Annotated in this window: 56 protein-coding genes (2 of these 56 running past the window's edge); 28 read left to right on the top strand and 28 right to left on the bottom strand. The window is 56.6% G+C overall.

What is annotated here, in order from left to right:
* The 3 genes from GSQ86_RS01190 to fetB all read left to right on the top strand — a co-directional run.
* Window positions 1-209 carry the final stretch of a cytochrome c oxidase subunit 3 gene (locus GSQ86_RS01190; protein ID WP_158748126.1) on the top strand. The gene continues 550 nt to the left of window position 1, outside the view, so only the last 209 of its 759 coding nucleotides appear in the window; its start codon lies beyond the left edge, outside the window; it ends in the stop codon at window positions 207-209.
* A 94-nt stretch (window positions 210-303) separates the two neighbouring features.
* Window positions 304-981, top strand: coding sequence for an ATP-binding cassette domain-containing protein (locus GSQ86_RS01185; protein WP_158748125.1), 678 nt, complete (start codon window positions 304-306; stop codon window positions 979-981).
* Complete coding sequence (fetB, locus tag GSQ86_RS01180) at window positions 974-1,756, top strand: iron export ABC transporter permease subunit FetB (protein ID WP_254062058.1); 783 nt, start codon at window positions 974-976, stop codon at window positions 1,754-1,756. Before GSQ86_RS01185 ends, fetB begins: the two co-directional genes overlap by 8 nt.
* Window positions 1,757-1,777: 21 nt before the next feature.
* On the opposite strand, the gene GSQ86_RS01175 is transcribed toward fetB, so the two are convergent.
* On the bottom strand, window positions 1,778-2,335 hold the full coding sequence (locus GSQ86_RS01175) for a hypothetical protein (RefSeq protein ID WP_158748123.1): 558 nt from the start codon (window positions 2,333-2,335) through the stop codon (window positions 1,778-1,780).
* Between the two features lie 90 nt (window positions 2,336-2,425).
* On the opposite strand from GSQ86_RS01175, the gene GSQ86_RS01170 reads away from it, so the two are divergent.
* On the top strand, window positions 2,426-4,339 hold the full coding sequence (locus GSQ86_RS01170) for a mechanosensitive ion channel domain-containing protein (protein WP_158748122.1): 1,914 nt from the start codon (window positions 2,426-2,428) through the stop codon (window positions 4,337-4,339).
* 4 nt (window positions 4,340-4,343) lie between these two features.
* Here GSQ86_RS01170 and GSQ86_RS01165 read toward each other — a convergent pair whose 3' ends face one another.
* Window positions 4,344-5,132: a prolipoprotein diacylglyceryl transferase gene (locus tag GSQ86_RS01165; protein ID WP_158748121.1), complete on the bottom strand. Its 789-nt coding sequence runs from the start codon at window positions 5,130-5,132 to the stop codon at window positions 4,344-4,346.
* A gap of 61 nt (window positions 5,133-5,193) precedes the next feature.
* Here GSQ86_RS01165 and hpt point away from each other — a divergent pair, with 61 nt between their 5' ends.
* The 4 genes from hpt to aroA all read left to right on the top strand — a co-directional run bounded on the left by hpt (window position 5,194) and on the right by aroA (window position 10,066).
* The gene (hpt, locus tag GSQ86_RS01160) at window positions 5,194-5,742 is read left to right on the top strand and encodes a hypoxanthine phosphoribosyltransferase (RefSeq protein WP_158748120.1); all 549 of its coding nucleotides are present in this window, start codon (window positions 5,194-5,196) and stop codon (window positions 5,740-5,742) included.
* A 24-nt stretch (window positions 5,743-5,766) separates the two neighbouring features.
* The gene (gene deoC / locus GSQ86_RS01155) at window positions 5,767-6,528 is read left to right on the top strand and encodes a deoxyribose-phosphate aldolase (protein WP_158748119.1); all 762 of its coding nucleotides are present in this window, start codon (window positions 5,767-5,769) and stop codon (window positions 6,526-6,528) included.
* A 104-nt stretch (window positions 6,529-6,632) separates the two neighbouring features.
* Window positions 6,633-8,504: a SpoIIE family protein phosphatase gene (locus GSQ86_RS01150; RefSeq protein ID WP_371719908.1), complete on the top strand. Its 1,872-nt coding sequence runs from the start codon at window positions 6,633-6,635 to the stop codon at window positions 8,502-8,504.
* Between the two features lie 263 nt (window positions 8,505-8,767).
* Window positions 8,768-10,066: a 3-phosphoshikimate 1-carboxyvinyltransferase gene (aroA, locus tag GSQ86_RS01145; RefSeq protein WP_158748118.1), complete on the top strand. Its 1,299-nt coding sequence runs from the start codon at window positions 8,768-8,770 to the stop codon at window positions 10,064-10,066.
* Window positions 10,067-10,354: 288 nt separating this feature from the next.
* Here the strand turns inward: aroA and GSQ86_RS01140 are convergent, their stop codons facing one another.
* The 3 genes from GSQ86_RS01140 to GSQ86_RS23765 form a co-directional block, all read right to left on the bottom strand.
* Complete coding sequence (locus GSQ86_RS01140; protein WP_158748117.1) at window positions 10,355-10,867, bottom strand: hypothetical protein; 513 nt, start codon at window positions 10,865-10,867, stop codon at window positions 10,355-10,357.
* A gap of 105 nt (window positions 10,868-10,972) precedes the next feature.
* Window positions 10,973-12,523, bottom strand: a complete 1,551-nt coding sequence (locus tag GSQ86_RS01135) for a TolC family protein (RefSeq protein WP_371719947.1) — start codon at window positions 12,521-12,523, stop codon at window positions 10,973-10,975.
* Window positions 12,524-12,873: 350 nt separating this feature from the next.
* Window positions 12,874-12,936, bottom strand: coding sequence for a hypothetical protein (locus GSQ86_RS23765; protein ID WP_371719945.1), 63 nt, complete (start codon window positions 12,934-12,936; stop codon window positions 12,874-12,876).
* Window positions 12,937-13,530: 594 nt separating this feature from the next.
* Here GSQ86_RS23765 and truA point away from each other — a divergent pair.
* The 7 genes from truA to GSQ86_RS01100 all read left to right on the top strand — a co-directional run bounded on the left by truA (window position 13,531) and on the right by GSQ86_RS01100 (window position 22,396).
* The gene (gene truA / locus GSQ86_RS01130; protein WP_158748116.1) at window positions 13,531-14,331 is read left to right on the top strand and encodes a tRNA pseudouridine(38-40) synthase TruA; all 801 of its coding nucleotides are present in this window, start codon (window positions 13,531-13,533) and stop codon (window positions 14,329-14,331) included.
* A gap of 22 nt (window positions 14,332-14,353) precedes the next feature.
* Window positions 14,354-15,589, top strand: coding sequence for a M20/M25/M40 family metallo-hydrolase (locus tag GSQ86_RS01125; RefSeq protein WP_158748115.1), 1,236 nt, complete (start codon window positions 14,354-14,356; stop codon window positions 15,587-15,589).
* A gap of 43 nt (window positions 15,590-15,632) precedes the next feature.
* On the top strand, window positions 15,633-17,390 hold the full coding sequence (locus tag GSQ86_RS01120) for an amidohydrolase (RefSeq protein WP_254062056.1): 1,758 nt from the start codon (window positions 15,633-15,635) through the stop codon (window positions 17,388-17,390).
* A gap of 290 nt (window positions 17,391-17,680) precedes the next feature.
* On the top strand, window positions 17,681-18,826 hold the full coding sequence (locus GSQ86_RS01115; RefSeq protein ID WP_158748114.1) for a glycosyl hydrolase family 18 protein: 1,146 nt from the start codon (window positions 17,681-17,683) through the stop codon (window positions 18,824-18,826).
* A 214-nt stretch (window positions 18,827-19,040) separates the two neighbouring features.
* Window positions 19,041-19,961, top strand: a complete 921-nt coding sequence (locus tag GSQ86_RS01110; RefSeq protein ID WP_158748113.1) for a DMT family transporter — start codon at window positions 19,041-19,043, stop codon at window positions 19,959-19,961.
* A gap of 187 nt (window positions 19,962-20,148) precedes the next feature.
* The gene (locus GSQ86_RS01105) at window positions 20,149-21,807 is read left to right on the top strand and encodes a trypsin-like peptidase domain-containing protein (RefSeq protein ID WP_158748112.1); all 1,659 of its coding nucleotides are present in this window, start codon (window positions 20,149-20,151) and stop codon (window positions 21,805-21,807) included.
* Between the two features lie 139 nt (window positions 21,808-21,946).
* The gene (locus tag GSQ86_RS01100) at window positions 21,947-22,396 is read left to right on the top strand and encodes a peptidoglycan-binding protein (RefSeq protein ID WP_158748111.1); all 450 of its coding nucleotides are present in this window, start codon (window positions 21,947-21,949) and stop codon (window positions 22,394-22,396) included.
* Between the two features lie 68 nt (window positions 22,397-22,464).
* Here the strand turns inward: GSQ86_RS01100 and GSQ86_RS01095 are convergent, their stop codons facing one another.
* Window positions 22,465-24,024 (bottom strand): carboxylesterase/lipase family protein, encoded by a 1,560-nt coding sequence (locus GSQ86_RS01095; RefSeq protein WP_254062055.1) that lies wholly within the window; start codon window positions 24,022-24,024, stop codon window positions 22,465-22,467.
* A gap of 187 nt (window positions 24,025-24,211) precedes the next feature.
* Between GSQ86_RS01095 and GSQ86_RS01090 the strand changes: the two genes are divergently transcribed.
* On the top strand, window positions 24,212-24,751 hold the full coding sequence (locus GSQ86_RS01090) for a DinB family protein (RefSeq protein ID WP_158748109.1): 540 nt from the start codon (window positions 24,212-24,214) through the stop codon (window positions 24,749-24,751).
* Between the two features lie 75 nt (window positions 24,752-24,826).
* Here the strand turns inward: GSQ86_RS01090 and lysA are convergent, their stop codons facing one another.
* The 9 genes from lysA to GSQ86_RS01045 form a co-directional block, all read right to left on the bottom strand.
* Window positions 24,827-26,104 carry a diaminopimelate decarboxylase gene (gene lysA / locus GSQ86_RS01085; protein ID WP_158748108.1) on the bottom strand — a complete coding sequence of 426 codons (1,278 nt, stop codon included), beginning with the start codon at window positions 26,102-26,104 and terminating at the stop codon, window positions 24,827-24,829.
* Window positions 26,105-26,175: 71 nt separating this feature from the next.
* The gene (locus tag GSQ86_RS01080; protein ID WP_158748107.1) at window positions 26,176-26,661 is read right to left on the bottom strand and encodes a hypothetical protein; all 486 of its coding nucleotides are present in this window, start codon (window positions 26,659-26,661) and stop codon (window positions 26,176-26,178) included.
* 50 nt (window positions 26,662-26,711) lie between these two features.
* Window positions 26,712-27,518 (bottom strand): alpha/beta fold hydrolase, encoded by an 807-nt coding sequence (locus tag GSQ86_RS01075; protein ID WP_158748106.1) that lies wholly within the window; start codon window positions 27,516-27,518, stop codon window positions 26,712-26,714.
* A 3-nt stretch (window positions 27,519-27,521) separates the two neighbouring features.
* Window positions 27,522-27,857, bottom strand: coding sequence for a PspC domain-containing protein (locus GSQ86_RS01070; protein ID WP_158748105.1), 336 nt, complete (start codon window positions 27,855-27,857; stop codon window positions 27,522-27,524).
* Window positions 27,858-27,915: 58 nt separating this feature from the next.
* A complete protein-coding gene (locus GSQ86_RS01065; protein ID WP_158748104.1) occupies window positions 27,916-29,775 on the bottom strand; it encodes a DUF1570 domain-containing protein in 1,860 nt (619 codons plus the stop codon).
* Between the two features lie 26 nt (window positions 29,776-29,801).
* Complete coding sequence (locus GSQ86_RS01060) at window positions 29,802-31,019, bottom strand: tetratricopeptide repeat protein (protein WP_158748103.1); 1,218 nt, start codon at window positions 31,017-31,019, stop codon at window positions 29,802-29,804.
* 58 nt (window positions 31,020-31,077) lie between these two features.
* Window positions 31,078-32,154 (bottom strand): FtsX-like permease family protein, encoded by a 1,077-nt coding sequence (locus GSQ86_RS01055; RefSeq protein ID WP_254062071.1) that lies wholly within the window; start codon window positions 32,152-32,154, stop codon window positions 31,078-31,080.
* Window positions 32,154-33,776: an ABC transporter permease gene (locus tag GSQ86_RS01050; RefSeq protein ID WP_158748101.1), complete on the bottom strand. Its 1,623-nt coding sequence runs from the start codon at window positions 33,774-33,776 to the stop codon at window positions 32,154-32,156. The genes GSQ86_RS01055 and GSQ86_RS01050 overlap by 1 nt, the downstream gene beginning before the upstream one ends.
* Window positions 33,773-34,114 carry a PadR family transcriptional regulator gene (locus tag GSQ86_RS01045; protein WP_158748100.1) on the bottom strand — a complete coding sequence of 114 codons (342 nt, stop codon included), beginning with the start codon at window positions 34,112-34,114 and terminating at the stop codon, window positions 33,773-33,775. The genes GSQ86_RS01050 and GSQ86_RS01045 overlap by 4 nt, the downstream gene beginning before the upstream one ends.
* Window positions 34,115-34,422: 308 nt before the next feature.
* Here GSQ86_RS01045 and GSQ86_RS01040 point away from each other — a divergent pair, with 308 nt between their 5' ends.
* Window positions 34,423-35,748, top strand: coding sequence for a nucleotidyltransferase family protein (locus tag GSQ86_RS01040; protein ID WP_158748099.1), 1,326 nt, complete (start codon window positions 34,423-34,425; stop codon window positions 35,746-35,748).
* A 186-nt stretch (window positions 35,749-35,934) separates the two neighbouring features.
* Here the strand turns inward: GSQ86_RS01040 and GSQ86_RS01035 are convergent, their stop codons facing one another.
* The gene (locus GSQ86_RS01035) at window positions 35,935-36,375 is read right to left on the bottom strand and encodes a recombinase family protein (protein WP_158748098.1); all 441 of its coding nucleotides are present in this window, start codon (window positions 36,373-36,375) and stop codon (window positions 35,935-35,937) included.
* A 419-nt stretch (window positions 36,376-36,794) separates the two neighbouring features.
* Here GSQ86_RS01035 and GSQ86_RS01030 point away from each other — a divergent pair, with 419 nt between their 5' ends.
* From GSQ86_RS01030 to GSQ86_RS01010, 5 genes are all read left to right on the top strand, one after another.
* The gene (locus GSQ86_RS01030) at window positions 36,795-37,073 is read left to right on the top strand and encodes a hypothetical protein (protein WP_216840962.1); all 279 of its coding nucleotides are present in this window, start codon (window positions 36,795-36,797) and stop codon (window positions 37,071-37,073) included.
* Window positions 37,074-37,219: 146 nt separating this feature from the next.
* Window positions 37,220-38,806 (top strand): murein biosynthesis integral membrane protein MurJ, encoded by a 1,587-nt coding sequence (gene murJ, locus GSQ86_RS01025; RefSeq protein WP_158748096.1) that lies wholly within the window; start codon window positions 37,220-37,222, stop codon window positions 38,804-38,806.
* Window positions 38,807-38,927: 121 nt separating this feature from the next.
* Entirely contained in the window at window positions 38,928-39,761 is an 834-nt protein-coding gene (locus GSQ86_RS01020; protein WP_158748095.1) for a nucleotidyltransferase, read from the top strand.
* A complete protein-coding gene (locus GSQ86_RS01015) occupies window positions 39,758-40,465 on the top strand; it encodes a metallophosphoesterase (RefSeq protein WP_158748094.1) in 708 nt (235 codons plus the stop codon). The genes GSQ86_RS01020 and GSQ86_RS01015 overlap by 4 nt, the downstream gene beginning before the upstream one ends.
* A gap of 212 nt (window positions 40,466-40,677) precedes the next feature.
* The gene (locus tag GSQ86_RS01010; RefSeq protein ID WP_158748093.1) at window positions 40,678-41,994 is read left to right on the top strand and encodes a hypothetical protein; all 1,317 of its coding nucleotides are present in this window, start codon (window positions 40,678-40,680) and stop codon (window positions 41,992-41,994) included.
* Between the two features lie 12 nt (window positions 41,995-42,006).
* Here GSQ86_RS01010 and thiD read toward each other — a convergent pair whose 3' ends face one another.
* The gene (gene thiD / locus GSQ86_RS01005; RefSeq protein WP_158748092.1) at window positions 42,007-42,873 is read right to left on the bottom strand and encodes a bifunctional hydroxymethylpyrimidine kinase/phosphomethylpyrimidine kinase; all 867 of its coding nucleotides are present in this window, start codon (window positions 42,871-42,873) and stop codon (window positions 42,007-42,009) included.
* Between the two features lie 152 nt (window positions 42,874-43,025).
* Here thiD and GSQ86_RS01000 point away from each other — a divergent pair, with 152 nt between their 5' ends.
* Together GSQ86_RS01000 and pyrF are read left to right on the top strand one after the other, a co-directional pair.
* Entirely contained in the window at window positions 43,026-43,580 is a 555-nt protein-coding gene (locus GSQ86_RS01000) for a septal ring lytic transglycosylase RlpA family protein (protein ID WP_216840961.1), read from the top strand.
* Window positions 43,581-43,592: 12 nt separating this feature from the next.
* A complete protein-coding gene (pyrF, locus tag GSQ86_RS00995) occupies window positions 43,593-44,357 on the top strand; it encodes an orotidine-5'-phosphate decarboxylase (protein WP_158748091.1) in 765 nt (254 codons plus the stop codon).
* 4 nt (window positions 44,358-44,361) lie between these two features.
* Here pyrF and GSQ86_RS00990 read toward each other — a convergent pair whose 3' ends face one another.
* The 4 genes from GSQ86_RS00990 to GSQ86_RS00980 all read right to left on the bottom strand — a co-directional run bounded on the left by GSQ86_RS00990 (window position 44,362) and on the right by GSQ86_RS00980 (window position 47,091).
* Complete coding sequence (locus tag GSQ86_RS00990; protein WP_158748090.1) at window positions 44,362-44,586, bottom strand: FtsX-like permease family protein; 225 nt, start codon at window positions 44,584-44,586, stop codon at window positions 44,362-44,364.
* Window positions 44,507-44,731: an FtsX-like permease family protein gene (locus GSQ86_RS23760; RefSeq protein WP_371719943.1), complete on the bottom strand. Its 225-nt coding sequence runs from the start codon at window positions 44,729-44,731 to the stop codon at window positions 44,507-44,509. Before GSQ86_RS23760 ends, GSQ86_RS00990 begins: the two co-directional genes overlap by 80 nt.
* 62 nt (window positions 44,732-44,793) lie before the next feature.
* Window positions 44,794-46,674: an ABC transporter permease gene (locus GSQ86_RS00985; protein WP_158748089.1), complete on the bottom strand. Its 1,881-nt coding sequence runs from the start codon at window positions 46,672-46,674 to the stop codon at window positions 44,794-44,796.
* Window positions 46,675-46,686: 12 nt separating this feature from the next.
* Window positions 46,687-47,091 carry a hypothetical protein gene (locus tag GSQ86_RS00980; protein ID WP_158748088.1) on the bottom strand — a complete coding sequence of 135 codons (405 nt, stop codon included), beginning with the start codon at window positions 47,089-47,091 and terminating at the stop codon, window positions 46,687-46,689.
* Between the two features lie 229 nt (window positions 47,092-47,320).
* On the opposite strand from GSQ86_RS00980, the gene GSQ86_RS00975 reads away from it, so the two are divergent.
* Both GSQ86_RS00975 and GSQ86_RS00970 read left to right on the top strand, forming a co-directional pair.
* Window positions 47,321-49,303: a DUF1800 domain-containing protein gene (locus tag GSQ86_RS00975; protein ID WP_254062054.1), complete on the top strand. Its 1,983-nt coding sequence runs from the start codon at window positions 47,321-47,323 to the stop codon at window positions 49,301-49,303.
* Window positions 49,304-49,320: 17 nt separating this feature from the next.
* Window positions 49,321-50,577, top strand: a complete 1,257-nt coding sequence (locus GSQ86_RS00970; RefSeq protein WP_158748087.1) for a DUF1501 domain-containing protein — start codon at window positions 49,321-49,323, stop codon at window positions 50,575-50,577.
* A 6-nt stretch (window positions 50,578-50,583) separates the two neighbouring features.
* On the opposite strand, the gene GSQ86_RS23245 is transcribed toward GSQ86_RS00970, so the two are convergent.
* The 7 genes from GSQ86_RS23245 to GSQ86_RS00945 form a co-directional block, all read right to left on the bottom strand.
* Window positions 50,584-51,099 (bottom strand): FtsX-like permease family protein, encoded by a 516-nt coding sequence (locus GSQ86_RS23245; RefSeq protein WP_254062053.1) that lies wholly within the window; start codon window positions 51,097-51,099, stop codon window positions 50,584-50,586.
* Between the two features lie 6 nt (window positions 51,100-51,105).
* A complete protein-coding gene (locus GSQ86_RS23240; protein WP_254062052.1) occupies window positions 51,106-51,756 on the bottom strand; it encodes an ABC transporter permease in 651 nt (216 codons plus the stop codon).
* Window positions 51,753-52,952, bottom strand: a complete 1,200-nt coding sequence (locus GSQ86_RS23235) for an ABC transporter permease (protein WP_254062051.1) — start codon at window positions 52,950-52,952, stop codon at window positions 51,753-51,755. The genes GSQ86_RS23240 and GSQ86_RS23235 overlap by 4 nt, the downstream gene beginning before the upstream one ends.
* A 200-nt stretch (window positions 52,953-53,152) precedes the next feature.
* The gene (locus GSQ86_RS00960; RefSeq protein WP_158748086.1) at window positions 53,153-53,332 is read right to left on the bottom strand and encodes a hypothetical protein; all 180 of its coding nucleotides are present in this window, start codon (window positions 53,330-53,332) and stop codon (window positions 53,153-53,155) included.
* A gap of 213 nt (window positions 53,333-53,545) precedes the next feature.
* Window positions 53,546-54,358, bottom strand: a complete 813-nt coding sequence (locus tag GSQ86_RS00955; RefSeq protein ID WP_158748085.1) for a DoxX family protein — start codon at window positions 54,356-54,358, stop codon at window positions 53,546-53,548.
* 67 nt (window positions 54,359-54,425) lie between these two features.
* Window positions 54,426-54,614: a helix-turn-helix transcriptional regulator gene (locus tag GSQ86_RS00950; protein WP_158748084.1), complete on the bottom strand. Its 189-nt coding sequence runs from the start codon at window positions 54,612-54,614 to the stop codon at window positions 54,426-54,428.
* Window positions 54,611-55,069, bottom strand: coding sequence for a hypothetical protein (locus tag GSQ86_RS00945; RefSeq protein WP_158748083.1), 459 nt, complete (start codon window positions 55,067-55,069; stop codon window positions 54,611-54,613). Before GSQ86_RS00945 ends, GSQ86_RS00950 begins: the two co-directional genes overlap by 4 nt.
* A 176-nt stretch (window positions 55,070-55,245) precedes the next feature.
* On the opposite strand from GSQ86_RS00945, the gene GSQ86_RS00940 reads away from it, so the two are divergent.
* Together GSQ86_RS00940 and GSQ86_RS00935 are read left to right on the top strand one after the other, a co-directional pair.
* Window positions 55,246-56,646, top strand: coding sequence for a sigma-54 dependent transcriptional regulator (locus GSQ86_RS00940; protein WP_158748082.1), 1,401 nt, complete (start codon window positions 55,246-55,248; stop codon window positions 56,644-56,646).
* 22 nt (window positions 56,647-56,668) lie between these two features.
* Window positions 56,669-57,320, top strand: partial view of a PAS domain-containing sensor histidine kinase gene (locus GSQ86_RS00935; protein ID WP_158748081.1) — the 5' portion only. It continues 1,277 nt past the right edge of the window; the window shows 652 of its 1,929 coding nt (coding positions 1-652); it begins with the start codon at window positions 56,669-56,671; the stop codon falls past the right edge of the window.

Raw genomic sequence — 57,320 nt, 5'->3', positions numbered from 1 at the left:
AGAACAGTCATTTCTTCTATCTGATAACGGCGACCCACGGCATCCATCTCGTTCTCGGCATTCTCGCCCTAGGAATCGCGCTTTGTGCGCTCTTTCTCCTGCGTCGTGTGCAGATGCGCCAGATCGTTGTCGATGTAGCCGCATGGTACTGGCACGCCATGGGTATTTTCTGGATTTTTCTTTTTGTTCTGCTGACCTGCTTCCAATAATCCTTACAACCTGCGCATCCGGACTAATCGCCGCTTAAGCTGACATACTTGTCCCGGTTCATAGTTATTTCTGCCGCTATACTCACGAAAGAAAATGATGCTCAGCTGTTTTCAACTTGGAAGGACATTGCCTTCGCCGGTTTCTCGGTCGCTGCTCGGCGACGTGCACTTCGAGCTGGAGCGTGGTGAAGTGCTGGGCGTGGTTGGGCCCAGTGGTTCGGGCAAGAGCACGTTGCTGCGTCTTCTGAATCGGCTCGACGAACCCACGAGTGGAGCTGTGCATTTGCAGGGTGTGGATACGCGTATGCTAGCGCCGCGCGAATTGCGGCGGCGCATCGGCATGGTGATGCAGCGCGCTTATCTCTTCCCCGGAACGGTTGCAGAAAACGTTGCGTTTGGGCCAAAACAGTGGGGACGAAATCTTTCTGAGTCGGAAATTGAGGCACTGCTAGCACAGGTCGATCTTGCCGGTTTCGCATCCCGCGATGCGCTGACTTTGTCCGGGGGAGAAGCACAACGGGTTGCCATCACACGCGCGCTCGCCAATGAACCGGAAGTTCTACTGCTCGACGAACCAACCTCGGCATTGGATGAAAACACACGTCGCAGCGTTGAAGTCTTGCTTGAGTCGCTGATTCGACAGCGACACCTCACGTGCGTTTGGGTGACGCATAGTCTGGAACAGGCGCGCACCATGGCTAACAAGATCCTTTCGATCTCTTCCGGCCGGGTGACAGCCTATGGATCTACCGCCGAGGTGCTGCGTGCTTAATTATTTTTTTCACTCGCAGCTTGCTCTTGGAATCGCAGAGTGCGCAGCCTCCGGCTTGCTGGCGCTCGCGGTTCTGTTGTTGGCACGTAACCGGGCTCCCGGGCTGCTGAAAGAACTGCCTCTGGCCGAGTTGCGAGGCATTGTGCAGATCGTCGCTGTAGGAGCGATCCTCGCGTTCATGCTGCGTGGACCACAATGGACTTCACTGTTTGTGCTCACTGCAATGATGCTGGCGGCTGCAACCATCGTCTGCAAACGTGCTCGACAAATTCCGCACGCATTTGCTCTGGCCCTGACATCGATCTGCATCGGAGCAGGTCTGATATTGGCCATCATGATTGTGCTTGGAGTGATCCCGCTGAAGATCACTATGCTCGTGCCGGTCGGCAGCATGATCATCGCGAACACAATGAATACGCAATCCCTTTTTCTTGACCGATTGCGGGCCGAAGTTACATCGCATGTCGGGGAAATTGAATCATCACTGGCTTTGGGAGCCACAACCGACACAGCGCTCTTGTTCTACCTCAGATCTGCGCTTCGAGCCAGCCTGATTCCATCGATCGATAACATTCGCTCACTCGGTATCGTCTGGATTCCGGGAATTATGGCTGGCATGGTGCTCTCGGGCGCATCGCCCCTCTTTGCAGCCCTCTATCAATTTGTCGTGCTCGCCACGATATTCTCTGCTGCCGCGCTCACCTGCTTCGTATCGAGCCACCTGGTGACCAGGCGGCTCTTTTCCGCGCACGATCAATTGCTGTTGTGTGCCTGACAGTATCGAGGCGTGCTCAGGCTAACTTGGGACCTGCCAGCCCACGCCTGCATTGGCGAGGGTATTCTCGCCCGTCGCCTCTCCTGAAAGCGCTTTTGCCAAGTCGGGGAATGCCTTCAGCATCTCATCTGTGCGCGCCCAAACCGGCACATCCATCATCGTGTAGTGATAGGTAACATGCGTCTGGAGCATGCCATTCACCTTTTCAGGCGGCGTCGAGCTGTCCACGGTCGCAATTTGGCGGTGTCCATAGCAGAAGCGTCCCGCGGCGCGTTCACCAGCCGGTGTAAGCGCGTAGACATCGACGTGAATACTACGATCCTCGGTTCGCTTCATCAGTCCCGCGTCCGTCAGGGCATCCATACGCTGCTTATCTTCTTTTGCTTGCGGCCCTGGGCTTACCTCATAAGGAAAGGTCAAAGCCGATGAAAAAAGGCAGTCGTTATGAGTCGCATAGTAGGCATTTAAGCCTGCAGTAAAGTTTTCGTTGGTAGGTTTGGTCTTGGACGAACAGCCAACTGAGAATAGTGCAATACCTATAAACAACGCAGACGCTTGCTTTTTGATCGTGCCTTTCATCTTTCTCCTTGCCATGCAACTAAGAAGCAGTTCCGCCGGAAAAGGCAGTCCCGATGCACCAGAAAATCAATTCACCTAAGATTAAGGGAGATGCAAATCCGACCTCCCCTACGCCGCCTGATCCGCCGCTGCTCTGTTATTCTTGCGGCCGTTGTATTCATTCCTTCCGTTTCGACGAACTTTGCTCAGGAGAAAAGCCCAGCCGCGGCTCCGCTCGAAGAAACGCAGATTCTCCAACACCTGAATAACGTAATCACCTGGTATCGAAATATCCGGACGCAGATTCAGCCGGCGGGACTGCCATCCGATACGATCTACCAGGGCAACGCCAATCGCATCGGAGCCGATGTTGTTAGCCGTGCTTTCCAGTCCGCGGAAAGCGCGATTCCACTTCTACCGAACGAGCTTCCGCAAACGACGTCGAACTCTCGACAGAATCTGGTGAAGTTGCTCGCCGACACAACCAATCGCGATGCTCAGCTCCAGGCGCAGATCGATCAGTTGAACAGCAAAATCGCATCCGCGCCGCGGCGCAATCGACAGCAATTGACAGATCAGCGAGACCGGTTGCAGGGAGAGCTTGACCTCGGCAATTCGATGCTGAATTCACTGAATCAACTGATGAACGTTTCCGATCAGAGAATGCAAAGAAACGGAGACGGCAATCAAGCCGGTACAACGACCTTTCAGGCCAGCATCGCCCAGCTTAAGAGTTCTATTCCAGAACTATTCGACAAAAAAAGCCAGCAACCCGCTCCCGCTGCCGCGAAGACGGCCAGTGATCCATCGGGGCTCTTCGAAAAACTTCACAGGCTCTATGTCCAGTCATTAACCCTGCGCCAGATGGACAATCTTGTCATTTCTACGAACCAACTGCAGGATTTCGTCAACACCATGCGGGCTCCGCTTCGAGCGAAGATGCGGTCCACGATTGATCAGGGACGTGTCTTATCGGCTCAGGCAGACAATCCCCAACCCGGCGCTCCTGAGCCTACAAAACAGGATTTTGATGTACTCGCGCAGAAATTCGATCAGATCGCCGCGGTTGAAGTTCCGCTCAGCCAGGAGATTCTTTCTCTGAATGAGGCCAAGGCCAATATGACTGAGTGGCGTGGCTCCATTAAGCACGAATATGGTGCTCTTCTACGCGATGTTCTCGTTCGCGTTTCCCTCATTCTCGGCGTACTGGGCTTTCTCCTGTTAGTTTCCAATCTATGGAAACGGATAAGTTTCAAATACATCACCGATACGCGAAGGCGGAGGCAGCTCTTGATCGTGCGCCGCTTTGTGATCGGCTTTCTCATGGGACTCGTTTTCATTTTTGGTTTCGTTAGCGAGTTCAGCGCGCTAGCCACTTTTGCCGGATTCATCACTGCGGGCCTTGCCGTCGGACTGCAGACGATTCTTTTGTCGGTTGCCGCATATTTCTTCCTCATCGGGCGTTATGGATTGCGCGTCGGCGACCGAATCAGCATCGCAGGCGTTACCGGCGATGTTATCGAGGTTGGCATCGTACGCTTTTATTTGCTTGAGCTGGCTGGTACCGGCATTGATCTCCGACCAACGGGGCGCGTCGTCACCTTCTCCAATTCGGTGCTCTTTCAGGCGACCTCACCCATGTTCCGTCAACTTCCGGGTGCGAGCTACGCCTGGCATGAGATTGCGATTGAGCTGAATCCATCCGCCGACTACACAGTCGTTGAACAGGCGTTGATGGAGGTCATTGAAGGCGTATTTGAGAGATACAAATCCGTGCTCGAACGGCTGCAACAGGATATCGATGAGCGATTTGAGATTCCGTTTACTCCGCTGACACCAAAGACTCACTTGCAACTTACTGATTCCGGTCTCGAAGCTATCGTGCGCTATCCCGTAAGTCTGCTGCACAACACGGAAACCGACGACGAAATTACCCGGAAGCTGATAGGAGTCATTGCCACGAATGAAAAGCTGAAGGCTTCCGTTTCCGGGTTACCGAAAATACGCGCAGCGGTTCGCGGATAAGTCATTATTTTGTAGAAACGGCTTGAGCGACAGGCGGCAGCACAATCGACCTGCCGGTACGATGAGCCCAGAGGACCAGCGCGATTCCAGCGAGAATGGAGCCGATGCTGGCCATCTGCGCGTTGCTCATGCCCCAGTAGATTTTCGGATTGATTCGGATAAACTCCACCAGAAAGCGGGCAATGCCACTTAAGACAAGATATTCGCCGGTAATCTCGCCAGCGGACTTCGCGGCTTGCGGTCGGCCGCGGTGCCACAAAATCCACGTGATAATCAGCGCTGCAATCAACTCGTAAATCGGCGTTGGATGTACGCGTTGTGTTGTTGGAACCAGTCCATTCGGAAAACTCATTCCCCAGGGCAGGTTTGTCGGAATACCATAATCGCCGTCGCCGGAGGTCAGGCAGCCGAGTCGTCCGACACCGTAACCGATGGCTGCTGCTGGGGCGGCGAGATCCAGCATCCCTAGCTTGGTCAATCCCGAGCTGCGGCTTTGCAGAAGAAGCGTGAGGATGCCCGCGATCAGGCCGCCAAACCAGGCAAATCCCGCGCGATCCAGAAGCAATCCGGCAGGATCCTGCATGAGCAGTTGCGGAGTCTCCAGAACATGCCAGAGCTTCGCGCCCACTACGCCGGCAACTGTGGCGACAGCCACAATGCCGATAGCATCGGCTTCCACCGCCCAGCGGCGAAAATTGCGATGGAGAACCCAGCAAGCGCAAACTGCCGCGAGCCAGAGCATGATTCCGAAGGTGCCGACTGAAAAACGGCCAATATGAATAAAGGGATACATGAACTGCTTACCTTTTCGAGTATAGCGTCCACAGCCCCCTTTGAGGATATGCTAGTAACTAATGAGCACGCACGTCCCTGCCCCCGACCTGAAGGTACTTTTCAGCCGCCAGCAGATTGCCGACCGCGTCGCGGAAATAGGGCGGCAGATCGACAGCGATTACGCAGGACAGAGTATTGTGCTGCTGGGCGTACTAAAAGGCGCGGCCATCTTCCTGGCTGACCTCGCGCGTAATATTTCGGTCGACTGCACTTTTGATTTCGTCGCGGTATCCAGCTACGGCAAGGGGCAGAAAACCAGCGGTGCGGTAAAGCTCATCAAAGATATTGACCAGCCCATTGAAGGCAAACACGTCATCGTTGTGGAAGATATTCTCGATACAGGCCTCACGCTCGAATTTCTGCAGAAGCTCTTCCAGCAGCATAACCCGCGCTCTCTGCGCATTGCCGCTCTGCTCGACAAACCTTCCCGGCGACTGGTAAAGATTGAGGCCGACTATGTAGGCTTCAAGATTCCCAATCAATTTGTTCTCGGTTATGGCATGGACTATGCTGAGCGTTTCCGGAGTCTCCCCGATATCCGTCTCATGCCTCCCGATTATCCGGAGTAGGCAAACCTTGGAGTAAGCGTCACCATGAGCAAAGCAGCAATATTGGAACACGAGAAAGATGTAAGGAAGGACAACGGGACGTTCGATTCCCGGGCTTTCACCCATCACACACTTTCGAGCAGCCACGCTCTCGCCGCTGTTTTCGACCACACGCTGCTGAAACCTGAGGCAACGCGCGAACAGGTCATCCGTCTCTGCGAGGAAGCGGCGCAGAATGGTTTCGCCTGCGCAATGGTAAACCCGGCATGGGTCAGTACGGCACATACCGCTCTCGCAGGGAGCGGTGTCCCGGTAGGAACGGTGCTCGGCTTTCCACTCGGGGCGTCGCTTTCGGTTTCCAAGCGCGAAGAAGCTGTAGAGCTGGTCAAGCTGGGCGCACACGATCTCGACATGGTGCTGAATATCGGCATGCTCAAATCCGGCTTGAATGACCGCGTCCAGCAGGATATCCGCGGCGTTGTCGAGGTTGCGCATGATGCCGGCGCCATTGTGAAGGTGATCCTTGAAACCTGCCTGCTCACGGTTGAGGAGAAGCTGCGTGCCTCAGAACTGGCCATCCTCGCCGGAACTGACTTCCTGAAGACGAGCACTGGTTTTTCCACTGGCGGAGCGACTCCCGAAGACGTGGCGCTCCTGCGCGGCGTTGCCGGATCGCGCTGCGGGGTCAAGGCGTCAGGCGGTATTCGCACACTGGCTGATGCCCGGGCTATGCTCGATGCCGGAGCCAACCGCATTGGAGCCAGCGCTTCCGTCAACATACTGCACGAGCTGAATCAGACGAAGTGAGGGGAACCAGCTTCGCTACCCGAACATGATTATCACAGGTCGCTGGGCCGCGATATCATGGCTCGTCTACACTTCGTGTATCCACTGAGCCATCCAGGAGCTGCGTGACTAAAGAGCAACAGCGAGGCACCCCAAAAACGCCACCTACACCTGAGCAGAGCAGTCCCGAGGTCCGTCCTTCTGGCGAAAGCTCTGACTTGGCATTCGAGGGCGATTACCGGCCTACTTCGCAGGACGGGACGCCTCAGGTTCAGGTGCGCGTGGAGCCGTTGCAGACCGAGTTCCTGATCCGACTCGCTGATGCGCTGAATACTACTCTCGATCTCCAGACGTTGCTGCAGCGGACCGCTGACCTGGTTCGTGCCGTCATCGATTACCGCATCTTCGCCATCCTGCTGCTGAATGACCGTACCAACGATCTGCGCATGCGATTCCAGATCGGCCATACGCCGGAAGCCGAACGCATGCGGATTCGCATGGGTAAAGGCATCGTTGGCCAAGTGGCGCAGACGCGCGAGGCTGTGCTCATCAATGACGTTGGGCAGTCGCCAAACTACATCAACGTCAACCCTGATGTCCGTTCCGAGCTGGCAGTTCCGCTGATCGTCAAGAACCGCGTCATTGGCGTGATCGATATCCAGTCTGAGCAGCTGAACTACTTCCAGCCGGAACATCTGCACCTGCTTCGGTTGACCGCGTCGCGTATCGGCCAGGCGATCGAGAATGCCCGGCTCTACACGCGCGTCTCGCGGCAGGCACAAACACTGCAGGTGCTGAACGAGATCAGCCGCGAGCTGACTTCGATCCTCGACCTTGAATCCCTCTTCGAACGCATCGGCACATTGCTGCGCCGCATTATCGACTACCAGATGTTCTCCATCTGGATCGTGGACGAACGTGAGCACATGCTGGAAAACCGGTTCGCTATTCGCTTCGGCGAGCGGTTTTACCCGGGCGAGAAACTGCCTCTCGATCGAGGACTGGTAGGAGCGGCAATTTCGGAGCGGCGACTGATCCATGCACCGGACGTGCGGAAAGATCCGCGTTACCACAAGTTCAATCCCGAGACGCGTTCAGAGATGGCCATGCCGCTGATCTACAAGGGCAAGGTCATCGGCATTCTCGACATCGAGCACACGCGCGCACACTTCTTCAACGAGGACCATGAGCGGGCGCTGACAACGCTGGCCGCGCAGATTGCTATCTCGATCGAGAACGCGCGGCTCTATCAGCGCGTAGCGCAGCAGGAGCAGCGCCTGGAAAGCGATCTGGCGATGGCGCGCGAAGTGCAATTGCGTCTGCTTCCGCCGTTCAAGCCCAAGCATACGCGGGCTGAGTTCTCGGCACGCTTTCTGCCTGCCCGCACTCTGGGCGGCGACCTCTATGACTTCATCCCGTATGACGCGAACCGCACCGCGATCATGCTGGGCGATGTGAGCGGCAAGGCGGCTCCGGCGGCACTGTATGCCGCGCTGGTCAGCGGCATTATGCGCTCTGAGGCCGCGGCGCACCTTTCACCCTCGGAGATGCTGAAGGCGCTCAACGATGCGTTGCAGGAACGGCGCGTTGATTCGCAGTATGTGACCATGCTCTATTCAGTCTGGAACGACGAAAACCAGACGCTGCAGATCGCCAACGCTGGAGCTGTGCAGCCGATCTTCTGTCGCGAGGGCGATGTCGAAACAGTCAGGGCTGAGGGTTTCCCGCTCGGCATGTTTCCGAATGTGAAGTATGAGGAGTTCACGCTCTCGACGCAGCCGGGCGACTCACTCATCTTCTTCTCCGATGGCATCGTCGACGCCCAGAACGCCGCTGGTGATATGTTCGGTGATGAACGACTCGTCACCATCGTCAAGAAGAATCAGCACAAGTCCGCATCGAAGATTGCCGAGATCATCTTCAACGAGGTCGGTAAGTTTCAAAAGGGCATCGAACGCTTCGATGACGAGACTGTGGTGGTTCTCCGCGTTTTGTGAGTGCTCTCCGTTTTGAGGCCGTCATTCTGACTCTGAACGCAGTGAAGGGGAAGAATCCATGCGATGCTCGGCTGCGACAGATGTCACCCCACTTTTCCACGCTGTTCCTCTTAGCAAGTACGTCCGATCTACCTGACATCACTGCCAGAAGAGTCTGAAGACTACACAGCTCGAAACTCCATCTGGATTCTTCGCTCGGATTACGCGCTCAGAATGACGGCTGTGGAGGAAGATCGCGTCTGATTCATTTACGATAAGAAGAAATGCTTGCCACGAAAACTGAACGCATTGTTAAGCCTGCGCTGAATATCGCCGGAAGTCTCCGCCTGCCGGGGGATAAGAGCATCTCTCACCGCTACGCGCTGTTGAGCGCGCTGGCTTCGGGGACGACGAAGCTGACCAACTTCTCGACCGGAGCCGATTGCGCCAGCAGCCTCGGCTGCTCAGCCGCAGTGGGTGCCACCGTGACGCGCAAGGACGACGGCATCATCGAGATCGTCGGCACCGGCGCTCTGCAAGCGTCGGCTGCCCCGCTTGACTGCGGCAACTCCGGCTCGACGATGCGCATGCTCACCGGCCTGCTTGCCGCCACGCCGCATACTTATACGCTGATCGGCGACGAGTCGCTGAGCCGGCGGCCGATGGAGCGCGTTCGCAAGCCCATCTCGCAGATGGGCGCCGAGATTACGCTCACTGACGGCCATGCACCGCTGACGATTCGCGGCGGCAATCTCAAGGCTATCGACTACACCACGTCTGTTCCCAGCGCGCAGGTGAAGACTGCTGTCCTCTTAGCCGGACTGCAGGCTGAAGGCACGACGGTCGTTCGTGAATCCGTACGCACTCGCGATCACGGCGAGCTGGCACTCCGCGCCTTTGGCGCACAGATCGAGCGCACGACCGATTCGATCAGCATCGCGGGTGGCCAGAATCTGCAGGCCATTGAAGCCGCGGTTCCGGGTGACATTTCCTCCGCGGCCTTCTTTCTTTGCGCGGCTGCTCTCTTTCCCGGATCGAACCTGGTCTTCGATTCGCTTGGGCTGAATCCGACGCGAGCGACGCTGCTCGATGTGCTGACCGCTCTCGGCGCACACATTGGCGTCCTCAACCTTGAGGAAAAGAACGGCGAGCTGGTGGGAACGGTGCAGGTGAATGCTCCGTCCACTGGGCTGACCGGCACGACGATCTCCGGAGCGCTTTCGGCCCAGCTCATTGACGAGCTGCCGGTGCTGGCAGCGATTGCTCCCTATACGCAGAACGGCATACGCATCCGCGATGCCAAAGAGCTGCGGGTGAAGGAATCTGACCGCATCGCGCTGGTCGCTTCAAACCTGCGCGCCATGGGCGCTGAGGTTGAGGAGTTCGAGGATGGCCTCGATGTTCCGGGCGGCCAGACTCTGCATGGGGCTGAGATTAACTCGGGCGGCGACCACCGGATTGCGATGGCCTTTTCGGTGGCGGCGCTTAAGGCCTCGGGCGATACGGTGATAAACGGGGCTGAGTCTGCGGCAATTTCATTTCCGGAATTTTATGAACTGCTGGATCAGGTGGCGGAGCGGTAGTACCCCCCTCCCCCTTACTTTCGCCATTTCGTTTATTTTCAATAGCTTACGGGGGGATCATCCCCCGTTAAGTCATTGATAAGAAAATGGTTAAGGCCGTTCTAGTGTTTTCAAACACTTAGCGAGGGGTCCAAAGGCTGTGGGCATCATTCGCGTATGCCTCTTTCGCCACCTTGAACGCCGGTGCTTCTTTCTAAAAACTACCTATATCCAGAATAGCAAATTCAGCGAAATTATCTGCCAAATTTATTTTGACGTTAAGCCTTCTGGAATCTGCCAATTAGATGCTCATAACCGCTCGCGGGGGCTTGACAAGGCAGAATGGCGGGCGACGAGAGCGATGGGGATACCGACCATAACGACATGGGCAAATATCTCGCTGGCGAAGTTGGCCCAGGAGAAGGTCGGATGAGGATTCTTTGGGACGGCGGAGAGCGGAATGACCACGTAGTACATAAAGCCATACAGACCCAGCCCAAAGATCGTGCCCGCAAGGAAAGGCTGGCGAATGAGGAAAGGCACCTTCAAAGCGAAAAAATAGTAGACGGCGGCTGCTCCGACCGCTATTGAGAAGTGCAGCAGGACGCCGAGAACGACTGCCGGCCAACCCATGCTGATGGCGGCGTGGATGCCGAACAATCCGCTGGCAATGTAGCGGAAGATATTTTGTGCCGGTATGCCGGAGATAAGGCTGTAATAGATGACGGCGTGAGCGCCATCGAGAAGACCGGCAAGAAGGCCACCGCCTGCGATGGTGGCAAGGGGACGAGGGCGTATTACGGTGATAACTGAGGTTGCCATTCCGGCAATTTCTCCGCTCCGAATGATAGAGCGGATTTTCTTATTTGCAGCGGAAAAAGCAAAGGCCCGGCGATCAACCGGGCCTTCTTTGCGTTTTACCGCTGCTTATTGCGGCTGCTGAGGTGCTGTTGGCGGCTGCTCAGGTGCTGTTGGCGGCTGCTCAGGCATCGGCGGTGGATGTGGTGCGTTCTGCGGTTCCGGAACGGGCTGTTGCTGCTGCTGTTGCAGGTTTTGCTGTTGACCCGGGAGATTCACTTCCGGCAGCTTCTTGGCTGGTTCGAGGCCAGGAATCGTGGGCTGCTGGGTGATCGTTCCGGTTGCAGCCTCGGCGAGGCTAATGCCGTAACGGTCAAGTGTGCTGGCGAGAATCTGCGAGAGCTGGGCGCGGTCAATGGCATACTTCGCCGTCGATGAAATCACGGTATTTTCCGCGATCGCGAGAGCGCGCTGCTGTTGCAGCACCAGAGCCGTAGTCGAGGCGCCGAGGTGCAGCTTCTTCAGCTCGGAATCCAAGCTCTGCTGGTCGTAGTCGCGGGTGGCGATTGCCGATTGCACAGAAGCGCGGTCGTTGGTGAGGGCGAACTGCTGATTCACCACGTTCATGCGAGTCTGCACATAAAGCTGCTGCAAACGCATCTGTGCCTGACGGTATTCCAGCTCAGAACGCGCCTGGACCGATTGCGCGAAACGGTTGCGGATGGGAACGCTGATATTGAATCCCACACCCTTGTTCGGACCGCTGCTGTCGAATAAATTCTGGAAAGTGTTGCCGTAGTTGACCGTAGGATATTGTCCTGGCGGGCATGACGTTTCGCCGGTGGCGCCGAAGTTTACGCATCCCGGATTCTGCGAGCCGCCCAACGCAGCAGCTCCATAAAACGCATAGACATCCACGACAGGCAAGAGACCGTTTTTCGCGCCTTTGAGCGTGATCTCGTCGTTCTTGAGCGTAATGATGGACTGCTCAATCGCCGGGCTGTTTGCATTGGCCAGGCGGACCAGATCGTCGGCAGACTGACTTTCTTCCGGCATCTGGACCAGACTTACGCGATCGGTCGGAATGACCGGAGCATTCGCAAGAGTCGGGTCATCGAGACTGCGGGAGATGGCCTGCTTCATGACGAGCTGTTGATATTCCAGGTTGCTCTGCGAAGTGATAAGCGCCTGCTTGTCGGTTTCCACCGCGCTGTTGGCGCTCACGACATCAAGGGGAGCCAGTGTTCCAATTTCCAATTGTTTGCGGTCATCGGAAAGCAGCTGGGAGGATTGTTCAAGGGAGCGCTGCTTGGCCTGAAGATCTTCATAGGCGCTCACCAGGCCCCAGTAGATGTTCTCCACCTGATTGACGGTATAGAGCAGCTGCGAACGGAAGGCCGAATCTGCGATGCGGCGGTCGTTTTTCGCCTGCGCGATAAATCGGCCATTGACTCCCCATCCAAAGCCCTGCAAAAGATGCTGGGTCAGCTGCGCGTTGAAAACCGATTGCAGCTGAGGGCTGTAGGCGGTAAAGGCATTGTTGGTGGTCGTGTAATTGTTGTTGAACGTTACGCTCAGGTCTGTGCCAGTGAGGAATCCCTGGTTGTAGCCGAAGTTGTATTCGTTCTGGTTCTGGTTCAGCGCCGGGGTGCCGGTGAATGCCGGGCTCGATTGCGGCACGGTCGTCCGCTGGAGCTGGATGGTGCCGGTCAGGGTAGGATCGAGTGGTTCCGGTACCGGACCTGTACCGCTCGTGGTCAGCGCCTGACCACCGGCACCTGTTCCTGCGCCGCCCGATGCCGTGCTGGTTCCACCGGGACCACCGCCGCCGGTTACGGTCTGGCCTGAGCCACCCAACGTGTTGGCGACTATGCCGCTGCTCACACCGAGAAGAAGATTAGTTCCGGAGTGGGCGCGCAAAATGTCGGTATCGGCAATGTCCAGGTTGATGCGCTGGATGGCAATGTCGAAGTTGTTCTCAAGAGCCAGCAGGACTGCGTCGCTGAGGCTGAGGTAAATCTTGCCGTTCTTCACCAGATCGGTGAGCCGGACGGAATTGGTGAATCGGGACGCCGGGACTGTTGTTGTCTTATAAGGCTCGATAGGATTCGGCCAATATCCGCGTGGCCTGGAAAAATCGCGACCGGTGGGGCGCATGTAGAGCGGCTGGGTAAAGTTCGGCGCAGGCTCCGGCGGCAATCCCTGCAGAGCAGGATCTACAGGCTGCTGATTTGCCTGGACCGTACCTTGTGCAGGTGCAGGCTGCGCCTGCTGGCCTAAGGCCCAGGTGGGGGCCGTGCTGGCCAGAATCATAGCAATGGCCGTGGTGGCCCGCAGTTTCAAAAAGAACGCGCCTTTCGGCTTCAATACTTCGCGGCGTTCGCTAACAAATTCCATTCGCCTCTCCATCTAAGACTCTTGAGCGATCATTCCAAAGACGCGGCATAGCAGTCTCGAGACAAAGCTCTGCCCGCTCTTTGCGTGCCGGTACTTTTACCGGCGCGCAGGTTCATTTTGTGTAACTTCTTTCAGAGTTACTTTTTCGTCTATACGAGCCCCATCCGGCGTTCGTTCCGTGGATTCGACAGACATCTCCTAGAAAACAGACGCAAAATTCCACCTTGAACAGGAAAAGCTGAGTATATCGCAGCCTTTGGATGTTTTATCCTCGCGCTTGGACGCTCTAAATGATTGAAGAATTTCAACAAGCCGGGAAACAGGGCGAATCGGGCTGGAAATTAGTGCTGACCTACGACGGGACAGACTATTGCGGCTGGCAGGTGCAACCGGGCCGAATCACCGTTCAAGGGACACTAGCAGGGGCTATTGAACGCATTACCGGAGAACGCATGCTGCCGCAGGGCAGCGGACGGACGGATGCCGGGGTTCACGCGCTGGGCCAGGTAGCGAGTTTTGCACTGGCCGCAGCCATACCGGAGGGGAATTTCCTAAGAGCGCTGAATCGTGCGCTTCCTGCTTCGGTTCGAGTATTGGAGGCGGTCAGGGTTCCGCTGGAATTTCACGCCCGGCACAGCGCCGTGGGCAAACGGTATGAGTACCGGATTTTTCGCGGGGAGATCTGCCCGCCGTGGTTATCGCGATACGTGTATGCGCTGAACTGGCCGCTGAATGTGGCGGCGATGCGGGAAGCGGCTGCGGAGGTAATAGGCGAACATGATTTTGTCTCGTTTGCGGCGAACGATCCTGACCTGGCGCAGCGTGGCATGAGTTCGGAAGAGCGGGCTTCGACGGTGAGAACGATTTTTGCTTCTTCATGGGAAGAGGCAGGCGAGCTGCTGGTGTATCGGGTGCATGGCTCGGGATTTCTGCACCACATGGTGCGGAATCTGGTGGGGACTTTTCTGGATGTGGGGCGTGGACATGTGGCCGCCGGATCGATGAAGACGATTATGGAATCGCGGTCGCGGACGGCGGCGGGCGCTACGGCTCCGGCTCGGGGATTGTTTCTGGTTTCGGTGGATTATTAGTGCAAATGCTAGGCTGAATCGTATGGCTGTCACGGGTTTACCTGCATTTTCGGCTACGGCGTTTGCCCGCATCGGGCAGATTGCCGCGTTTCGCCGGGTGCATGAGGCCTTTGGCTGGCTGCATTTGCATGAACAGCAGATTATGGGCTGGCAGCAGGAGCTGGTGGCGGTGGCTGCTCCCCCGTTTGGCGAGAGGCCAAGGGCGGAGTGGCTGAGCGAGAAGTTTCGCGACCTGGGACTTGAAGATGTGCGGCTCGATGGAATTGGCAATGCTATCGGCATCTATCGCGGCGATGGCGAAGCGGAAGATCGCTGCGTATTGCTTTCCGCGCATATCGATACTGTCTTTCCAGCCGAGACACCGATTGTTCCGCAGCTGACCGGCTCGCGGCTGGCAGCTCCCGGCGCATGCGATAACGGAGCGGGTGTGGTGGCGTTGCTGGCGATTGCGGCGGCGATGCGACAGGCGCAGATTCGCCCGGCGCGCGACTTGATCTTTATCGGCAACGTGGGCGAAGAAGGTGAAGGCAACCTGCGGGGCATGCGGCACCTTTACCAGCAGGCTCCGTGGCGCGAGCGCGTGGCCGCGCACGTGGTGCTGGATGGCGCGGGGCATGAAGTTGCGGTGACGCATGCATTGGGAAGCCGACGGTATCTGGTGACTATTACCGGGCCGGGAGGCCATTCGTGGACGGATGCGGCGCGGCCGAATCCGGTGGTGGTGTTGAGCCGGGCAATTGCGCGGCTTGGCGAGTTCACGCTGAGCACGAAGCCTCGCACGACGCTGAATGTGGGGACGATTGAGGGTGGGACTTCCGTGAATGCGATTCCGGAACGAGCTGCGGCACGTTTCGATGCGCGGTCCACGGATGCGGAGCAGTTGATCCGGCTGGAGGTGGAGATTCACCGCGCAGTAGAAGATGCGGTCATCGACGCGAACAGGCAGGCACCGCGAGAGCATGCTCTGCGGTTCACGGTTGAGACGATTGGCGACCGGCCCGCCGGAGCTTTATCGGAACAGGCTGTAGTTTTTGAAAATCTGCGGGCGGTCGACCGGCACCTTGGGATTCGCACGGAACCGCGGATTGCGTCGACGGACGCGAATATTCCGTTATCTCTGGGCGTGCCTGCGCTCTCCATGGGGGCGGGTGGCGATGGTGGCGGAATTCATACGCGCGGCGAGTGGTACGATGCTCGCGGACGCGAGTTGGGGCTGCGGCGGATTCTGCTTCTGTTGCTGGCCTGCTGTACTGCCTGAGTTTTTTCGCGTTATCAAGCTGCAATAGCTTAGACTGCGATTCGTGAGACGAACTCTACTTCTCTTCCCTGCACTGTTGATTTCAGCTGGCTCTGTTTGTGCGACCGCGCAGACGCCGGCTCCTGTCGACGCGATCTATTTCCATGGCAACATTCTTACCGGTGTCGATCTTGAATCGGCGCAGCCACAAAGGGTTTCAGCGATTGCTGTTCGCGGTGGAGTGGTGGTCGCTGCGGGATCGGACGCCGAGGTGGAGAAGCTTCGGGCATCGTCAACCAAGATGGTGGATCTGGGCGGCGCATTCGTGATGCCGGGATTCAACGATGCGCATGCTCATCTGGGCGATGCGGGGCGCATCAAGCTCTCGGTAGATGTAACAGGCACTCAATCGCTGGCAGAGATGCAGGAGCGAGTAAAGGCTGCGGCGAAAACGGCGGCTCCGGGGGCGTGGCTTACCGGCGGCGGCTGGGACCACACGCTGTGGGCTTCGAAGACGCTGCCGACGAGGGCCGATCTTGATGCGGCTACGAATGGCCACCCGGCGTTCCTGGTGCGAGTGGATGGGCATATTGCGATTGCCAATTCGGCTGCGCTTGCTGCGGCCGGAATTACGAAGGCAACGCCTGATCCGCAGGGCGGGAAGATTGATCGCGACTCGAATGGAGAGGCCACGGGGATCATCCGCGAAACGGCGCAGGCACTGGTTGACAAGCATATTCCGCCGCCGACGCCGAAGCTCAGGCGTCGCGGTGTTGAGTTGGCGCTGGCGGATGCTGCGGCGCATGGTGTGACTTCGGTGCAGGACTTCTCGGATCATGAGGATTTTCTTGTCTACGAACAGCTGGAGCGTGAGGGCAAATTGCCTGTCCGCGTCAGCGAATGGATGCCGTTCGATTTGACGGTCAATCAACTGAATCAATATCGCGCTTCGCATCCGGCGGATGATCCGATGCTGCACACGACGATGCTGAAGGGCTTTATGGATGGCTCGCTGGGCTCGCGCACCGCAGCGATGAAAGCTCCTTATAGCGATGACCCGGGAAATTCGGGTATCCCGCGATATGACCAGCAGAAGCTGAACCAGATGGCCGTGGAACGGGCGCAGGGTGGTTTTCAGATGGGATTTCATGCGATAGGCGACCGTGCAGTAAGCATGGCCCTCGATGCTTTTGCCTTTGCACAAGGTGCGGGCCCGTTGCAAGCTACGATGCAGGTCGGACACATGCATGGAGGCAGCGGCGGTCGCAGAGTCGTGCATGCCACGCTCACCGTGCCGCGCAATCGTATTGAGCATTCACAGGTAGTCGACCCGGCGGATTTTGTTCGCTACAAGCAATTGGGTGTAATTGCGTCGATGCAGCCGAATCATTTGCTGACCGATATGAACTGGGCCGAGCAGAGGCTTGGGCCGGAGCGGTCAAAATATGCCTATGCATGGAAGTCGTTTCTCGATGCAGGCGTGCCCTTGGCCTTCGGGACGGATTATCCGGTCGAGCCGATCACTCCTTTTCGTGGCGTGTACGCATCGATTACGCGCATGAATGAAGCGGGAACGCAGAGTTTTCATCCAGAGCAGAAGCTGAATATCTGGCAGACGATTGATGCATACACGCAGGGATCGGCGTATGCAGAATTTGCCGAAAGCAAAAAGGGTAAGCTGGCGAATGGATACTACGCCGATTTTGTTGTGCTCGATCGGGACATTACGGTAGTGGCTCCCGCCGAGATTTTGAAGACGCAGGTGCTGCGGACTGTGGTGGGTGGAAATACTGTTTATGTTTCAGGTATCAAGGTGCGGTAGGTTGCTGGTGTTCTCTGGTCTGTAAATCGAAAAGCCCCAGGTTAGCTTCGCGAACCTGGGGCACCCGGTTTTATCGGATGGACTTTGTAGTCTTATTCTCTATCTTTTGGTTGGATTTTATTCCGGAAAACAAGCGATTGTCTTCGAAGCTTAGAAACTTACTAATTGAAGTTGACAAACATAGTCTGTCTCCGGATACTATGTCGCTGATTCAAAGCCCGTGAATCTTCGTTGAGAAGTGGCACTACTGAACCGACGTATCCAACCCCCACGCGTTTGGAGAACTGACGATGCCCACCTACCCCACTATATGCAAGCTCACATTTTCACGATCATGGCCCGTATGCACAGCGGCGATGATGACTCTCGCTGTTGGAATAAGCGGCTGTAGTACCGGCCGCACCATGCTTTCCACTCCTACAAATTCCGCATCAGCAACAGCACATGTGTCGAGCGGTGCTGTCCCCTCCACTCTTTCTTCCCCATCGACCTCTGCAGGCAGCCCTGCTATCAACGCTGCTGAGGGTGAGGACTCGTTTGACTCATGGCACAGACCCTCTCATAGACCGCTGCTGGTCGGCTATCTGCCTGACTATGACGGGAGCTATGCTGATTTTGCCCAGACGTTGGACTTCACAAAGATGACTCATCTATATCTGGCGTTTGGTTTGCCTCCGTGGTGCAACGGCACATGCACCACGAGCAGCGATATGACTTTTTCGCTCGGCCAGACGGATGCAGATATTAAGACCCTCGTCGATAAGGCACATTCCCATCATGTAAAGGTCGTGCTTTCCATTGGCGGCGGTGGCGGCGATCAACAGATTCTGCAGTTTTATAATGCGGGCCTTTCGAAGCCACTGGTGAAATCGCTCAACAAATACATTCGGGCGCACAATCTCGATGGTGTGGATCTCGATATCGAAGACCCCAATAATATGGGCGAGCCTTATGCCACGTTCGTGAAAGCGCTCGTCAATGAATTCCGCCCACAAGACAAAGTCATCACAGCTGCTGTAGCGGAATACCTGCAGGACTCGATGCCCGACGAAGCGCTTCACCAGTTCGACTTTGTTAATGTGATGAATTACTCGAATTTGTCCGATGCCGAAGAAGCCATGCAGTATTACGCAGAACAGAAGCATGTGCCCAGGGACCGCATGACGCTCGGTGTGCCGTTCTTTGCGCAGAGCGCCGACGGCAACATTGAGGAAACATACAGTACAGTCCTCGCGGCCTATCCCGATGCATGGCAGACCGACGTAGTGAGCGGTGGATCGCTGGACGGCGGGATACCCCTTTACTATGTGGGCGAAGCGACGATGGCGAAGGAGACCAGGCTAGGCAAGCACTATGGCGGCATCATGATATGGGAGCTTTCCCAGGATGGCTATCCTCCCCATTCGCTGCTGAATGTCATTCAGAAAAATCTCTGACCTCAGTCACGGCTAATCGTATGAGATGTATCGGCAGCAGGTTCTCTGTCGATACATCTCGTATTTTTCACAGCGCCTGCTATTCGATCGAAAAAGACCCAGGTTAGCTTCGCGAACCTGGGGCACCCGGTTCTCTCGCCGGACCAGGTACGCCGCTACAACGATTGGCAGATTTGCCCGCAGCTGTTGAATTCTGCTCTGCTACTCTTCCCTCATGTCCCGCTCCCTGCGTGCTCACTTACTGCTCATCAGCGTGGTTTTTATCTGGGGCGCGACCTTTGTCCTGATAAAAGATGCGCTGCGGGATGTTTCCCCGCTGCTCTTCAATTTCATTCGCATGGCGCTGGCATTTTCATGTCTTGCCGTCGTCTACCGTTCGCACTGGAAACACCTGACGAGGCGTGCACTGGTGAGTGGCGCCGTCGTCGGATTCTGCCTGACGATGGGCTATCAGTTTCAGACGGCCGGGTTGCGGCTGACGACTCCTTCGAAATCGGCCTTCATTACAGGATTAGTTGTTGTCTTGGTACCGCTGCTTTCAGCAATTCCTTTTTTGCGGCGCGCGGGAGCGCATGCTCCGCGATGGAATGCATATGCCGGCGCATTGCTGGCATTTGCGGGGATTGTTCTGCTGACTACGCCGGCGCACGCGGGGTTCGATTTCAGCTCAGTGAACCTGGGCGATATTCTTACGCTGGGTTGCGCGCTTGGATTTGGGCTGCATGTTCTGGCGCTGGCGCATACGCTGCCGCGTGTTGATTACAAGCAGCTGGCGATGCTGCAGATCGGCTTTTGCGCGCTCTTCATGGCGATGAGCGGGCCGCTGTTTGAACATCCCTGGATTCACTGGACGCCTCGGGTGGTGATCGCGCTATTGATTGCCGCTCTGCTGGCGACAGCGGCGGCGTTCACGGTGCAGAGCTGGGCACAACAGTTTCTGCCGGCGACCCATACGGCGCTGATCATCGCACTGGAACCGGTGTTTGCGTGGCTTACATCCTTTGTAGTGCTGGGAGAGCGGCTGAGCCTGCGCGCGTCCGCGGGTGCGCTGCTGATTCTCGCCGGAATCGGGTGTACGGAGTTCCTGGCAAATGCCATACAACCCACGGCGCATGAAGCGGTTCCACTTCCATAGACACTGGACGCGGCGAGCGGATGTGACTCGCTGGCCGTTTTCTGCGTCTAACTGCATGAGAAGAGAAAGCAAAACTTGCCCACCCGCTGGGCATCTGCTTCATGTTCCTCGGTATACTGAGATATGGACAGGTGCTGCGCTGGCAGTTCTTTTTTAGCTCCCAACCAAGACATGAGGTTAGACCCGAATGAAATCGCTGCTTGAACGGCTTCGCGTACGTCGTCTTACGACTACTTTTACGATTCTGACGACGCTCTCGGCCGGAATTTTGATTGGCTCCATCGCAGCCCACGGAGTGCGCGGGCAGGAGACAAAGGTAGACAGCTCGGATGCGGCACCGCTGAAGGTTCCCGCCCCACGCGATTTGTCCACGGATTTTACGAAGATTGCCAAAGAAGTGGGTCCGGCGGTCGTGAATATCAACACCGAGACGCTACCCAAGGAACAGCAGCAGGGACGCAAGCGCGGAGGCCAGCGTTTCCGCCAGGCACCACAGAATCCTCCGGATAACGGCCAGGGCGACGACGATGACGACAACCAGGATCAGGGTCAGGGTGGTCAAGGCGGCCAGGGCGGCATGCAGGACTTTTTCAACCGCTTCTTCGGCATGGGACCTGACCAGCAGCCTGATGACCAGGCGCACGAAGCACTCGGCTCCGGCTTTATCGTCGATCCGAAGGGCTACATTGTCACCAATAACCACGTCGTGGACAAAGCTGACCGCATTTATGTAAAGCTGGCCAACGATCCCGATGGCAATGGCCCCGGCCATCCGGCGAAGGTGATCGGCGTAGATAAGGCGACCGATCTTGCAGTGATCAAGATTGACGCAGACCGTCCGCTGCCAACCGTCAAGCTGGGCAATTCTGAAGGAGCGCAGGTAGGAGACTGGGTAGTTGCCATCGGCAGCCCCTTCGGACAGACCGGAACGGTCACAGCCGGCATCGTCTCCGCCAAGAACCGTACCATTGAGCCGGGCGCGCGCGGCCAGTTCCAGCACTTCATCCAGACGGATGCCGCCATTAACCCCGGCAATTCCGGCGGTCCGCTGGTCAACATGGCGGGCGAGGTGGTTGGCGTGAATACGGCGATCTTCACGCAGTCAGCCGGGTACCAGGGCATCGGCTTTGCCATGCCGTCGAACACGGTGGTGGATGTTTATAACGCCATCATCGGACCGGAACATAAGGTGGTCCGCGGCTCCATTGGAATCACATTCCAGCCCTCGATTTCGAGCGCGGTACAACGCGTCTATGGCGTGAAGAATGGCGTTATCGTTCGCGGTGTACAGCCGGGCATGCCTGCCGACAAGGCCGGTCTGAAGCCGGGCGATGTGATCACTACGATCAACGGGCGTCCGGTAAAGGATGGCGACGATCTGGTGGGTGATATCTCGGCACGCAAGCCGGGAAGCACGGTCGAACTGGGCTATCTCCGCGACGGCAAGCAAGCCACGGCCACGGTATCGATTATTGACCGCGCCAAAATGGAAGCGGCGCTCGGCCAGAGTGGCGGCGATGAGGAAGAAAACGCACCGAACAATGGCACGGATGCCTCACAGAGCAGGCTTGGCATCACGGTCACTGACCTGCCGTCGAACGCTCCTCCATCGCTGCACGGTGTGCTGATCCAGGGCGTGAAGCCGGGCTCGTTCGCTGACGAGATCAACATGACGGGCACGGAAGGCATGGTTATCACGTCGGTTAACAAGCAGCAGGTGCATAACAAGGCGGAATACAACACCATCGTCTCCGGCTTGAAATCCGGTTCAGATGTGGTCTTCAACATCGTCGATCCGCAGCATCCAAAGGATGGTGGCACGCTGTTGGGCGGTACGCTGCCGTAAACGGAACCTGTACCAAACTGGTACCCGGCGCCTAGAGAAACAATAGGCGCCGGGGCCGGATTTACTTGCAATTAAAAGAGATCGCCTTTAACCTCACACAAAGGTCGATCTATCTTGTCCCCCATGAGGTTTTCACTGCATGCTTTTTGTTCGAGCCTGCCAGACCGCTCTTTTAACTGCGGCGTTGCTGGTCACCCCTGCATTTGCGGGACGCAGCCATCGCACGCCGACATCCGGCCACAGTAAGAAGAAAACCGTATCTCACAAGGTGCAGGGTCAGCGCGGTATTGATACCGATCGCGCACGTGAGATCCAGACAGCCCTAATCAAACAGAACTACCTTAGCGGCGAGCCCACCGGGCAATGGGACACAGAAACCCAGTCCGCGATGCAGAAATTCCAGTCCGACCACGGCTGGCAAACCAAGCTTACTCCCGACTCTCGCGCTCTTATCAAGCTGGGACTAGGCCCGGATCATTCGGATGCGCTGCCAACTACGGCGGGTAAGAGCCTGGAGGCTCCGAGCCCCAAATCTTCTGCGATAGCAGAAACCAATACGCTGGCCTCCGCACATTCGATTCAGAACTAACCGATCTTCTGCCATACGAGTAAAGGCTGCGCTTGTGCGCAGCCTTTACTGTTTGCGGTCATATCCAACTATTGACCGGCCTTCTGCCACGCCTGCTGCAAAAATTCGTAGCGGGCACGCTGAGTGTCGGGACGAGCCTCGGGAGGGATGGCCAGGTGCATGACCTGCCAGTTGCCCGCCGGGTTATAGGTTGGCCACTTTGGCAATTCGCCGCCGTTCGGATCGCCGGTTTTGGCGAAGTTCGTCCAGTAGGTCTGCATAATCTCCGACATCTTGCGGTCTTCAGGACGGACGACCATGCCCTGCCGCGAATCAAGATTGCCGAAGACATACTCGATATCGTCGGAATGGAAGGTGGTACCAGCGGTGTGGAATTTGTCTCCCGGCGACGGCAGCTCAAAGTGATAGCGGTAGACGGGCTGGCCTCCGGTAGCTACATGCGCGTCAAGCCATTTCCAGGTGGAATAGGCGATGAATCGGGCACCGGCGTAATCTTTGGCGGCGGCAAGGGCTTCGTCGTCAGTGGTGACGCCGTAGGCTGAGACGAATTTGTCGGCCTGGTCGCCAAAATCCTTCTGTGCCGTTTCGTGAAATTCAGCTACGGTGAGCGTTTTCTGCGGAATTCCGCCTTCGTCGGCGTTCCATCCAGCGATTAAAGGAAGATGCGCCTGCTTACCTGCCGCATAGATGGCGGGAACGCTTTCCGGCAGAAAGTATCCGTCGACGTCGGGGCCAAAGCGAACGCGGCTGCCGTCGGCCTGCGGCATAGCCGCTTTTATGATCTGTGCGGAGGTCATGGCGCGCAGGTCAGCGAGCTTAGTTGTGCCGAGACTTTTTCCCACGGCCTCCTGGTCACTCTGCTCGCGTTCTTCACGCGACCCGAAAGGCAACGTCGTGCTGAAAGCTCCGCCACTCTCGCCGATAGCTCGAACGAATAGGCCCTGCGCCAGCGGCGAAGCCATTTGTGCGCTGACCGAGAAGGAACCGGCAGACTCACCGAAGAGGGTCACGTTATTCGGATCGCCGCCGAAATTTTTGATGTTCTGGTGAACCCACCGAAGAGCGGCGGTCTGGTCCATGAGGCCGTAATTGCCGGAGGCATGATGGGGCGATTCGGCGGTCAATTCAGGATGCACGAAGAAGCCGAAGATACCGAGGCGGTAGTTCATGGATACGACGATTACACCTTTGTGGGCGAGATTTTCGCCGTCCTGGCGCGGCTCGGAGGTGGTGCCTCCGGCAAAACCGCCGCCGTAAATCCAGACCATGACCGGGAGCTTTGCCTTCTTGTCTTTGGCCGGCGTCCAGACGTTCAGGGTCAGGCAGTCCTCGCTTATGCCGGGATCGCGAAAGACCATATCGTCATAAACTGGCAGCTGCATGCAGCGCGAGCCGAAGCCTGTGGCCTCTTTCGTGCCATGCCACTTGGCCGCGGGTTGTGGAGGCGTCCAGCGCAGCAGCCCGATGGGCGGCGCGGCATAGGGAATGCCTTTGAAGATGCGTATCAGTCCATCGGTGCTTACAGCGCCCTGCACCTTTCCCTTGTCGGTTTTTACTGTTGGTCCATCCGCAGCGAATAGAGCGGCGCTGGCAGCAGCCAGAGCCACACACACGGCACTTTTGAGCATTACCCGCATTCCTTGGAAATCCTTCCTGTATTTCAATGTTTTTTTGAACTATCTGGTCTGACCACCGGATTGTAGACGAAAAACTACTACTTATCCCAGTACGCAAACGCCTTACCGGAAGACCCGCAGGATTGTTATTTTCGGAGCTACGCTTGCGCAGGATATTTTTCGAGGAGACCTGTTCAAAATGAAATATGCCGTCTGTCTGCTTGCCGCGTTGCTTGCATCCGGTGCTTATGCCCAGAATCAGCCAAGCCCGAAACCTACAACGCTGAAGGGAGTGCTATTGGAACAGCTACGCACGACGCATAACCAGGAGGACTGGTTTGCGCCAGCGAATCTTGCGGTAGAGGGCATCACGCCAGAACAGGCAAGCTGGAAGAGCGGGAAAGACAATCACTCTATCGGACAACTGACGGCGCACCTGATTTTCTGGGACCGGCATTCGCTGGCTCAATTTGAAGACAAGCCCCTACCAAAATTCAGCGGCAATAACGATGAGACTTTCAACAGCTTTGACAGCAAAAGCTGGCCGGAGCTGGTCAAGCAGCTCGATGAAGTGCTCACCGAATGGGAGAAAGCCGTGGAAGCAGCCGATGACCAGAAAATCGCGGCCAACGCTTCCCTGATTGCGCATATCGGCGCGCATAACGCTTATCACGTCGGGCAGATTGTCTACATTCGCAAGGAACAAGGCTCCTGGAATCCGGCGAAGGGCGTGAAGTAATTCCAGAAGAATCTCACTGCATTGTCATTCAGAGCGCGGCGAATAGACAGATCCTTTCTTTGCGGAAGACGCCGGCTACATTTTCTCTGCTGCAAGCAGATCATCTATCGTCTCGCGGCGACGGATGAGACGAGCGCGTTTGCCTTCGACCAGCACTTCTGCCGGTCGCGGACGCGAATTGTAGTTTGAGCTGAGCGAAAGGCCGTAGGCTCCGGTGTCGAGGATGGCGACGAGTTCTCCGGGTTTCAGTTCGGGCAGTTCCCTGTCGCGAGCGAAGAAATCTCCCGTTTCGCAAACCGGTCCCACCACGTCGACGGCTTTTTTGCGAGCACCTTTGCGGCGAACTACGGGAACGATGTCGTGGTAGGCCTGATAGAGCGCCGGACGAATGAGATCGTTCATGGCTGCGTCGGTTACAACGAAAGTCTTCTCGCCGTTTTTCTTTACATAGAGAACGCGTGTGAGCAGCGCACCTGCCTGGGCCACGATGAAGCGGCCCGGTTCGAGCAGCAATTGAAGTCCTTCGATGGGACCGAGCGCCTTCAGCAGAGCGTCAGCATACTGCTGCATCTTTGCTTCGGGTTCGAAAGTGTGATCGCTGTGATATTCGATGCCAAGGCCGCCGCCTACATCTACGGAGTTGATTGGCAGACCATCCTTGCGTAGATCAAGCACAAGTTGCGCCACTCTTTCGGCTGCCGCGCCGAAAGGGTCGGTGCTGCGAATCTGCGAGCCGATGTGCACGCTGACTCCGGCGGGATCGAGATATTTTTGCTTCGCGGCTGTCTTATAAACGGTGCGTGCCTGGCGAATATCGATTCCAAATTTGTGCTCGCGCAGACCTGTAGAAATATATGGGTGCGTTTCGGCGAAAACATCGGGATTGACGCGCAGAGCGATGCGGGCGCGTTTGCGCAGCTTGCTCGTGCGCTCGGCCAGCAGGTCGAGCTCGCCTGCGCTTTCCACGTTGAAGATGAGGATGCCGGAACGAAGGGCGAGATCGATTTCAGCGGCGGTCTTGCCTACTCCGGAAAATACGACGCGCTGCGCAGCCTTGCGGTTGACGCGCAGAATACGCTCCAGCTCGCCGCAGGAGACGATGTCAAAGCCTGCTCCATGTGCGTCGAGCAGCTTAAGAATAGCCAGCGCAGAGTTGGCCTTCACTGAATAGCAGACGAGATGCGGTATGGTCTCAAATGCTTTTTGAAAGAGCTGCAGCCGGGTAAGAATCTGATTGGCGGAATAGACGTACAGGGGCGTGCCGTACTTTTTAGCCAGCGCATCGAGCGCTACGCCATCGCAGGCAAGCGGAGATTGAGTGGCGGGATAGGCGAAGGGGCGTGTCGAAATCAAGCGGCCTCAAAATGAAAAGAAGTATTGCTTCGAGCCTAACTATCTTTCCATTTTGAGTCCAGCTAGCTGTATTACCGCATGGGCGGTGGCGGCATAGGATAAGCGGCGTAGCGCCTGCGGCGGAAGAGCGAGACGATTCCATAAATCAGCAATGCCAGTATGACGAACGGCATCATGATCAGCAGGAAAGGGAAATTCACCCGGCTTCCGTCGATCGAGGCGTGCCCGTCTGTGCGAAGCGGACCACCGAAGACCACGCAGTCGCCGCCGATGTGAGACTGGTCGCGCAGTGATACCTCTCCCAGGAATGAAACAACGTCACCGCTGATTTCGCCGTCGAGATGAATACTGCCGAGAAAGGCTACGGCGTCGCCATTCACCTTGCCCCCGTTGACGCGGATAGAGCAGAGGAAGCATACGGCGTCATCGGCTTCCTCACCGTTGTCGACCACAATGTCGTGCAGGAAGGAAACGCGGTCAGTAGACGCATGCGCACGCGATGCGCAGACCGTTGCCAGCAAAAAGATGAAGCACAGATAGAGCCAACGACGTGACATGGCCACTCCTCAAGGTTTCAGTACGCAGGAGACCCCGTTGAAGTTCCCCGTCAGCCAACGACTGAATCAAAAAAGCGGCGCAGGATCGGGCCAACGGTTTCCGGCTGCTCCCATGGGGCATAATGGCCGGCATCGGGCAGCACATGGAACTCTGCTCCGTATCCTCCATTGCGAATCTGCTCGGTCAGCAGCTTCATATCTTCGACGGTGCTGCCGCTGTCTTCGGCTGCTGCCACTACGCATGTGGGCACGCGGATAGTCCTCGCAGTCGCCACCGAATCAGGACGGGCGGCGAGACCCTGCTGCATGGCGATAACTGCTTCGGGACGCATGGTTTGCATCCACTCCCGCGCCTCGCTCATTTTCTGCGGGAAGCGGCTGCGCGCTGTCGGCCCGATAAGGCTGTTCAACATGATCTCGAAAAAATCTCCGGCGCCGCGCTGGCGGATGATCTCGATCCACTCCTGCCGTTTTGCGCGGTTGGCATCAGCATCACCCTGCGGCCTGCTGCTGCAAAAGGCCAGCGCGCTGATGCGCTGGGGCATGCGCCGCCATAATTCGTAGAGTGTGTAGCCTCCGACAGAGCATCCGGCAAACATGGCTTTGCCGATCTCAAGCTCATTCATCAGGCGCTCAATATCTTCCGCGATTTTTTCTACCGTGATGGGGCCTTCTCCGGCTTCGGATTGGCCATGGCCGCGTAGATCGGGCAGGATGACACGGTAGTGCTGAGCAAGCATCTCGGCTACCGGCAGCCAGAAGGCATGATGCACCGGTGTGGGGTGGAGCAGGATGATCTCCTGCCCCTCACCCACGGTTTCTGCGAAAAGTTTTGTACCGCCGGAGCGATAAAACACAGACTAGCTGCCGTTTGTCTGCGTGTAGGTGGTGACAGGTGGCAACGCAAGCGGTTCTTCCGGCATAACCAGCCAGAAGACGATGTAAGCAATCAGCCCGGCTCCGCTGGAAAAGATGGTCGCCAGCACGGTGATGACACGCACCCAGACCACGTCCCAGTGATAATTGTTTGCCAGTCCCTGGCACACTCCGGCAACCATGCGTCCTTCACGGGGACGGATCAGCCGAGTCTGCACAAATACAGGCGGCTGAGTGGCATAGATCGGTCGCCCACATCCCGAACAGAAACGCGCCTCGTCGCCAAGTGACTTGCCGCAGTTGCTGCAAAATACTGCCATTTGCCTGCTCCTTTTCTTCCCCTTCAGATTCTACGCAATCTTGTTCCGCGCGGTTCCACTATTTCCAGAGTTCGATGGAAACAATTTGACCGTCGGATGTCTTGTCCGCAGTTGCAAAATACTTCACTTCGGCGCGCATGCCGTCCAGATCGCTGCAGGGATGAATCTCGCCTTTTGGAGTGAAGTTGGCCGCCCTGAAATCCAGCTTGAAGTAATTGTTGGTATAGACGCTGACCGGGCTGCTCTGACCCTTTACCTTCAACTCAAACGCGGCGGCTCCGCTGCACTGCACCTCGCGGATGACGCCCTTGGCCGTCAGGGTAGGCCCATGCGGCGTTTCGGTCGGGTGGCGAGGTGCGGCATCTCCCGCCGGGTGGGATAAGGCGACCGCCTGCGTTGCCACCGACGAAGCCGGGGCAGCAGACGACTGCGACTGCGCAGCGGCAGCTTCGTAATCCTGCAGGTTTTTGAGCCGCATCTGTACAGCAGAGGTCTCAGCCGCGGATTTCGCCAGGGGTAGTGCGGCGTTCAGCACATGCTCAGCATTGGAATACTTCTGCTGCTCTTCCAATATCAATGCCGTATTCAGGCGGTAGTTAAAATTCTCGGGCTCAAGTGCGATTGCCTGTAATTCGAGAAGATGAGCATCCTCTAGCTTTTCCTGCCTTGCGGCATAGAAGGTTGCCAGGCTGTCATATGCGGGCGCGAATTGCGGATTGAGCTTGATGGAAGCGCGCAAGCTGGCTTCCACCTGTTCGGGGTGGTCGACTTTTCCCTGCTGAATGGTAATGGCCGCGTAGTAGTAGTGCGCCAAATAGCTCTGCGAATCAAGCTGCACCGCCTGCTCGTATGCGTCGCGGGCCGCCTTCAGATCGCCCCGGCGAAATTGCAGGTAACCCATCGTCTCGTGAGCCGGACCATTCTTCGGATCTTCACTCAAGATGTGTTCCAGGAGGGTCTCGGCATCCTTCGCACGGCCATCGTATGCCAGAAAATCGGCGCGCACCGCATCGGCTGCGTTCGCAGACAAGGGCACGGCGGTGAAGGTGTTTTCATCTACTGATCCTGAGCTATTGTGCATGACGAATTGCTGGTAACTGCCCTGATGGATATATCCGTAGAGTGCGTTTTGAAGCTGCTTCAGATCGCCGAATGCTTTTGCGGCCGCTGTGACCGAATCCTCTCCTCCGCGGACGAGCTCTGAGTAATCCGATAGCCGATGCGTGTGAGCGGTGAAGTCGTTGATCTCCAGATAGTGCGTCAGCGCCCACGATTCGGCGTAAAAGACAGAACCCTTTTGTTCCTGATGATAGTAAGGCGATTCGTGATCGACCTTAAGCAGCACCGGAAGCGGAATGGTGCTGTTCTGACGGAGAAAAAGAATGTCGTCTGCACTGGGCTCGCCCAGCGTCACCTGCTTGTTGCCGATCTCGGTATTCTGAAAAAATTCAGCTAATCCTTCATCGAGCCATATCGGCATCCATGCCTCGGCTTTGCTGTTCAGCAGATGCGTGTACTCGTGATAGACGGTGGAAAAGGGATGCTCGCCTGAGGCGTCGAGCCGAACGAGGATGTAATTCTTGTCGGGACCGCGAAGGAAAAAGCCCGCGAGCTGCAGTTGCCCCTTCGCGAGATAAGCTTCGGGCTCAAGTGTTTGAAAATCTTTTTGATTCTTCACCGCAAGGATAACGATGGGAGCCGGCGGATCGACGACGGCCTTCGGAAACAATGTGTGGAAGACCCACCGCATCTGCTCAAACTGGGAGGCGATATGACGTCCCTGCTTCTCGCCCGCATTGGTTGTCACCACAAAATGCGGCGTCCGTACCTGCACCCAATTTTCTGCCGCCTGCGCCTGACCGACGAACAGCGCAAGGCACAGCATGATCATCCCCGTTCTATTACGCAATGCCGACATCGCCAGTCATCAAGATCATTTTGCGGCTACTTTCCTGTATATGCGGCCTTCGTATACTTGCGCGCCACATCGGCCTGCACTGATTCGCTTCCAGCGTCTATGACAGCCTGATACTGCTGCGTGGCCTTGTCGTGGTCGTGCATCAGATCGTAGACCTCTCCGGCTGCAAGCAGACAGCGGCGTTTCAGTTCAGGGCTGGTGGTAGGCTGCACGGCTCCCTCACGGAAGGCTTCGACCGCATCGGCGTAAAGCCGCTGCCCTCGCAGGCTGTCGCCCAGACCGAAATAAACCAGCTCGAGGTGCGTGGTGACAAAGTAGCCCGGCTTTCTTGCCAGCGCTATTACCTCGCGGTAGGTCGAAATCGCAGTCAGTCCCTGCCCTGCGTCTTTCTGCAGGTTGGCTGCTTCGAGATGGAAGAGAAAGTCGCGGGGATACTGCGTGAGCAGCGATTGTGAGATTTGCAGCGCTTCCTGATATTTTGCTTCCCGCCGAAGAAAGAGCATGAGACAGACACGCGCTTCTACGGATGTGATGACGCCGCGCGCGGCTGCATCGTGCAGCATCTCCAGGCCTGTCGCCTTCGAGCCGTGGATGCCTACAAATCCCATGAGAATCTTGAACGGCAGCGGAAGCGCTCCGATGACGTATTCGTAGTTGCCGACGACCAGCTTGGCATCCACATAATTCGGATCGAGCTTCAGAACCTGAGCATGATCGCTGCGTCCCTGCGTTGCCAGCTTAAGCGCGGGACTGAACGCACGCTCCACCATGGCGAGATAGGTCGCTTCAAGACTCTTCGCCCAGCCACGGGCAAAAAGCGCATTTATATCATTCGAGTTGGCCTTGAGTTGCTGTGTGGCCTGACCGACAGCTTTGTCTGACAGTGCTCTGAGCTGATCGCGCACCTGCGTGTCTTCAATGACGGTATGTCGCCCGGTGAGAAAGCCATCGTTGGCGTAAAACGTGGTGTCGAGCAGATCGAGACGATACAGCTCTTTGAAGAGCATGGTGTACAGCAGATAGTCGGTTGCGATGGGGTCGTTAGGATGCGCGCTCTGCACCTTTTGAAAACCAGCGATCGCCCCGTCGTAATCCATGATGTAGAAGCGGTCAAAAGCTTCACGCACCTGCGGGTCGTGATTCAGTGGATCGGTATCCACGGCAGCAGCAAACGCCCCATGGGGGAAAGAGAATAAAAGCCCGCCCAGCAGGGCGAGGTATGAGAGCGTCCGTCTCCACATCATTCGTCTGTCATCTTAGACGAAGATCACCCCCGGTTTGGACGACAGACGTTTCTTCAGCTTATTCGTAACGTAAAGCTTCCACCGGATGAACGGAGGCGGCGCGCTGCGCAGGCAGCAGGCATGCGGCAATCGCACAGAGGAAAAGCAGCAATGTGGCTTCCAGAAGGCTGCGGGAGCCAAATCCCGTGTTTTCCATCCACTTTGCCAGGATTTTCCCGAGAAAGAGATCGATCAGAATTCCTATCGTAATGCCTGTACTGACGCTCAGAAGAGCAACGCGCGCCGCGACCCATAAAACATGCCGTCGCGAGGCTCCGAGAGCTATGCGAACGCCAAATTCGGAGGTCCTTTGCGCGACGCTGTAAGAGACGACGCTGAACAGCCCCACAAGCGCAAGGATAAGCGCCATACCGGAGAAGAAGCCGAAGAGAATGGAAAAGAGGCGCTGCCTGGTCCACTGTGCATCGCGCTCGATGTCATCTTTAAGCTCCGACACTCCATTGGAAACCTGCTGATCGGGCGCGACAGCTTGCACAGCTTCCCTGACGGAGTGCAGCAATGCCAACGGCTCGCCCTGCGTGCGTATGTCGAACTGAGCATATGGCGCCATGAAGGTTGTGTATGGCACATACACCGCGGGAACGGCAGGCCGGTCGACACCATCGTTGCGCAGGTCTGCAATGACACCTATCACCTGCCGCCAGCCAAAGCTGTCTTCAGAGGACTTTTCTATCGATCCGGACGCTTTCAGTGTGGGCATACGAAACTGCTGGCCGAGAGGATTTACATTCGGCCAATACTGTTGCACGAAGGCTTCATTCACGATGGCAACGGAATCGCCACGAGCATTTTCTGTTTGATCCCAGAGCCGTCCGGCGGCCAGGGGAATTCGCAGCGTCGAAAAGAATTCAGGGCTGACGAGATGAACACGCGCCTCCTGTACCTGACTGCTTGTCCTGCCGAAAATTTCCACAGGACGCGCTATACCGCTGTACGGTGGGGTAGAATCTGTACCCACAGCGACTGAGATGACTCCGGGGATCGACGCAATCTTCTGGCGAATTTGACTGACAAAGGCGGCTCGACCTTCGCGTGACTCGATGCCCTTCCAGTCATTGGGGTTGTTCCAGTGCATCACGATGCCGCCCCCATGACGTTTTCCGGATCATAACCAAGCGAAACTTTGCCGAGATGGAGAAATGCGCCGATCGCCGTTCCTGCCGTGGCCAGCAGTAACAAGGTGAAAGCGATCTGGCCAGCGATGAGAATGTTCAGCCTGCGTTTGCTGCCATTCCCGGCAGTCCGGCGAAGACTTGCCTGCATGGTGCGAGCCAGATCAGGACGGGACAAACGCAGCGCCGGAAACAAACCGAAGAGCAACCCACACAGAAGAGCCAGTCCGACAGAAAACGCAAGGATAGGAAGGTTGATGCGAATCACCGATTCTGGCGGAAAAGAATTCGGCGAGAGCTGCAGTGGTAAGTTCGCCAACCAGTAAGAAGCGGCTACGCCCAGTATCGCGCCGGAAAATGAGATGACAATCGCTTCCACCAAAAGTTGTCGAATGATTCTCCAGCGGCTGGCTCCAATGGCGCTACGCACCGCTAGCTCGTGTTGACGGGCTTCGCCGCGCGCAAGCAGAAGAATGGAGCAGTTGGCACACCCGATAGCGAGGAGCAGCAAAACTCCGGCGAGCAGTAGCGTTAGCGTGTGACCGGTGTTCTGTTCATAAGGAACGATGATGGGCTGAAGCTGCAGATGAAATTTCTTTGGAAAAGGGTGCGGATTCTCCTTCGCGAACTGGTGCACCAGCACATTCAACTCAGCGCTGGCCTCGACTGGGGAAATGCCTGCTTTCAGTTTGACCCATGGAATATACGGCCAACGAACGGGCGGGTTCACGGTATCGTGGAGAAGGCTTATGGGCAGATATACATCGCCTACGCCGGTAGTGTCATTGAAAGCAAACCCGCGCGGCATCACGCCTACGATGTTGTAATTCGCATTATCGAGCTTTAGGAAGCGACCAATCACTGTCGGGTCACCACGAAAATGGCGCTGCCAGAATTTGTAATTCAACACAGCTACAGGCTGCCCTCCGCCCTGAGCGTCCGAAGGCTGCAGCGAACGCCCAAGCAGGGGGTTCACGCCAAAGAACGTACCAGCGTTCTCCGTCACATAGAGCGCTGAGACATCTTCGGGAAGATCGTTGCCCGTCAGCTCTGTGTTGACAGCCCTAAATCCCAGCAGGCTTTCGATGGATTTACCTTTCGCAAATGTCTCGAACTGCGATCGGTACATGGCGAACCAGCGCCGCTCATCCGGACGATCCTCGTTGACAAGCGCAGGATTCATGATGCGGTCTGCACCCGCATAAGGAAAGGGATGTATGAGAACTGCGTAGATCAGGCTGAACATCGCCGTCGTCGCGCCGATGCCGAGGGCCAGCGATAGAATGGCGACCGCAGAAAAGCCCGGATTCTTGAAGAGTGAACGCGCACCGTAGCGAATGTCGGCACCCAACTCGTCGAAGGCTCGCAGGCCGATAGCATCTCTATATTTTTCGTGCTGCGTGTCGGGCCGACCAAGCTCGATACGCGCTTTGCGCTCTGCTTCTTCAGGCGTCATTCCCTGACTGACGAGGTCCTGCACGTAAGCATCGATGTGAAACTGAAACTCTTCATCGACTTCACTGTGAACGCGATTGCGATTCACAACAGCTTTCCACCAGCAGCGCAGCGTAGCCCGGATGCTCATATCTCCTCCGGCTCGGCTTGGAGGATGGCAGCGACAACGCTGGTCATATCGGACCATTTTGCCGTCTCGGTTTTCAGCTGGCGCTTTCCAGTGGCGGTCAGGCGGTAGAACTTGGCGCGGCGGTTGTTCTCCGACTCGCCCCACTCGCCTTCGATCCAGCCATTACGCTCAAGGCGATAGACGGCGGTATAGAACGAGCCCTGCAGAATCTCCAGCCGCTCGCCGGAAATCTGCTGAATACGCAAAAGAATACCGTATCCGTGGAGAGGCCCAAGGGATACGGCTTTCAGGATGAGCATTTCTAATGCGCCCTGCGGAAGATCGACCTGCCTGGTCATAGGTCTCTCCTATTTGAGATAGGAGAGTACGCCGCTCTCTCCTATTTGGTCAAGCAGAGAGCGAGTTTAATGACACTACCTGACTTTGGCGTGTCATCGAAAGCAAACGTACGCGGCAGAATGCCGACGCATATAATCGTTTTTTTGGAACGACGACATCGCCTCTGAAAACATGCGTGTACCACAACCACCTTTGGCAATTTTGTGGTTTCGTCTCGTTGTGTTTGCATCGGCAGTGCAAGGGGACTGGGCGGACCGGGCATCGAACAGATCGGCTCTGCACATTAAAAGAAAGGAAACCAGGGTCTATGGCTGTCCATCCACCCAAAACTGCCATCGAGCTCCTGCATATCCCGCACGAAGTAAGAGCGCTTCTCACCGCGCTTCACTTACAAAAGCCCGACATGACCCTCCTGAAATCGCTTAGCGATGATGAGTGGCATAGTCTCCTCGCCTTCTGTGATATTTCGCATCTGACACTCCCCCTGGCGCTCCTACCTGGCAACGATTTTCCCCACTGGGTCGTAAAGCGCCTCGATACGAACCTCGCCGACAATGCACTCCGTTTCGAGTCCGTTAAAGCTATCTATCGTGAGGTTGCTGATGCGCTCGCCAAAGCAGGTGTCGACCATATCGTAATTAAAGGCTTCACGCAGGCCCCGGAATATGTTGCGAAACCAGGTTTCCGCGCCCAAAGCGATATCGACATATTCTGCCCGCGAGAAAGCATCGAGGCCGCGCGAACCGCGCTGCAGGCCATTGGCTACATCTCCGACGATAAGACCACCATGAGCGCGGATCACGTGTCAGCGCTGGTTCGGCTCGGCAGCTGGCAGTGGAGAGGCAATCGCTTCGATCCAGAAATGCCCCTCGGAATCGAGCTGCACTTCTGCCTCTGGAACGAAGACGTCTCGCTAATCCGTATCCCGCAAGTCACACGCTTTTGGGAGCGCCGGATAATGCGAGAGGTCGACGGCCTCTCGTTTCCGTGCCTCAACCCCGTTGACCACCTTGGTCATCTCGCACTACACATTCTTCGCAACCTCTTTCTTCACGACTGGGTGGTCCATCACGTTCGCGAGCTAGCCGTCTTCCTTCACTCTCACGCAAACAACGATGCCTTCTGGCAGAGCTGGAGCGACACCCATTCTCCATCGCTGCGGTCCTTTGAAGTGATCGCGTTTTATCACGCCCGCGAATGGTTTGGTTGCCAACTCCATCCCCAGGTAGAACGAGAAATCGCCAGCCTTACCGCCGCACGCCAGAGCTGGCTCCGGCGATTCTCTGGCTCAGCCCTTGAGGTCATGTTCCAGGAGAATAAGGACTCGCTTTGGTTGCATCTCAGCCTCCTGTCCTCATGCCGAGAAAAGTGGAAGATACTAAGGCAAGCCCTGGTTCCATCCCGGGTGCTGTCTTTTGGTTCCCCATCGGTCCGGATACGCAACAAGCGATTGGCGCCATCCAGTGGAAACCATCCCTGGAGAGAATACATCGCATATCTTCTCTCTCGCCTCGCCGCTCACGGCCGCGCCAACCTGATTGCTATCACGCGTGGCCTCCGATGGTATCTGTCGCTCCACCACCCGTTCCGTCCGGCCGCGGCAATCGCAGAAGTGAGAGCCGCTGATCGCTAGCAACTACATCACGACGAAGTTCTGCACTCATAATGACTCGAATGCGCAAAAGAAAGCCGTATCCGTGAGAGGTCCAAGGATACGGCTTTCAGGATGAGTATTTCTCTATGCGCCCTGCCGAAGATCGACCTGCCGGGTCATAGGCTCTCTCCTATTTGAGATAGGAGAGAGCGGAATTCAGTGACGCTAGCCGACTCTGGCAGCGAAACGCTCGCGGCGACGATCCCATTCTTCGGTTGAAAAAACACGCGGCCCTACGTCGATCAACCGCGGCAGCATATTGAAGACGGTTACGGGGCTCCAAAGCCTTCCCTCGCGCGTGCGATAGCCCTTCTCATTCAGGTCGCTGGCTACGCTGGAGAATGGAAAATCCTGCACCAGAAGCTCCATCATCTGCAGCAGCGCCCGGTTCTCTTCCTGGTCAATCTCCAGTCGCAGGCAGTCGTCAGAAAGACGCAGTCCATAGGGAACGTCTTCAGTGTCGATACTGCCCTCGGGAGCATCGCCCGGCAGCTCGCGCCGCCACTCGACCGAAATGACCTGCCAGCCTGCATCCGTCCGCTGACGAAGCATGTCCTGGCTCAAAGGTCCATGTATGACATCCCGAATCCTCTCAAAATGCGCCATTACGTCCTCCTGAAATACACGACTCCGCAGTCTGATTGAGCAATTTTATGACCAGCAAAAAAGGCGTTGTAGTCTCCCTAAGTCATTGATAAGAAGACTACAAATAGGCTGCCCGCTTTCTCTGGATGTCCATTATTGAGCATGCCGTGTCCGTTGTTGAACACGCCATTCGGCAAGAATCAAGCGCCTCCCCTATCGAGAACCGGGACTCGCATCCAACCCACTGCATAAAAGTCGGAGCGAACTGCACCAGCAAAGCCTGTTCCAGATCGTCACTCAATCCATCCTGTGCGCCCTCTTTCAATTTTCCTGATCATCACCGCATGTCTCTGCCTCGCCATTCATGTCTCATTTGCACAGAATACGCATCCAATCGCAGCTATCCAAGCCGACTCCGAATCCCTCTGCGTCAAGCGCGTGTGATTAACCTGGGCGAGACTGGTCATCCGATGAACGGCTCGGCGTTCATCATGTCGAGCCGCTGGCCGCTTGCCGGCAAAATGGCCGGCTCGAACTTCCCGGCTGATTCGATCGCACGGCTTGAACAGATGCCCGATTCAGAGATTGCGTGGTTCAATGCCGGACGGCATCCGGTTCAGGGTGCGATCGCCGTCAGCGGTTCGACGGAAGATGCGCTCGCAAACAGCAGTCACAACACAACTGCGGCCATCTCGGTTGCGGACGAGTCAACCGGTTAACGCTCTAGAGAAGAGCTATCGGAATACGGTACATGCGCTTGGCACCTCCGCTCGACATGTCGGAGATGCGCTTCATGTAACGCCGAAATCGGATGCGCCGGAATAGCGTGCGCCCGCAATAAAAACTCGCACCTTATAATCATTTTTTGAGCGAGACAACTTCACACAAAAAACTCTCTACCCGCGCTTCGGCGGTGGCCGTGGCGGCGGGTATTCTCAGCAGCCGGCTGGTTGGGCTTGTCCGCGAGCGCGCTTTTGCCCATTTCTTCGGGAACTCCGCTGCCGCCGACGCCTTTCGTGCCGCCTTCCGCATTCCCAATTTTCTGCAGAATCTTTTTGGCGAAGGCGTACTCTCAGCGTCGTTTATTCCGGTCTATGCGCGGCTGCGTGCCGAGGAGCGCCATGAGGACGCTGCGAAGCTCGCTGAGGCGATCTTTGCTCTCCTGTTTCTGGTTACGTCGGCGCTGGTATTGTTTGGAGTCTTCGCGGCACCCTGGCTGCTCGATGCCATCGCCCCCGGTTTTCGTGGCGAGACGCGGCTGCTGACGATTCGCCTTATCCGTATCCTTTTTCCCGGTGCCGCGCTGCTGGTCTTTTCCGCGTGGTGCCTGGGAGTTCTCAACAGCCATCGCAAGTTTTTTCTTTCCTACGCCGCTCCGGTGATCTGGAACGTGGCGATCATCGTCGCCCTGCTGTGGAAGGGCGGCCATCAGGATGAAGCGCAGCTGGCGGTCTCGGCGGCTATCGGGTCAGTCATTGGCAGCGGCTTGCAGTTCGCCGTGCAATTGCCGACGGTTCTGCGCCTGCTGTGGCCGCTGCGGTTCAAGCTGCATCTGGCTACTGAACACGTGCGCACGGTGGTTCGCAATTTTTTCCCTGTCTTTGTCAGCCGTGGCGTGGTGCAGATCAGTGCCTACGTCGACTCCATGCTTTCGAGCTATCTCCCGGTCGGTGCGTTCGCCGCGCTGGGTTACGCGCAGACGCTGAATTCCCTTCCAGTAAGCCTCTTTGGCATGGCGATCTCGGCTGCGGAACTGCCCGCGATGTCGAGCGAAATTGGCACGCAGGAAGAAATCGCGGCGGCTCTTCGGCAACGCTTGTCCACTGGTCTGCAGAACATTGCATTTTTCGTGATTCCGTCGGCGGTCGCTTTCGTCGTTCTGGGCGACATGATTGTCTCAACCATCTACCGCTCTGGACGTTTCGGCGGTGGCGACGTTGTTATTGTCTGGCGGGTGTTGGCTGGATCGGGCGTTGGCTTGCTGGCTTCCACTTCAGGGCGGCTGTATTCTTCAGCGTTTTACGCCCTGCGCAATACCCGCACGCCGTTGAATTTTGCGCTGATTCGCGTGGCATTGACCTTGGCGCTCGGCTATTTCTTTGCCCTGCCTCTGCCGAGGCTGCTTGGAATTGACCACCGCTGGGGAGTCGCAGGCTTGACGCTTTCGGCGGGCATGGCCGGGTGGGTCGAATACACTCTGCTGCGTCGCGCGTTGCAGGCACAGATCGGCGTCGTTCCCTCATCCGCTTCGCGCTCGGTTCGACTCTGGCTGGCTGCGGTGATTGCGGCGCTGATCGGCTATGGCGTCAAGCTGATCTTTCCCATCAAGAAAGCCCTGGTCATCGGGCCAAGCGTGCTCATTATTTTTGCGATTTGCTACATCGGGCTCGCTGCTCTGATGGGGATCGCATTGCCTGCTCGTTTGCGGCGATTGGCGCGGCGGTCGTCTTGATGCAGCCATCACGCATCGCAATTTCACCAATGAAAGACTTCGCCTCGAATCCATAGCGGGATAAAAAGCGTTCCGGTCCAAGGCGACATAACACCGCCGAACCTGCGTCTCACCCAAACGTATGGCGAAGTATGAAGAGAATGAGCCGGTACTCCCTGTAAGTTCCTCCACGGAGCCGGAATTTCTGCCTGCAGCCCGGGATTGTTATCGAGGTGTCCTCGAGGCATTACAGCAGGCGGGGATTCCTTATGCCATCGCGGGAGCCTTCGCTCTCCACAAGCACACTGGTATCTGGCGAACCACAAAGGATCTCGACGTGGTGCTGGAAGCGAAATCGGTGCCGGATGCTTTGGCGCGTCTTGAGCAGATGGGCTTTGAGACCTATATCAAGGACCCTGTGTGGCTGGCGAAGGCAATTCGCGGAGAGTATTTCGTTGATCTGATTACCGCCCTCGGCAACGCGGTCCTGGTGGTGGACGAAACTTGGCTGAAGCGCGCTACGCCGTATGAAGTCTTCGGCGTGCCCTGCAGCGTGCTCGGCGCGGAAGAGATGATCGCATCAAAAATCTTCGTTTCGCGCCGCGAACGATTTGACGGCGCAGACGTGGCTCATCTCATCCGCGCATGTGCAAAAAAGCTGGACTGGGAGCGTCTGCAGGAGCTTCTTGAGCCGCATTGGGAGATGCTGCTCTGGAGCCTGATTTTCTTCGCTTATGTTTATCCTTCCGACCGAAATCTTGTCCCAAGACAGGTATGGTCCAGCCTGTTGCATCGATTTGAGCAACATATGCAGCAACCCACCGCAAACGAGCCATTTCGCGGAACGCTGATCGACCCGAATATGTTTGCCATTGATGTAGAGGAATGGGGCGAGCGCGATCTTTACAAGGAATATTGCGAGCATCACCCGTTTCTGCTGCAGGCTGTCGAATCGAAACAGAAGGAGAAGGAATGAGATTGGCGGCGGTGGCCGATGTCCACTTCAAGGACGAGCAGCGTGAAGAGAATATTCGACAGTTTCTGGCGGTCAATGAGCTCGCCGATGCTCTGGTCATCGCCGGCGATCTGACGAATCACGGTCTGCCTGAGGAGATGCGCGCATGCCTCTCCGTTCTGGAGCATGTACACGTTCCGATTATCGCCGTGCTCGGCAACCACGATCATGAGAGCGGTCACCAGGATGAACTGGCGGGAATGGCGCGCGTCGCGGGAATCCATCTGCTGGATGGCCAGTGTTTTGAGATAGACGGGGTAGGCTTTGCCGGGGTGAAGGGATTCTGCGGAGGATTTGCACCCTATGAGCTGATGCCGTTTGGCGAGGGCGGCATTAAAACCTTCGTCGAAATCGCGGAGCGCGAAGCCATCAAGCTGGATTACGGGCTGGCGCAACTGCAGACCCGGGTAAAAGTCGCGATCACGCACTACGCTCCTATTCAGGAAACTGTCGCGGGAGAGCCCGAGCCCATCTTCCCTTTCCTTGGCAGTTCCCGACTGGCGCGAGCCCTCGACCGGCACAAGCCAACGCTGGCTCTCCATGGACATGCCCACCATGGGACCTTTACCGCGAAATCGCAGTCAGGGGTGAGCGTATATAACGTAGCCCTTCCCATATTGCGAGCGCGCAAAGAGCCGCATCCCTTCGTGATCTTCGATTTATAGCGCGGATGACTTCGGACCATTCCAAAAAGACTTCCGGTAAGAGCAGGTCGACATGGAAGCACCCTATTAGCAGTTCATTCCAAAGCGCTTGAAATCCCTGGCACACGCCGCTTCCATCTCCATGAGCCTGCCTTCATGATGGCTTAAGGCGTGACTGCTAACTTGGAATTTGCCGGCCTTTATATTTTCAGATTGGACCATCCAAGGAGCAGATGTACCCAAAATCTATTGCCTCCCTCTGCCTGCTCACGGGTATTCTTGGCGCCGCGGCGCAGGCTCAGCAGAACGATATTCCTGCTGGAGTGCCGTTGCGGGTCCGGATCGATAAACGTTACCTGCTCAAGACTGGCACTAAGATAGAAGGCCACCTGATCGCACCCGTGTACCTGATCGATCATGAAGTCCTGCCCATCAACACCCTCGTCACCGGATCAATCCTTGCCACCCATCCAGTCGATCGTGGCACTCGCACCGACGCCATCCTCAACGGCGACTTTACTCCGCTGGCGACGCCAGAGCTGCGTTTTGACCAGATCACGCTGCCCGATGGCAGGGTTGCAGCCATCTCCACCCAGGTCAAAGAGCGCGACGGCACTGTAGTTCGCATGAAGTCCTCCGGCAAAAAGCGCTCCCTCACGCAACAGGCGGGAGATCAGTTCCGGCAGCGCAAGCAGGATGCTCTTGACCAGATCACCAAGCCGGGAAAATCCGACCGCACATTGCGATTGCTCTATTCGCAGCTTCCTTACCATCCGCAACGCATCTGGCCCGGAACCCAGTTTGACGCGGTACTCACGGAACCGCTCTCCTTGCAGCAAAAGAATCAGCCTGCCCCCTTGCCGATCGAGCCGTACACCGGCGGCCCTCTGACCGGCATCATCGAAGCCAGGCTGACGGAAGATCTCAACTCCGCGACGGCGAAACAGGGCGAGGTCGTCCATGCCGTTCTGACCAGGCCGCTTCTCGATTCCGCGAAGAAAGAGGTTGTATTGCCCGAGGGGACGCATGTCGAGGGCGTGGTTCTGCAAGCGAAGGCTGCCGGCTGGTTCGCTCGCAATGGCAAGTTGCGATTCACCTTCCGTCGCATCGACACTCCCCAATCCCAGACCGCGCAGGCGGCTCCAGCCACACAGCAGCCTGAACCGGTAGAGCGCTCTGCCGATCATGCCATCCACGGACGCATGATCTCATCGGAGGCCAATCGTGGACAGAATGTGGCGATTGATTCAGAAGGTGGAGCACAGGCGACTGGCGGCCCCGATAAATACATCGCGCCATTGGTGCTGGGCCTTTTCGCCGCTTCCGCATCCCTTGGAGACGACGACAACGTCGTAAAAAACGGCGTAGTCGGCAACGGATTCGGCCTTATGGCCCGTATCGCCACTATGGCCACGGCGAACCGCAATGTCGCCATGGGCTTCTCTTACTATGCGCTGAGCAAGTCGGTCTACAAACGCTGGATCGCCAAAGGAAAACAGCTCACGTTTCCCCAAAATACGAGAATCCAGATCGAGCTTTCCGAGCGCTGAGGCAGCGGGAAGCTACCTGGAAGCCCATTTATATAGATGGTCCATCGGTCCACGGCCACGGCCCACTTTGTATGCGGCCTTGAGCGCGGCGGTGACGTAAGCCTTGGCCCCCTCCGCGGCTGCAAGCGGATTTTTTCCGGCGATCAGCTGGCATAGCAGCGCGGATGAGAGCGCGCAACCCGTCCCGTGGGTCGCTTCGGTATCAACGTGCTCGCCTTCGAGCCAGGTGGCCTGTCCGTCTGGACTGAGAAGAAAGTCGTCCGGGCGTTCCAAATGGCCGCCTGTGACAAGAACATGGAGTTCAGAATTTCCCGCCGCTGCTGCTATGCCCTGCAATTTTGCCGCTGCCGATGGAATCGATTCCCTATTCAGGGTCTCGTTTCCGGTCAAAACAGCCAGCTCGTCGAGATTCGGCGTCACCCATCCGACGAATGCCAGCAGCTCCGAACGGAGGCGTTCGATACCTGCCGGACTCAGCAATTCCCGGCCTGAGCTGGAGCGGAGAACAGGATCGAGCACCACCCGCGACCGATGGATTCCTGACTGAGAAAGAAAATTCGCCACCTCACCGACCGCTTCTGAGGTGGCAAGCATGCCGATTTTAACGCCCATTGGCAGAACGTCGTCCCGCAGACAGTCCAGGGTCTCGCGGATAGTGGCTGGCGCGACCGCCTCAACCCGCTGAACACCCAGGGTCGATTGAACCGTCAGCGCCGTGATACAGGCCATGCCATAGATTCCATGGGCGGCAAAGACCTTCAGATCGGCGGTGATTCCGGCGCTCGAAGAGGGGTCGAAGCCTGCAATGGTGAGAGCAATCGGCGTCTCAGGAACCGAATTTGGCTGCGAATTTGAGGGCTTGCAGGCTGCCTCTTTCATCGTTCTTTCATCATAAGTGCTAGAACATGTTGGCAGTTCGGCTGAAATTATTTACCACAATGCTACTGCTGTGGCAAGTGGAAAACTAAAATAAATGGTTATAATAGTTTGACTTACGCTTTCTGCCTCCATACAATTTTTAAAGGAGGACTATGTTCGCTATCGCAACTGACATTGATAAAGGCAGACTCATTCCCAAGCTCTCGGTCTATGCCGGAGTTGTCCTCGCTGCCGCGATGGGCCTCTTCGGACTGAAGGCACATGTTCCAACCGCCTCCGCCTCGCAACCGCCCGCAATTCCCGATCAGGCAACCGGCAAGAAACTGAATGCCAAAGCCGACGCTGAAAAGAAGCGCCACTGGTATCAGATTGGCCGCGCTTCGTGGTACGGCGAAGACTTCCAGGGACAGCAGACTGCAAGCGGTGAGGATTTCGACATGAACCAGATGACGTGCGCCCATCGCAGCCTTCCATTAGGCTCGTTGATCCGCGTCACTAACCTGCGCAATCACAAGGCTATTGTGGTGCGCGTGAACGACCGCGGCCCTATGCCGCAAGATCGTGTAGTCGATCTTTCTTATGCTGCTGCGCGCTTCCTTGGTTTCAGTAGCAGAGGTACGGCGCCCGTGCGCCTGGATCTGGTGAATTCGAAGACAGAACTGGCACAGTTGAGCTATCCGCTGACGCCAGCGATGGCAAAGCCGTAAAATGTCTTCGATATGGTTCCCTCTGAGTATGTAACGCAGGAGGCCCCTGCGCGCGACGCCGCGCAGGGCCGCCCCGATCCAAATCGCCAGCCAGCAGAAAAACTTATTGTTGCTCTCGATTTTCCCGACGCCCCGCAGGCGCTCGCTCTCGTGGACCGTCTCGAAGGGCAGTGCCGCTGGTTCAAGGTTGGGCTGGAGCTGTATTTAGCGACGGGAAATAGTGTCGTAGAAACGCTCAAAAGGCGAGGTTTTTCGGTCTTTTTAGACCTGAAATTGCACGATATTCCGAACACGGTGGCAGGAGCCATGCGTTCCGTTGCCCGGCTGGGAGCCGACATGCTGACCGTCCATGCATCTGGCGGACCGGTCATGCTGACAGCCGCCGCTGAAGCTTTGGCAGGTGTGCCTAAACCGCCGCGTTTGCTTGCGGTTACGGTTCTCACCAGCATGGATGCAGCACAGCTGACGACCATCGGAATTTCTGCGACTCCGGGTGAGCACGCGCTTCTTCTTGCTCAGATAGCCGCCTCCTCCGGAATTTCCGGATTGGTCTGCAGCCCCGAGGAAGCTGCACAAATGAGAAAAATTCTTCCCGCCTCGACCCTCGTCACGCCCGGGATTCGACCGGCAGGAGCTGCCATCGGCGATCAGAAGCGGATCGCAACGCCCGCGTCCGCGCTGGCCGCGGGGGCTGATTATCTGGTTGTTGGCCGCCCCATTACCCAGGCCGCCGACCCGGCGGATGCCGCCAGTCATATTCTTCGCGAAATGGAGTAATCGGCTACTCGTATCGGATCGCTGATATCGGTTCGATTCCTGCAGCCCGTATGGCTGGAAGCAAAGAAGCCGCGCTGGCTATGACTCCGATCGCTGTGATGGAAGCTGTCAATATCCACGGATCGAGCGTAGTCGTCTGGTAGAGAAAATCAGTCAGCGCTTTTGAGATCCATACCGCTGCGAGGATTCCGATGAAGGATCCGATTGCGGCGGTGGTGAGATTTTTCACGGAAAATCATGGACAGCACCCCACTTCGCGGCGCTCCGAGTGCTATGCGAACACCGATTTCGCTGGTACGGCGGGCGGTCGCGTAGGCAAGGGTCCCGTAGAGTCCGATGGCGGTGACAAGAAGAGCGCAGCCGGCGAAAAACATAAACAGGAGCGCCATCAGGCGTTCCGTTGTCATCGAGCCGTTCACAACATCATCCATCGAAGTCACGACGGGAGCCGGAATGGTCGGCGCCAGCCTTGCTGCCAGAGATCGGGCGGCTGAGTCAGCGGAGCCGACGGGCCATCGATTCGCACTACTGCGCTCAGCGAAGGTTTCGGCTGCTCATCCTGGGCGATGGGCACATAGCCAACAGGCGGCGCGGGTGCGCGCATATCTCTATATTTGGTGTCGCCGACCACGGCGATTACCTCAAATGTTGTCTTCTGCTGGGTTTGGGTGAGCTGCTGACCGAGTGCGTTCTGTCCGGGAAAAAGCAGCTTTGCCGCCGATTCATTGAGGATGATTTTCATGCCTGCTGGCGCCGTATCGTCCCATCGAAAATCGCGACCTGTCACCATAGGAATCCGCATGGTCTGAAAATAATTCGGCGCTACGCTGTTCATGAATATAGTTTGAGGCGTCTTGCCGGGCGCCGCGTAACTTCTGTTCCAGCCTCCGTGCGAGAGCGGGACAATAAACTGAAAGCTCACATTTTTTACGCCGGGTTGATGGCTCAGCCCGTCGCCCAGTTGCTGGTAGAGGCAGATCAGCGCGTCGCCTTCTAATGGCTGCTTGTCCATGCTGAACGCGATGTTTATAAGGCCATGCGGTTCGAAACCAACTCCTGATTTGTAAAGACGCACCAGGCTGGTCGCAAGAAGTCCTGCCGACATGACCAGCACCAGGGCCAGAGCCACCTCGAAGGACATAAGCGTTCGCGAGAGGATTCTGGTCCGGCGGCGTTCGTTGGCCTGGGTTGCATGCTGGCCGTTCTTGATGTGGTCGCTCAGATTGCCGGAGGTGGCCTGCAGGGCAGGTACGAGGCCAATGAGCAACGCGGACACCGTCGCAATCAGCGCGGCGAAGGCGAAGACGTGCGTGTCGATGGAGGTGTCGATCTGCGCTCCCGCCGAGCCGGCCATGATCTGCATCATTGAATTTCCGCCGATGAGGAGAGCTGAAAGCGATCGGCTGACAAATGGCGCCAGCAGCAGGCCTGCAGCTGTGCCAAGAAGGGCAAGAAGCAAGCTTTCCACCATGAGTTGACACACCAGGCGGCTCCTCATTGCGCCCATCGCCAACCGAGTGGCCAGTTCCCTTTCACGGGCCGCTCCTCGGGCCATGAGCAGGCTCGCCAGGTTGAGGCAAGCCAGCAAAAGAACGCCGCTGCACATGGCCAGCATGGCTATCAACGGCTTGCGAAAGAGGAATCGTGCGAAGGTGAATCCGCTGGAACCGCTTTCGGCGTCAAAATGAAAATGCGCCTTGTCTTCATCTGCAATGTAATCAGGGTCGCTGGCGGCTCTTTCATGCAGGATCGGACGGGAAACCGTGAGCAACGCCGCGTTCGCCTGCTCAAGGCTGACGCCGGGTTTCAATCGAGCCATCACGGTAAGCCACCAGGCGTGCGTTCCGGCATCGATATGGTTGCGCGGCGCATCGATGATCGGATCGGCTATCAGCGGAGCATAAATCTCAGGCCGCTGCAGCGGATCAGCTCCTATAAACCGCTTAGGCATTACACCGACGACGGTAAATGGCACATTGGCGATGACGAGTTTGCGTCCTACGACATCAGGAGCGCGATGAAACCAGCTCTCCCAGAAATGCTCAGAGATGACGACTGCGTGTCCTTCGGGGCTGCCACCTTCGCGATCATCTTCAGCGGTGAGGTAGCGGCCCATGAGCGGCGCGGTTTCGAGAGCCGGAAAGAATTGTCCGCTTACCAGCATTCCGTGCACCGTCTCATTGCCGCCCGAATCCCGAACCTGCAGCTCATCGCCGTTGAAGGCAAAGACGTTGTCGAAGGCGTCCTGTCCGCTCTCTAAACCGCGAAAGAACGGCGTGCAGAAGGAATAGTCGGCTTCGGGACCTCCTTCTTCCATTCGCAATATGGCTTATTTTTCGCTATGTGGCACGGGAAGAGGCCGCAGCAAGAGCGCATTGATCATGGAGAAGACGGTAGTATTCGCGCCGACTCCAAGGGCGAGCGTCAGCAACGCCACTACGGTAAAGCCCGGCGATTTCCGCAGCAGGCGTGCGGAGAAACTGATATCCCGTGCAAAATTTTCGATTGAACGAAATTGCCACAATTCGCGCAAGCGCTCATGCCAGCGATCTGCATTGCCAAAAGCACGACGGGTCGCCCGACCGACCTCACCCTGCGGCATTCCCTCACGCAGCAATTTTTCACGCAGCATCGCCTGATGGAACGACAGCTCATCCGCCATGTCGCGATCCATACGACCCCTGCGGAAGATAGCCTTCAGCCGGAGTAGAAGTTCGTTCAGATTTCCCGACATGACAGCTTCCTTAAACTGCTGATCCTACAAAACTTGCAGGATACATGCGGCGGCAGATCAGAAATAAAGCGCTCATTCGCTACTTCCATAAATCGTTTATGGGAAGATAACGGAATGCAGAACAACTGTCAATTTCCTTCTTTTGATCTTTTGAGACGTAACAGCCTTTGAAAAAACAGGCGTGCGCGCAACTTTGTATTTGAAAAGCAGTCTGGAAGGGTAGCTCCCTGTGAACAGGGGCCATGATCCAATGACCGTCTCGTGGCTTGCCAAGAATATCGCCGGTTTCCTTGCGTTGAGCGTCGCCTGTACGACGACCCCATGCATCGGAGCGGTAAAGCCAGCTCCCCTGACGGAACGTGAGAGCGCAGAACATGTTTTGGACCAGCTGACCTTCGGTCCTCGCCCCGGAGATGTGGCTGAGGTAGAAAAGATGGGCGGGAAGCGCTGGATCGAACTCCAGCTGCACCCGGAAAAGATCGACAACTCTACCCTCAACGCGAGATTGGCTATGCTCCCAGCGATGCAGCTCAGTACAGAAGAGCTGATCCGGAAATATCCGCCGAACCCTGTCATCCGGCAGCTGGATGCGGGCCGCATTGCCATGCCGAATGATCCGGTAGAGCGGGCCATCTATTCCAACGAGCTTGCCAATTACAGAATGCAGCGGGAGAAGAAAGCTGAAGGGGGAAAGGCCGGTGACGACATGGCGCCTCCACCTCTCGATGCCATCGATACCCCGAAACCCAGCCCATCGACTGATATTCCTGCTCTTCTGCGTGAACCTGTGGCTCAGCGCTGGAACACGCTCCTGTATATGGAACCGGGAACGGTGCGGCCGTTGCTGCAGAGGATGACTCCGGTACAACGCCAGCAACTGGCGGACGGAATGACGCCTCAACAGAAAGAGGTTGTGCTGGCGCTGGCGCAGGTGAACCGCGTCGTCGCGGGCGAACTGCAGGAAGAGAAGCTGCTGCGGGCTATCTACAGCAATCGCCAGCTGGAAGAAGTGATGACCGACTTCTGGTTCAATCACTTCAATATTTATCTGCGTAAAAACGGTGAAGAGCCGTGGTATCTGGCCAGCTATGAGCGTGACGTGATTCGCCCGCATGCCATGGGGAAATTTGAATATCTACTGAAGGCGGTCGCTCACAGTCCGGCGATGCTGGTGTATCTCGACAACCAGCAGAGCATCGGGCCACATTCGCTGGCCGCGATGCGGGCGGCAACGAATCCCAAGGCCAAAAATGCTGCGTCAGGGTTGAATGAAAACTACGCGCGTGAGTTGATGGAGCTTCATACGCTGGGCGTCAATGGCGGCTACACGCAGAAAGATGTCACCGAAGTTGCCAAAGTGCTGACCGGCTGGGGCGTGGACAGCAAGCCCAATGGCGGTTACACGTTTGAATTCAACGAACGCCGCCATGAGCCCGGACCGAAGACCGTGCTCGGACATACGATCCGCGAGAATGGCGAAGCCGAGGGCGAAGAAGTGCTGCATATGCTGGCTACGAGTCCCGCGACGGCGCATTTTCTTTCGACGCAGTTGGCGATGCAGTTCGTGAGCGACAATCCGCCGAAGTCGCTGGTGGATCATATGACGAAGAGCTTTCTGAAATCGCATGGGGATATCCGCCAGGTGCTGCGCACCATGTTCTTCTCGCCGGAGTTTGCATCGCAGGATGCCTACCGCGCAAAGCTGAAGACGCCGTTCGAATTTATGGTATCGTCGCTGCGGGCGACCGATGCGGATGTGGAGAATGCCACGGCGCTGACGAATTCGCTGAATCAATTGGGCATGCCGTTGTATGGCGTGCAGCAGCCCAATGGATATTCATTGAAAGCCGATCCGTGGCTGGGGACGGAGGCGTTGCTGGCACGTATGAATTTCGCGCTGGCGCTTACCTCGAACCGGATTCCGGGTGTAAAAGTCGACATCCCCAATTCACAGCCCGATGCCTCGCAGAATGAAGCCCAGCTTGAGACTCTGCTGCTGGATGGCCGAGTGAGTTCGCTCACGCATACGACGGTCATGAAGCAAATGGATTTGATTCAGGGCGGCCAGATGCCTGTTCCGGCAATGGCGCAGAACCGTCCAGGAAACCGCGGCGATCTCTTCGTCCCGGTTGCGTCGCACAACAACACCATGAACGCGTCAGACCTGGCAGCGGCACTGTTGCTGGGGTCGCCTGATTTTCAGCGGCGATGAGGAACAAGAGGTAGAGAATGGCAATTACACGTCGAGCACTGATGAAACGCGGAGCGATGGCTCTTGTAGGCACGGCTGCGATTCCCAGCTTTTTGACCCGCGCCGTGATGGCCCAGGCGACGACAGCCATGCCAAATCATAAGAAGCTGGTCGTTATTTTTCAGCGTGGCGCCGCCGATGGGCTGAATATCGTGATTCCTCATGCGGAGCCGTCGTACTTCCAGATGCGGCCAACGATTGCCATTCCTCAGGGACAGCTCATCGAGCTGGATGGCTTTTTCGGGCTGCATCCGGCGATGGCAAGTCTGAAGCCGCTGTGGGATCAGAAGCATCTCGCTATCATCCACGCTGTCGGATCGCCGGACATGACGCGCTCGCACTTCGATGCGCAGGATTTCATGGAATCCGGCACGCCGGGATTTAAAGCCACCGAAGATGGATGGCTGAACCGCGCACTGCAGGCGGAGGATGAAACGCATCGCGTGCGTGAAACTCCATTTCGCGCAGTGGCACTGAGCGCGCAGATGCCGCGCACTCTGCAGGGACGAGTTCCCGCGATTGCGTTGAATAACCTGCGGGACTTCCAGCTGAGGGGCGGCGGATCTGGCGCGGATTCTGCGAATGCAAGTTTCGAAGCTATCTACGCACAGACCGTGGATACAGCCCTTCGCGGCACCGGGCAGGAGACATTTGAGGCGGTCAGGATGTTGAAGGCAACCGATCCGAATCGATACATGCCAGCTCCGGGAGCGAATTATCCCAGAGGCGCTTTCGGCGACAGCATGAAACAGATCGCACAGCTATTGAAGGCAAATCTGGGTGTTGAAGCGGCTTTTGCCGATATCGGCGGATGGGACCATCATCAGAACGAGGGCAGCGTTAACGGCCAGCTGGCGGAAAGGCTGCGCGAATTTTCCCAATCGCTCTCGGCATTTTGGACCGACATGGGAACGCAGGCGGAAGATGTTGTCGTCGTCACCATGTCAGAATTTGGCCGTACTGCGCGCGAAAACGGCACACGCGGCACTGATCACGGACATGCCAACGTGATGTTTGTCATGGGCGGCCCGGTTCAGGGCGGACGAGTCTACGGACGCTGGCCGGGACTCGCTCCAGAGCAACTGAACGAAGGGCGCGACCTAACCGTCACTACGGATTTTCGCCAGGTGCTGGGCGAGACGGCTTACAAGCAGGTCGGCGCGCGGGATATGAATCTAATCTTCCCCAACGCCAATATGGGCTCACAGCGGTTTCTGAATATTCTTCGGGGATAGCGCCTGTCATTCACAGCGCAATGCAGTCATCGGATCGACGCGAGAGGCGCGTCGAGCAGGCATAAAACAAGCTATTGCCGCCACCATCCCGAGCAGAAGAACACACGTCAGCAGCATGACCGGCTCATGCAACCTGCTTCCTACCCACCTGGAGAGAAAGGCATTCAACGACAGAGTGAGTATGAGGTCGGCCAGAACGCCGCCGCCAATACTCGCTGCGATCGATGCAAAAACGATTTTCATCACATGTATGCGCTGCGCGCCCAGCGCCATGCGGATGCCGAACTCATTCATTCGCTGCTCCACGGAATAGGACACCACGCTGTAAAGTCCAATTGAAGCCAGAGCAAGAGCCAGTATGGCAAAGGAGGAAAACAGCCATGCGATCAAATGTTCATGCCGCCACTCTGGTTGATCGCTGATCCAGTGGTCGAGGTCGGAGACTACGCGCGCTGCTTGTTGATCAGGATTCAGTGAGGCGAGCGCCAGACGGATCGGGTGCAGCAGCGTGAGCGGCGGCACTTCTGATCAGACGAGAATCTGTGTAGCTCCCGGCATGTAGAAGGTATAAGGCACAAAGATGGCTGGCCGGATGGGATTGCGCAATCCATCATTGCGGCTGTCTCCCACCACACCCACAATCTGCAGCCACGAATCTGCTATTCCCGAAGCGGCAAGATTCTCTGGCGGTTGGTTTTCGAGACTCGGAATTTTGATGGATTTGCCTACGGCATCGCCTTTCGGAAAATAGAGATGCGCCATAGTTTGATTGATGACAGCGAGATGAGCAGCATTGTGATTCTCCGTTCCATTCCAGATTCTTCCCTGCTCGACAGCGATGCGCAGCGTACGGAAGAACTCCGGGTCTACCAGATTCACCAGCGCCGTCTGCTCTTCCAGCGCAGGTTCGCCTAAAAGCCTGAATGGCAGATTCGCTCCCGCCTGCGGCGGCGTGGCATTGGTCGCGGTAGCCGTCATGGTAACGCCCGGCACGTCGCGCAATTTGGACTGAAGCTGTTCAAAGTAAACCAGCCGCGCTGCCCAGGTCGTATACGAATTCTCGTGAAACGGAACCCATATCGAAATAACGTTGTGCGGGTCGTAGCCAAGCGGCGCGTGCAGCAGCCGCAGGAAACCCTCGCTCGCAGCGCCTGCTCTGGCCAGTAGCAATAACGTCAACGCAATCTGGCCGGAGATGAGCGCACTATGCGTCCTGCGTCCGTGAACGGTTCCGGCAATCGTGCGTACGCCTGACTGAACGACCTTGCCAACCTCAGGCCTAGAAAGCTGCAGCGCCGGCGGACAACAACTTCCGGCGCGAAAGAATACTGAGGAAGTATCGCCTTCATCGCCGCCACTGCTCCGTAGGCCACGAGCACACCCATCGCAGCTCCAGTAAGCGCAAGCAGCAGCGACTCGGTCAGCAATTGACGCACGATTCTTCCGCGACTTGCTCCAATGGCCGCGCGCACTGCCAGTTCATGTTGCCGCGCCGTGCCGCGCGCCAGCAGCATAATCGACACATTGCCGCACCCAATGGCAAGCAACAACGCCACTCCGCCAAAGAGGAGATACAGCGTTTTCCCCATGCGCTTTACCACCCAGTCGTTCAGGCCTTCAAGAGCCACCTGAAAATGTTCCGGAAATTGCTTCGGCGTCTCTCGCGCAAACTGCTCCATTAATGGCTGCAGTGCCGCGTCGGCAGCTTCGCGGGTAATGCCCGGCTTGATGCGTAAATCTACGATGTAGGCCAGCTTCGGGTTCTGCGTCAGATCAAGCGGCAGGTAAACATCGGCGCTGTACCAGGTAAAGCGCGGCGCGGCGACGCCCATAATGCGATAACTCTTTCGGTTCAGTTGCAGCGTCTTCCCCACTACATCCGGATTCCCCATGAAATGCCGCTGCCAGAACTTATAGCTCAACACCACGACCGGCTGGGGTTCCTGCCCGTCAACCGCGTCGGAAGGCTCGATGCCGCGGCCCAGCAGTTGTTGCATCCCCAGAAAATCAAAGCCGTTCGAGGTGATAAGAATCGTCTCGACATCTTCAGGGAAATCGCCTCCGGTCAGAGACAACGACCGGTCATCCATGGCAATGAGGCTTTCCACCGCAGGCGACTGCCTCAGGGTGCGGACCTGCGGCCCATTCAGATTCATCATTCCGTCTTCGTCAGCTTTGCTTTTTACGACCAGCCGAACTATGCGGTCCGCTGCTTTATACGGATAAGGATTCATCAAAGCGGCGTAAATGACGCTGAATACGGCAGTCGTCGCGCCTATTCCCAGCCCCAGCGAGAGTACCGCAGTAAAGGTGAAGGCGGGGTGCCTGATACATTGCCGAACTGAATATCGAAAATCCTGAAGAACGGTCAGCATACGCCGCTCGCTCGCCTCGCATTGGAATGCCGACCATCATCGCATGGAACGGATGAATTGACGCAGATCACCCCCATACTGACGAAATCAAAAGGGAAAGGTAGTTAAATTTCCGGCTCTGCTTTATCACCACTATTCCCAAGAAAAGAAAAAGCCCGACCACGAATGGCCGGGCTTCTTATGGGTTGATTGTGCTCGAATTAAAGCTTTTCGTAGAAATCGCAGGCCGAGCAGGAGATATACACGCCACCGGGGATGCCGCGCTCGCGATCCTTGACCCGCTTCACGATGCGGGTGGGTTTGCTGCACTTGGGACAATCGGTGCTCTTGGACGTGTCCATTACCTTCTTGCGGTCTGCTGTTTTGGCGATTTTAGCCATGGAAACTCTGTCTCCTCATCAATATCGTTGCAATGTCTTGGGGCTTTCATATCCAGGCTGAATCTGGGAAGCTCGCTAACAAAGCTCAGGCGGCCGGGCTTCTCAAGGAACGATACGGAAGAACGTCGGACTCGCTTCACCTATTTTACAACATCCTGCAACCGTGACAAACGGTACAGTTATAGCCTTCCGCAGCCTGTTGAAAAACCAGATCTACGCAATGGATTTTGAAGGACTTGGTATCGTCTGCGCTATCGGGACAGATTTTTTGGCGGGAGTGTTAAAGGCTACTACCCAAGCGCCTGCGGCGATTGCCCATGAGATGAGGAAAGCTGTGGTTGAGAAACGTGTCTTCGGCGTGGTCACAAGCGCGGGAGCCCAGACAAGGAGCGCGAAGCTGCTGATCATTCCGGCTTCGATCATGGCGGCGACTCGCGGGAGAATCGAAAGCAGTATGCCGGCCCCGCAGGCTATCTGGCCAACACCGGTGATGTAGGCCCAGCCCGTCCGAAACGGAAGCCACGGCGGCACCAGTGCGGCTGTTTCCTTCACGTAGATAATGTGCGCGAGTCCGATCGGGAGGATTGCAAGCGCGAAAAGAATGCGCGCCATGCGGACCCCGTTCTCACCGCCGATGGAATTCAAAACGGAACCATCTGGCGTCGCACCCAGGCGGGCAAAGAGAACCCATCCGCCAGCCATGAGAATGGCTAATTCTCCGAATCCCAGCCAGACTCCTTCGATCAGAGGCGCTACAAACAAGGCTGGAGCTTTGAGCAAAAGCCAAAGAATGAGGTATGGAAAGAGAATGCGAATCGACCACGTTACAGTGGCCTCAAAGAGTAGCCCGATACCTCCGAAGAGCATGATGACGCCGGAGGCGTAAGCAAGAGCGGTACGGCCCGGAACCCAGGGAGCGACTGGCTGCCAGACGAGGGCGAAATCCCCGTAAATAAGAGCGATGATGCCGAGGCCAATCATGCCTGCGGCAAAGAGCGTTAAAGCTGGCTGCTGATTCCGGGTCATGGATTCGTCCAGTCCTTTATTGAGAACAGAGTCTAGCTTGCCTTCGCCCTCCTCTTCACAGGATTCTTTATTCCGAAAAGATGGACTCGATAGGAAGGTTGAAAAGTCTGGCGAGACGAAACGCCAGAGGGAGGCTGGGATCAAATCGCCCGGTTTCAATGGCGTTGACGGATTGGCGGGAGACACCAAGTTTTTCAGCGAGATCGAGCTGGCTCCAGTTTCTCTCTGCCCGCAGAGCGCGCAGGCAGTTTGTCACCGATAGCTCCTTAGGCAGATTCGAAGAGCCAGGGCCGAGGAGATGAAAAAGATATCTGCGCTGAGAATGGTAAGGGGGAAAGGCCTGTTGTAGAGATTCATGAAAACACCGGCCACCGCAACGCCTGCCATGGTGAAGGCAAAGCCCCAGAGCAAAGCTCGAATGACGAGACTTCGTATAAATTCATCCGGCTCAGAGGTAAGATAATTTCCCGCTACCCACATCGCTAACAGCACGGGGATCATGGCAACAACGGAAAATAATACGAGCAATATTGGCGATGGATGCTGGTGATGCAGAAGGGTCTGCTGAAGACCGGGAAAGATGTCGAATAAAAAATTAGGAAGGTTGAGATTTGTAAAGTTGGTCGCAACGGTAAGCAGCATAATGCCACCAAACCGCTGTACAGAGCGGCGCTGAAGTGGCGTGAACCGATTGGCACAAAGAATTGACAAGAGTCCCCCCTGATGACAAGCTCACTTTACATTTGAAGCTTTTTGATGTCAAGCATATTTGACATACAGCTGTCCTATATTGTTTGGTCCCATAGTTGCTCATTCACGAGTCAATCGTCCTATCGCCGTGTTACAAACGAAGAAGTCCCCAAAATTGAAGTTGTTCGCAGGAAAGAATGTCTATTCAAGAAAAAGTCTTGATTGTAGAAGACGAAGAAAATGCCCTGACTGGACTCGCGGAGCTTGTCTCAGGATGGGGGTACCGCACTGACACCGCCCGTGATGGGCTTGAGGGCTTGGAGCGCGCCCAGGCGTGGCAGCCCGGAATCGTGCTTACGGACCTGAAAATGCCACGGATGGACGGGCTGGAGCTGCTGGAACGCCTCGGTGAGATGAAGCAGCAGGATCAGGCGGTTATTGTCATCACAGCGCAAGGCAGCATCGAGCAGGCCGTCGAAGCGATGAAGATCGGTGCGTACGACTTCATCCAGAAGCCGATCGATCCCAATCGGTTGCGGACGATTCTGGCAAATGCCAGTCGTCAGCGTGAAACCCAGCAGGAGCTGGAAGTCACGCGACGCAAGCTGCGCGATACGGGTGTGCTTGGCCCGCTTGTCGGCTCTTCAAAGAAAATGCAGGAGCTTTTTGGCCTGATCGAACGGGTGGCTACGAGCAACGTGTCTGTCCTGATTACAGGCGAGAGCGGAACCGGCAAAGAACTCGTCGCGCGCACATTGCATGATCTAAGCCCGCGTAAAAACAAGGCTTTCGTCGCGGTAAACTGCGCGGCCATTCCGGAGACACTGATTGAAAGCGAGATCTTCGGGCATGAAAAAGGAGCGTTTACCGGAGCGTTGGAGCGTCGGGCTGGATGCTTTGAACTTGCAGAGGAAGGCACGCTGTTGCTTGATGAAATCGGCGAGATGCCGGTAGGCACACAGGCGAAACTGTTGCGGGTTCTTGAGGACCGCAAACTGCGCCGACTGGGCAGCAAGATTGAGTCTGAGGTTGATGTCCGGGTGCTGGCGGCTACGAATAAGGTACCGGAAGATGCCGTAGAGGCAGGCGAGCTGCGCGGTGATCTTTATTACCGGCTGAATGTCTTCAATATCCATATGCCTCCGCTGCGCGAACACAAGGAAGATATTCCGGCGATTGTGGACTCGATGCTTCGGGATATGAACGAAAAACATGAACGTCAGGTGGCGGGCGTGAATGAAGATGTGATGGTGCGGCTGATGGCCTACGACTGGCCCGGCAATGTCCGCGAACTGCGCAACACCATCGAACGGGCCGTGGTCCTTTGCAGCGATGGATATGTCGATGCCCGCCATTTGCCTCCTGGCTTCGGAAGTAAACCTATACGGCACGTGGCTGAGAGTGACGCGAATGTGGTGCAAGTTGAGGTGGGAACGACCGTGGATGAAGCTGAGCGTCGCCTCATCATGAAAACCCTCGAATCGACGCATAATAATAAGACCAAGGCGGCGGAGATTCTTGGCATCAGCCTCAAAACTCTGCATAACAAGCTGAAGGAGTATGGCAGCGCCAGCAGTGCGGATGTTGTTAACGAATAATCCGGCGTCCTTCCAATAGTGCATGCGGCTTAAAACAAAACTCGTGGTGGCGATCACCTGTCTGGTCTTCGTCACCGTTACGGTGCTTTCATGGCTCTATTTCAGCCAGTTGCTGAAGGAGCACATCGAGCAGTCGTACAACGCGACGGATATCATCGCGCACCAGCTTCAATTTGCCACCCGGCAAGCGATTGAAAATGGCACGCGCAACATGGCGATTAATCCAAATGACCCCGTGCAGGTGCATAAAGCCGTGGCCACTGCGATACAGCAGGATGCCGGGCTCAACGCGCTGCTGAAATCGGTCATCAGCTACTCGCCCACCGTCTTCGATATCTCGATTACAGACGCCGAAAATCGGGCGTATATCAGTACGGACCCTTCGCAACAGGGGCAGGTGCTGCCCTCTCGTCCGAAGTATGCCTCTCTTCGGAAATTGTCGGTAGTCGAGACGCTGGAGGTGGTATTCGGGCCACCGCGCGTCTATGACATCTCGCTGGGATTGGAACGACAAGGTCAGATTCTGGCAAATGTCAGGATCGGGATTCGCACTACGTTTCTGAGCAACACTTTCCTGCCGTGGATCTATGAATCTGGCAGCCTTGTCGGCATCACGATATTCGCCACAATCATTGTTTCTGCCTTCGTTTCCAACCTCGCGCTGCGGCCGATCG

This window comes from Acidobacterium sp. S8, assembly GCF_009765985.1.
In the GTDB taxonomy this organism is placed as follows: Bacteria; Acidobacteriota; Terriglobia; order Terriglobales; family Acidobacteriaceae; genus Alloacidobacterium.
Note: the sequence above shows the minus strand (reverse complement) of the source record. Positions and strands in the feature narration are given on the sequence as shown.

Bases quoted from the DNA above. Each gene is read 5' to 3' on its own strand.
- GSQ86_RS01185 (WP_158748125.1), top strand. From the start codon at position 304: ATGATGCTCAGCTGTTTTCAACTTGGAAGGACATTGCCTTCGCCGGTT.
- GSQ86_RS01175 (WP_158748123.1), bottom strand. From the start codon at position 2,335: ATGAAAGGCACGATCAAAAAGCAAGCGTCTGCGTTGTTTATAGGTATT.
- GSQ86_RS01170 (WP_158748122.1), top strand. From the start codon at position 2,426: ATGCAAATCCGACCTCCCCTACGCCGCCTGATCCGCCGCTGCTCTGTT.
- GSQ86_RS01165 (WP_158748121.1), bottom strand. From the start codon at position 5,132: ATGTATCCCTTTATTCATATTGGCCGTTTTTCAGTCGGCACCTTCGGA.
- hpt (WP_158748120.1), top strand. From the start codon at position 5,194: ATGAGCACGCACGTCCCTGCCCCCGACCTGAAGGTACTTTTCAGCCGC.
- deoC (WP_158748119.1), top strand. From the start codon at position 5,767: ATGAGCAAAGCAGCAATATTGGAACACGAGAAAGATGTAAGGAAGGAC.
- aroA (WP_158748118.1), top strand. From the start codon at position 8,768: ATGCTTGCCACGAAAACTGAACGCATTGTTAAGCCTGCGCTGAATATC.
- GSQ86_RS01140 (WP_158748117.1), bottom strand. From the start codon at position 10,867: ATGGCAACCTCAGTTATCACCGTAATACGCCCTCGTCCCCTTGCCACC.
- truA (WP_158748116.1), top strand. From the start codon at position 13,531: ATGATTGAAGAATTTCAACAAGCCGGGAAACAGGGCGAATCGGGCTGG.
- GSQ86_RS01125 (WP_158748115.1), top strand. From the start codon at position 14,354: ATGGCTGTCACGGGTTTACCTGCATTTTCGGCTACGGCGTTTGCCCGC.
- GSQ86_RS01115 (WP_158748114.1), top strand. From the start codon at position 17,681: ATGCCCACCTACCCCACTATATGCAAGCTCACATTTTCACGATCATGG.
- GSQ86_RS01110 (WP_158748113.1), top strand. From the start codon at position 19,041: ATGTCCCGCTCCCTGCGTGCTCACTTACTGCTCATCAGCGTGGTTTTT.
- GSQ86_RS01105 (WP_158748112.1), top strand. From the start codon at position 20,149: ATGAAATCGCTGCTTGAACGGCTTCGCGTACGTCGTCTTACGACTACT.
- GSQ86_RS01100 (WP_158748111.1), top strand. From the start codon at position 21,947: ATGCTTTTTGTTCGAGCCTGCCAGACCGCTCTTTTAACTGCGGCGTTG.
- GSQ86_RS01095 (WP_254062055.1), bottom strand. From the start codon at position 24,024: ATGCTCAAAAGTGCCGTGTGTGTGGCTCTGGCTGCTGCCAGCGCCGCT.
- GSQ86_RS01090 (WP_158748109.1), top strand. From the start codon at position 24,212: ATGAAATATGCCGTCTGTCTGCTTGCCGCGTTGCTTGCATCCGGTGCT.
- GSQ86_RS01080 (WP_158748107.1), bottom strand. From the start codon at position 26,661: ATGTCACGTCGTTGGCTCTATCTGTGCTTCATCTTTTTGCTGGCAACG.
- GSQ86_RS01070 (WP_158748105.1), bottom strand. From the start codon at position 27,857: ATGGCAGTATTTTGCAGCAACTGCGGCAAGTCACTTGGCGACGAGGCG.
- GSQ86_RS01065 (WP_158748104.1), bottom strand. From the start codon at position 29,775: ATGTCGGCATTGCGTAATAGAACGGGGATGATCATGCTGTGCCTTGCG.
- GSQ86_RS01060 (WP_158748103.1), bottom strand. From the start codon at position 31,019: ATGATGTGGAGACGGACGCTCTCATACCTCGCCCTGCTGGGCGGGCTT.
- GSQ86_RS01055 (WP_254062071.1), bottom strand. From the start codon at position 32,154: ATGCACTGGAACAACCCCAATGACTGGAAGGGCATCGAGTCACGCGAA.
- GSQ86_RS01050 (WP_158748101.1), bottom strand. From the start codon at position 33,776: ATGAGCATCCGGGCTACGCTGCGCTGCTGGTGGAAAGCTGTTGTGAAT.
- GSQ86_RS01045 (WP_158748100.1), bottom strand. From the start codon at position 34,114: ATGACCAGGCAGGTCGATCTTCCGCAGGGCGCATTAGAAATGCTCATC.
- GSQ86_RS01040 (WP_158748099.1), top strand. From the start codon at position 34,423: ATGGCTGTCCATCCACCCAAAACTGCCATCGAGCTCCTGCATATCCCG.
- GSQ86_RS01035 (WP_158748098.1), bottom strand. From the start codon at position 36,375: ATGGCGCATTTTGAGAGGATTCGGGATGTCATACATGGACCTTTGAGC.
- GSQ86_RS01020 (WP_158748095.1), top strand. From the start codon at position 38,928: ATGGCGAAGTATGAAGAGAATGAGCCGGTACTCCCTGTAAGTTCCTCC.
- GSQ86_RS01015 (WP_158748094.1), top strand. From the start codon at position 39,758: ATGAGATTGGCGGCGGTGGCCGATGTCCACTTCAAGGACGAGCAGCGT.
- GSQ86_RS01010 (WP_158748093.1), top strand. From the start codon at position 40,678: ATGTACCCAAAATCTATTGCCTCCCTCTGCCTGCTCACGGGTATTCTT.
- thiD (WP_158748092.1), bottom strand. From the start codon at position 42,873: ATGAAAGAGGCAGCCTGCAAGCCCTCAAATTCGCAGCCAAATTCGGTT.
- GSQ86_RS01000 (WP_216840961.1), top strand. From the start codon at position 43,026: ATGTTCGCTATCGCAACTGACATTGATAAAGGCAGACTCATTCCCAAG.
- pyrF (WP_158748091.1), top strand. From the start codon at position 43,593: ATGGTTCCCTCTGAGTATGTAACGCAGGAGGCCCCTGCGCGCGACGCC.
- GSQ86_RS23760 (WP_371719943.1), bottom strand. From the start codon at position 44,731: ATGTTTTTCGCCGGCTGCGCTCTTCTTGTCACCGCCATCGGACTCTAC.
- GSQ86_RS00985 (WP_158748089.1), bottom strand. From the start codon at position 46,674: ATGGAAGAAGGAGGTCCCGAAGCCGACTATTCCTTCTGCACGCCGTTC.
- GSQ86_RS00980 (WP_158748088.1), bottom strand. From the start codon at position 47,091: ATGTCGGGAAATCTGAACGAACTTCTACTCCGGCTGAAGGCTATCTTC.
- GSQ86_RS00970 (WP_158748087.1), top strand. From the start codon at position 49,321: ATGGCAATTACACGTCGAGCACTGATGAAACGCGGAGCGATGGCTCTT.
- GSQ86_RS23235 (WP_254062051.1), bottom strand. From the start codon at position 52,952: ATGCTGACCGTTCTTCAGGATTTTCGATATTCAGTTCGGCAATGTATC.
- GSQ86_RS00960 (WP_158748086.1), bottom strand. From the start codon at position 53,332: ATGGCTAAAATCGCCAAAACAGCAGACCGCAAGAAGGTAATGGACACG.
- GSQ86_RS00955 (WP_158748085.1), bottom strand. From the start codon at position 54,358: ATGACCCGGAATCAGCAGCCAGCTTTAACGCTCTTTGCCGCAGGCATG.
- GSQ86_RS00940 (WP_158748082.1), top strand. From the start codon at position 55,246: ATGTCTATTCAAGAAAAAGTCTTGATTGTAGAAGACGAAGAAAATGCC.